This is a genomic window from Streptomyces sp. NPDC044064 (genome assembly GCF_056434245.1).
Genome location: NZ_JBWKFN010000009.1, coordinates 80,835 through 136,713 on the forward strand (window position 1 = coordinate 80,835; position 55,879 = coordinate 136,713).

A 55,879-nucleotide genomic window follows, 5' to 3' on the forward strand; every position below is an offset into this window, starting at 1 on the left:
GACTCTGTCCGGCTGTTGTTGCTGATCGACGCGGCCGCCAAGCCGCCGGCCGAGGACGAGGATGTGCCCGCAGCGACTGCGGGCGTGGTCCACACACAGGTTCGCCTGCAGAAGCTGGATTTCTGGGTGCGCTACCCGGACTATCTGGCCTTCGAGCTCATGAACGAGTACGAGACAGCTCCGGATGAGACGGGACTGCTCAGTCTCGCCTCAGACATCCTGGACTCGGAGGAGCCGGACCTGAGGCGCTTTCCGATGCTGCGTCATAAGTTCGGTGCCTTCGAGGAGTTGGATGACGCTCTGGCTCCGCTGGTGGAGCGCGGGCTGATCCGCAAAACGCAAGTGCTTGGCCGGAGCGGCCAGAACCGCGTCGTCGAGCACGTCTACTTCCTCCTTGAACACGGCCGTGAGGTGGCCCGGTCGCTGGTGCAGGACGCCCCGGCGCTGGAGTGGTATGCCAAGCGCACCCAGCTGGTCGTGGCGCTGGTCGACGGGCTCGGCGGTACGCAGATCAAGAACCGGCAGTACCTGTTGAGCGACTACGCCGACACCCCATGGAGGCAGTACATCTCGCCGATCACCGAGCAGGCCCGCGCACGGTTGCGTCAGCTGAAGGCTGCCGCCCAGGTGCCGGTGTCCGACGTCGTCCAGGAGGCCTCGTGACCGCGTCGCCCGAGACAACCACCGCGCAGGTCCCCCAGGTCCCGCGGGCCGTCGACATTCTTCAGAGTGTCGCCGCGAAGCTGGGACTGACCGCGGAGCAGGTGGAGCGGTCGCTCGCGGAGGCCAACATCACCTTGAAGAGTCCGGCAGCGGCCGACCGCCGACTGCGGATGCTGCGCCTTCGGGTCCGAGGGGTGAAGCGCTCGGGCGAACCCTTCAGCGTGGCGCGGGACTTTTCGGCTGGCGTGTGGGCGATCGTTCACCCCGACAACAGCGCGGGGAAGACGAGCCTGCTGGAATTCCTGGTCTGGCCGCTTCGTGGAGAACCTCGCGATCTGCCTTTGGACGTCCGCTCCTGGGTGCGTCACCTGAGCATGGATGTCGCGGTGGCCGGACGCCCCATCCGGATTGTTCTGGATGTCGATCCTGGCGCTCATCCCGCGCTGACCGGGCGGATCCTCACCGCGGACACCGTGGAGCAATTGCTGGCCGCGGGCGACGGTGGGGACGGCCTGCGCCTGGTGGAGCAGGCTTCCGGAGCCGACGAGGTCGACCGCAACATCGGTGCCTTCTTCCTCGACGCGCTGCGGATGGGGCATACCAGCCTGTGGCAGGCCGGCGGCGGCGCCGACGGCGAAGGCGCACCCCAGGTCCATGGGTGGGCCTCGTACTTCGGAGCGTGCTATCTCAACCCGGGGGGGCGACGAGATCCTTCTCGGGGATGTCAACGCCGTGGGCCTGTCCGCCCGGCTCATGGAGCTCTTCGTTGACATCCCCTACAGCACCGTGCTCACCCAGCTGTCGGTCGCCGACAAGCGCGAGCGCAAGACTCTCGCGCAAGGAAAGCGCCGTGCGGAAGGAGATACCGCCGCCCGCCAGGCCGAGCGAACCGCATGGCAGCAGCAACTGGAACAGCTTTCCCAGCAGATCGCCGAACTTCGGGACGTGGCGAGCAGGGATGTGTCCCCCTTGCTCCAGGCCGCCGACCAGACCGCAGCAAGGCTTCGGGACGCGCAGAGTGTGCTCCACGAGGCCGAACAGAGTCTGACCGAGATGAGCACGGCGCGGGTGCGCGCCGACCAGGCGCTGCTGGACGCCCGTGAGACCTGGCAGGCGCGGCGGGTGCTGGGCCGACTCGATCCGGTCTGTTGTCCGCGATGCGAGGAGCCTCTCGATCGGGACCGCCGCCAGCAGGAGCGCGAGGACGCCTCCTGTGCCGTGTGCACCCGGCCACTGCCCGAGGTCGACGAAGAAACCGCCGAAGTGCTGCTGCAGGACTTGGAGCAGCAGCGCGAGAGCGCGCGGGAGGCGGAGGACGCGGCGAGTCGGCAGCGCGATGCCGCGGCGGCCGCGGTGAACACCGCGCTCGCCGAGCAGCAGGCGGCCGCGGCCGCGCTGCAGACGGCGCTGGCGACGTCGCAGAACCATGAGCGCCTTCGCCAGCTGGAGCTTCAGGTGGCCGGCTTGGAAGGACGCCTCGCCGCTACCGGCTCCGGACCGGAAGAGCCGCCCGTTCCCGTGTCCGCCCAGGTCCTGGAGGCCGTGACCGAGGCCGTACGAGAGGCCGTCGACGCGGCCGCCAAGCGGCTTTTCCCGGCGATGAATACCCAGATCGTTGAGCTGGCGGCCCGGTTCGGGGTGCAGAACCTCGACAGCGTCCGGCTCGACCGATCAGGCCGGGTCAACGCCGTTAAGGCGGGGGTGAAGACCCCGTTCAAACGCCTCAGCCGCGGTGACCGGCTGCGCATGCGGATCGCCACGGTCATCGCGCTGCTGCGTGTCGGGGCGGACCGCGGCGTGGCCGCCCATCCCGGTCTGCTACTGATTGACTCCGTCGCCGCCGAGGAGGTCACCGAGGTACCGGCCCGAACCCTGATCGCCGAGCTGCAGGCCATCACCAAGGACCTCCCGGACCTACAGGTCGTGCTGACCACCGCCCAGCCCGAACTCGTCGACGATCTGCCTGCAGACCACCTCATCACCCACGATAGTGAACACCTGTTCTAAGCTGCTCGCTTCCGGTGCGGCCCAGCAGAGAGGAGAGGACAGTGGCTCCGAGCGTGGACCAGGCCCTCCAGGAGTGGGCCAGCCGGGCGAGCGATGAAGAACTGGACGCCGGACCCCGCCTGGAGAACCTCGGCGGAGCAGACGCCGTCCTGGCTGGGGCGGACACGCTGGCCGCCGGGCCTCAACTGCCCTACCTTCTCACCGCTCTGGCCCACGACCTCGACACTATCCCGGCCGACCACGCCGCTCCCCTGCTCGCGGCTGCGGCCCGGGGCCTGCGCCACCCTCACTCGGCGTGGGTCCTCGCCGACGCGCTCGACGTCGTGTGCACCCGGCCGCAGCTGGCCGCCCGCCTGGGCAACCGAACGGTACGAGATCTGGCCACGCTTGCCGAGGACGCGCTCGCCGGCGACTGCGGCGCCGCGCTAGCCCAGCCGGCGATCGCCGGCCTGCTGCGCCTGGCGGTAGCGGGTGGCTCCCCGCACCGTCTGCTCGCGCTGCTCGCCGAGATCACCGGCAGTGAGCCTGCCGAGGCCCTGGAACGGCTGCCGATCCTGATCGGCATCGCCCGCGACCACTTCGCCGACACCGACCACCTCCTCGACGTCCTCAGCGCGCTGGAGAATCAGCCCGACCTGAACCCGGCGACCCGAGCCGACGCGAGCTTCGAACTTGCCCTGGCCGACGAGCGAACAGCTCTGGAGGCCGCCGACCGCACCACCGCCGACGAGCAACTGCGGCGAGCCCTGATGCGATTCGCCGAGCTCGACCGCACCCACGAGGCACGCCTGGACGCCCGCGCCCACGCCGCCGCCATCGAAGCCGTCCTCGCCTTCGCCGACCTCGAACAGAACCCGACGGGTGACAACAGCGCCCGGCAACGGCTCACCGACGCAGCCGACCAGCTGGACACCACGACCGCGCACCTCGCCGCCTGGACCGGCCGCATGCACCAGCTCGACTGGCTCAGCGCCCGCGGCCTGACCCAAAGCGCCTGGTCGAAGCTCGTCACCACCCTCAATGCCGCACAGACACACCTGGACCAGCCCAGCTGGTACAACCCCGCCGACGCCCTGAGCGACCTCCTGCAGATCTACCTCGCCAGCCGCAGCATCCACGCCCCCGCCAATGACTCCCCAGGGCTCACGGCACTGATCAGCCCGGCCGTGGAGGCGCCGTTCGTGCGCAGCCAAGGCCTGCTGCACCAGCTGGAGCAAGCCCTCTCCCACGACCCCCAGTTCACCGATCATCCGGACGCCCAAACGCTGTACGACGCTGTGCGCCAACGGCGCCAGCAGTCGGCTGGTGAAGCGGCACGGCAGGAGGCGGTGCCGGGAAAAGCCCTGGAGGGCCGTCCCGCGCTTGCCGCGCTCTTTCAGTCTGACGCCACTGGCCTGCGCGACGACCTCGACCCTCACCAGCTCGACCGGCTCGAGCAGCTCGCGCACCAACTCGCCAGGGGCTACACCCCCACCGGCAACGCCCGCGTGGACACCCACCTGGAGACCCTGCTCGACATCCTGAAGACCAGCCCGGCCTGGAAGCCGAGCGACAGCCACTACTTCACCCCCCTGCTGGAGCACTTCCTGCGTTTCCTCTACGACCGATTCGACGCCCAAGCCAACCTCTACGGTGAGCGCACCGTCTACCTCGGGCCGGCGCGCAAGGACGCCGACGGCACCGTCGTCCCCTGGAATGAGAAGAACCTTCAGGACGACTTCCACCAGCACCTCAGTCCTCTCTTCCCACCAGGCACCGTGGAGCGGGAGAAGTGGGACGTCGCCGGCGGGCGCGCCGACGTCATCTACACTCCGGAGCCCGGCAGCCGTTTCGTCGCCGAAATCAAGTGGCGCACCACGCAGTGGAAGACCCAGCAAACCGTCGAGCGGGACTACCTCGCCCAGGCTGCGAACTACACCGCCACTGGACCGCCTTTCGCTCTACTCCTCGTCGGCGACGCCAGCGACCACTCCGGTGGCTACCGCGACATCGAAGACAGCATCTGGATCATCAGGCACGCCCGTAGTGCCACCGAAATCCCCCGCCTGATCGTGGCCGGCGTCCTCCCGACCTCACGTCCGACCCCGCACTCCCTGCGCCTACGGCGCTCGGCCGGGCAAGCGGGTCGGTGACACTGCAGCACTTTCATCAACATCGGGCACAGCAACGCAAAGAGCGAGGCCATCGATCGCGTGATCGAGAAGGGAGCGGCCCTCCTCATCGAGCTATCCGGGTCCGATGAGCGGGAGATCGTGCGAAGGCGGGATGGCGGGCAGACCTTCAGAACCATCGCGGTCGTCCTCGGCCACGACGTCGCGGTCGTGCACCGCTTACGACTAATCCCTCGGCCCGCCCAACGGGCAATGCCCGTTGGGCCCGCCCGCCTGACGACCCCCTCACGTCGTTGGGGCCCGTCGCGCGATCTCTGGTCTCGGCAGAGGCCCTGCCCGCGCCAGCCTGGGCACGGCTGGAACGTCGTTCCCCACCGGAGGCCGGTCCGTTGGGACACTGCTTCCTGATCCTCGTCTCCAACCCACACAATGAAGGACTGTTCATGCGTGCCTCCTCCGCCTCCGGCCAGTCGTCCACACGGATCGAGCTGACGGGTGCCCCCGACCAGATCAGCCGCCTTGTCGCCTTGATCGGCAGTATCGGGGAGATCGTGTTCGACACCCGCTCCCAGCCCGATCCGCGTGGCCTGGTCACAGCCCTGGTCCAAGTCCGCGCTCATGGTCCGGAAACGCCGGTTCCCACACGCGCGGCCGCGGTCACCGTGCAGGCGGTCCTCGACGTGGACACCGGCACCTGGCCTGGCCTGCCTGCGGCTCCAAGCGTTGAACGGCTTGAGGCCACGACGACCGCGGCGTTGCGCATCCTTCCTGGCGTGCAGGAAGCACGCAGCCGGGTGATCTCCGTCCTGCCGCTCCCCGCGGTGACGGCCAAGGACGGGAGCGGGGGCCGTGACGGGGTTGGCTGAGGCTCGACTACCAGAAGCAGGGCTGTCCTTGTGGAAGGCCAGTTACAAGTACGACCTCGGTAGCTCCTGGTCAGGGCAACGCCTGATCGCGATGGTGGGAGGGGACATGGCCGGGCACTTGGACTTCTTCGTGCATCCTGACGGACAGGCCTTGTCCGTTTTCCTGCTCGAGGTGTCGCCCGCCCACCGCGGCCAGGGCTTGGCCTCGGTTCTCATGGATGCCCTCTACGCCTCCTACCCCACCGCCTGGATCGATCACGGCACCCGACGTGAGCCGGACGGCATTGTGTGGTGGGACCGCTACAGCGAGCCAGCTCCCGAGCGCAACATCCACAATCGCCCGCCTCAGGAGTGGGCCGAGTACTTCGATGCCCGGCACGTCATGGCCGACAAAGCCGACAACGCCGCCCGCAACCGCACCACGGGCGTACGCGGGCACCGCGATGCCGAGTACCGCTACGGCGAGCGCACCGAGGCCGAAGCCCAGCAGTACGCCAAGCACTTCCGCGAGGCCACCACCAGCTACACCGATCCGACCGCCCAGCCGTTGTACGGCAGCCAGTTGCTGTATCTGCCGCCCGGGCTACACCGCTTCGTCCACGACGACACCCGTGCCATCGCTGCGCGGGCCGACGCCCTGCTGCAGCACATCCGGCATGGAAACCTTCCGCGCGCGGGCACGGTCGAGGACTTCACCGGCTTCTGGAACACCACCCTCGGCGCCGCTCTTGCCGACGCAGCCCATGCCGAGGCCTTCCAACTCGACAGGCCTCCCCGGCCTTCCACCCATGTCGCCTTCCACGCTCTGCCCCTCGACGGCGACACGGTGCCGGGGTACATCGCAGCTGGCAGCCATGTGTACTACACCGATGCGGCCGACATCCCTGTGCGGCTGAGTGGTCTGTCCTGGCGCACACCCATCCGCTCGTGGAACCTGCACAGCGCCGCTTTCCACACGCCTGTGGCGGCGTCGCTTCCACCTCTGGGCCCGCTCGACGCCACCCCCGAGTACCGGGCTCGCTACGACGAGCTCGGGGAGTTGCGCCCCGCCGCTCCGGCTCCTGTCCCCCAGGCTGGACCAGCTCATGCCGCTCAGGGAGAGCGGATCCGCGCCCTGGCCGACAGGCTCATCCAGGAAGTCGCCGAGCGCATTGCCCAGCCGTCGCCTCCGGCAATAGCGACCGAGGCTCCCGCTACGCCCCAGCAGGCACAGCAGGCACAGCAGGCGATGGAGCACCTGCGGACGAGCGGGCGCGCATCAGGCCCCCAGGCGCGGTGACAGGGCACGATGGTCGCCAGCGACCTGCCCGCGCTTAGAACCTGCGCGCTTCCGACCGGGCAGCCCACGGCGTTGGTGTGCGCGGCCGTGCTGGTCGGCGCGGGCCTGCTGGCCCCGGCGTCCGCTCCGCTGCGGAGCGTTCACATTCCAACGCAGCGGCGACATCGGATCGCCCCGCCGGACATACCAAGTGAGAGCCTGAGCGCTGCTATATTCCGCTGCCGGCAGGTTGGATCACAGGGGGTACACATGAACGCGGTCCGACGCACGGTGTGTGCCGTGGCAATAACCATGTCACTGGGCGTCACGGCTGCGTGTGGCGGGTCTGGGGCGAAGGTCCACTCCGTGGTGTCGCATTCCGAGGGACAGCCGAAGGGCAAGGCTGCGAGACTCGACCCCAGGACGCAGGCCGTGGTCCTGAGCGAGAAGCAGCTCAAGGTGGTCGCCTTCTCCGACACAGAGTTCCCGCTGCTCAAACGCGCGCCTAGGAACGACCACACAGGTGTGCTGAGCACCAGGTACAAGGCGGATGCGGGCGGCCCCGAGTGCACGACCTTCCTCAACGCCCAACTAACGAGCGGCTCCTACTATCACGGGCTGCACGAGGTCGACAGGGGATACACCCTCACCACCACTGACCGTACGGTCCAGTTGGTGAGCACGGCGATCAGTTACTCCAGTGCCCGGGAGGCTGAGCGAGTCATCAACGACGCCCGGACGTCCATCAGGCACTGCTCTAACCTTCGCTACCGGCTCCACAGCTACACCTTCTCCTTCGAGGAGATAGCCAGTCTGCCGATCCCGCGCACAGGCGACGACTCCACAGCGTTCCAGGAATCGTGGAGACTGAATGGCGGCAAGGCCCAGCCATGGGCTACGGAGCTGATTCGCGTGGGCACCGTCGTGGTCAGCGTAAACGCGATAGGCAGTTCCGACCCGATCGGGCTGCTCCGGCAGACGGGGAAGCGAGCGGCGGCCGAGCTCCGCCACGAAGAGGCACGCGCCGCAGATGCTCCCGCGCGGCAGACCGGTTGACGCATGGCCTTCTACCCGATCAGTCGATCTGGGTGCGGAGGTCCTCGGCCAAGGCCACCCCTACCGGGAGGCCCCGCTGTGGAAGCCGCACGAGCCCGTCACCACCAGCGACGCTGGAATTCACTCCAGTCGCTGGAGACGTCCTCCGTAAGCCGGTAACCGATGTCGTCGGAGTAGTGCGGGAGGGCGTCCTGCCCCAAACAAGCCCTCAACTTGCTCGCCCGCAACCCGCGCGCCCAGGATCCATCAGAGCTGTGTACAACAGCGCGGCTCGGCACGTGACCTCCTCCCCTCCGACAGCGCCGGCCTCCCGGCGCGGGACACAGCTCAGGGCCAGAACCAGATACGAGGCAGGGGACAGTCCGTGAACAGCGTGAAGATGGAGCCTGATCCGTGAGAAGGCGCGATTCAGATCGCGGGGTCGGGTGACCACGCACGCCTGCCCTCCATCACCGCGGGTGGCCGACGGCGCCTCCGGCCGCGCGGCTGCCCCCGTCGCCTCACAGCGAGGTCACGCCAGGGGCTCTCTGCAGCTGACACCGCAGTGAGTGGCAGTCGATAGGGTGAGGCCATGACCGAGCCCATGCCGACCCACGAAGCGGTGGCGGAGGTGACGGAGTGGCTGCTCAGTGCCTACCAGTCACAGGATCCATCCGCGATCGCCAGCGCAATGGCGGCGCCGGTACTGCGGGAGCTGGACCAGCAGCAGCGCGGTTTGGGCAACATCCACCTGGCCTTTGCCTTTGCCCGGCTTCTGTCGCGGGAGTGTCCCGCAGCCGCTCGTGATGTAAAGCGCGTTCCGAGGCTTCACCTTCTCGTGGGGAGTGGTACGGAACTGCCAGGCGACCTGGAGGCTTACACGGCGGTGCGCGAGGAGATCGGTCTACCTGCCTCCAAGGCAGAGGCGAAGTCTTCCAACGCCCGGTTCGCAGAGGGGATACCTCTGGCTCAGCAGTTCATGCGTATCTGGACGTTGAGCCCTCAAGCCGTGCCGGAGTTCGTGCAGGCTCAAGCGGCGCGTTCGCCGGTGATGGTTGATGCCGTGTGGGGCGTTCTGTTCGAGGCATGTGCCACGATTCGCACCGCCACGGCAGGACCCGTGCCGTAGGAGCAGCAATCGGTGCCCGGCGAGACCCTGCCTGGCACCAAGGCCTCGCATCGGCGGACCAGGACGCCACCGACGCCGCCCCCAGATGAGGCGGCCTCGGTTGGGTTAACGGCGACGTCGCCGTCCGGCGGAGACATCCGTTGCGGTCCTGCCCGGCCACCGCTCGACCGAGTGATCCTGGGCCACCGCGTCACCGGGGGCTGTCCGAGCACCTAGTGCGGCGTCCGTTCAGCGCCCAATAGCTTGCCCATCCAACACGCGCCGGTCACTCATCTGCCATGTTAAGAAGTCGAGTTGAGGGAGCCGCATTCGAACGGGCACAGGTAGCGGGTTGCGCCTGATGGAAGAGGCAGCTCGCTCATGTGGGGCTCCTCGCCAGGGCACATCGGGCCCGCGCCATTGAGGTCCGGATGGTCCTTGAACATCAGACGCGCGCTCTCGCGGGCTGCTTCCTCCGCCGCGCTCCGACCCGCAACCACTACATTCGGAGCCGCTTCGCGGGCCAGCCGCAACGCCTCCTGCAACTCGTAGGCGGACGCGCTGAACCAGGACGGATCCTCGGGCACGAACCACGTTCCGTCAGCCGCAAGGCAGTGCAGCTCTGGCTTGACCTCGCCCACTTCGCAGTGTTCGCGGTAGACGATCCGCTTGCCGTGTCCGTGGCTGGCGACGTGCACGATGTACCAGCGTCCGTTGGCGCTCTCACGCGGGACGAGCGTGATCTCGTAGTGGGTGGCTCGACCCTGCGGCTCGCTCATGCGGTCTTCTCCTCACTGCTCATCGGGCGCGGCGCGAGCCTGCCCACGGTCGGCGGCCTCTTCCGCTCCACCCCCAGTGCACGGGCCCGACGGCGGAACCCTTCGGGCGTGAGTCCGGTCCAGGCGGCGAGCCGGCGCAGCCTGAATCAGCAAAGGCCCCAACTGCGAGAGCACCCCGGCGCAGTGACCCCCGTGTTCACCCGGCCGGGCGGGGCGTAGCCCCGCGGCCGCCATCGAACGGCCCGGTGGTCCGGGCTGGTCGAGCTCTGGTCGGCGCGTGCTCAGGCTGTGTTTGGCCCGGTAGCCACCATGCCGGGGGCTGCGGGGTGTCGTCATCCCACTGGTACAGCGTTTCGTCGTCCTGGTGCTCGCCACTGTGGTCGCGCCACCGTGTGCAGTACTGCCGTCCCTCGTCGAGAACGACGTGCATCGACGGGCAGCGGTCCTTCCCCCGAAACCGCACCCGCAGCTCGTCGATGGCGATGGTGGCCGGCTCCACGGTCCAGTCCGCGGCCTCCAGCGTGGCCACCAGGATCCGCACCGCCTCCAAGGAGACGTTCGGCTCCAGCCGCACGTAGCCACCACGGCGTACGTCCTGGTCGATCGACGATCCCGAGATCGTGTACGGGTACTCGTGCAAGGCCCTGACCGTCAGGTGCGTCAGCCACTCGTGGGTCTCCACCAGGGCGTACCCGGTGCGCCGCGGCACACCACGGCGGTCGGGGTACTCGTGCAGCCGGTTGACGTCGACCTCGCGCTCACGGCGGCCGGTGGCAGCGTCCGCGATCAGCACACGCCGGCCGCCCGGGCGCACGATCCGCACATACCTGGCCGTCTCCTCCGGCTGCCCACAGGGCGCGTACACCTGCCCGCGCTTGAGGTGGTGCGTCACGACAACTCCCTGGGCTCGTAGGGCGATCCAACGACTGTATTCGTTGCCGCAGGGGGCGCCTCTCCGGAACGCGGTGCATGGCTCAGAAGCCACCGGCGGCGCGCCGTCGGTGCCACCTTTTGGCCGCAGCCCCGCACAGCCCGGCGCCGGTAGTCGCCGACCACAGGACCCAACGAGAAGGACGGCCATGCCGTGTCGGGGTGACCGCCTTGCTCGTCGTACGGCCGGGTGCCATCGGGATGTGCTGCGGCCGGCCCGTCAGTGACGCGGCTCGGCGCCGCTCGCGCGCCTCTCCTCCAGTACTTCGTCCAGGGTGTCGAGCTCGACGGCGGCGGCCTCCATACGGGCCTGGTCCTCCTCGTCCAGCACCACCTTGGAGACGAGCCGGTACACCCGCCGCGCCCCCTCCCGCGCTTCCTCGACCTCCTCGAGCGTCTTGCCCTCGACCGACCGGCGGGCCTGCCGGGCAAGCATGGCCTTATGCGCCGGGGTGAGGAAATCGGAAACCTCAAACGTCGGGAACTCGACCAGGTCGGCCCCGCAGGCCTGCCGCCACCGGTCCAGCTCCTGCTGGTGGGAGCCGGTCGCGGTGGCGGCCGCCACCGCCTCGGCCTCGGCCGGTTTTCGGCTGCATCCCGTAGCGTTCGGTGAGCGTCAGCGGCCACGCCGGGCCCTCGGTGCGCGGCGTGTGCCGGTCGGCCGTGTGGAAGTCCAGCGGGCCGGTGTAGGTCCAGACGGTGCCGGCCGCGTCGCGCACCTGGTCGTGGTCCGTCAGCATCTCGTAGGGGCTGCACAGGAGTTCGACCGCCATCGGGTCCGCGGACCACGGGTGCAGCAGCAGACGCTGGTCGGTGCCGTCACGGGTGGTCCCCAGGGTCTCGTTGACGCCGTACGGCAGGACGGCGACCAGCACGTGGGAGTCGGCGGGCGGGCGGCCCGCCTCCCGGTCGGCGGCGTACCAGGTGGCGTCGGTGTAGGAGACGTGCACGGCCGGAACTGGCGAGCAGGATGCAGTGACGTCGCTGTCGATGCAGAGCACCTGGGGCCGTGGGCACTCCGTCCGGTCACGGGCCGGTTCAGAGCTGGGCCGGGCCGAGGCGAACAACGGCCATCAACCAGCACTGTATCCAACACATCGCGCCTACACGGGCAGCATCCATGGACCCGGTGAGGCAACGCGCAGGCCACCCCAGCCCCGCGCCCTTACAGAGCGATCCGCCCGGTCAGCGACCATTCGAGGTACGTGGCCAGGTTCGGAGCCACCCAGGTGCGGCTGTCATCCTCGTGATTCCAGGCAAAGACATCGAGCCGGTCGAGGCCGGGCAGGAGCGCGAAGAGGTCTCCGTTTCCCGCGTCCGCGAAGAACAGCAGCGGATCGAAGGGCATGTAGAGCATGGCGAGCTGCTCATCCCTGCGAAGGGTGGTGTTCTCAGTGGCGATCCGCTCGGCCGGCCAGATGAGACCCTCCCCGTACTCGCCCTCGATGCCGTTGCTTTCCCGAAGGAGAGCGGCAAGGTCCGCCGGCAGCGGATGCCCGAGCGCGGTGGCGCAGTTGAGCAGCGATGCCTCGGGGGCCGGCGGCTGGACGACTGCCGGACCGGGCAGGGCGGTGACCAGTTCGGTCCACACGGCTGGAACGACCTCCACGAGACTGTCCGGCGATCGAGTGTTCAAGCGGCCCCGCCGCCGTGCGCTGGAGCCTCCTGTGTAGCGCGAGGCCCGACTCTACCCAGTCGGACGGCAAGTCCGATTGTCGGCGGCCCGCCACCGGCTTAGGATCCGCACCCGTGGCAGACATTCCCGAAAACCTGATCGAGCTGGAGCGAGCCGCCGAGACGGAGCGTGCCCGCATGGCCGGTCTCTCCGGCGAGGAGTACGACGCGCAGTGGCGCCGCTGGCGGGAGGCGTCGGAAGCAGCGCAGGCGGCGATCACCGCTCACGCCGAGGAAACCGGGGCCAACCGCTATGAGCTGGAGCAGTCGGTGAAGAAGGCGGTACGGCACGCTGAGGAGGGTCCGGCAGAGTAGCGGATGCGCCCCAGCACCCCCGGGCCTCGCCCCTGCCCATGTACGGGTTCGCCGATGGGCGTGCGTGACCAGTCCATCGCCGTCACCTCGCCCTCGCCCACTGGCCGAGCAATCGGCCCAACAGCGCAAGCCTTGCCAGCTCCCTGAGCCGGGCGGGCACATGCCGCTACCGGTCCGGCGGCGTCAGCGAACTCAAATCCCGGGAACACGGCCCAGGGTCCCGCATGATCACTGTGTGAGACGTGTACCGAAGCGGGCCGGACTGCTCTACGTCGTCCTCGTTGGGGCTTTCCTGACGTGGTACATCGCACGCCACCACAAGGTCGATGTTCTGGTCACCGTAGTCTCCGCGTTCACTGCCCTGCTCGCGCTGCCCGCTGCAGTAGTCGCCGTGCTCCGCTCCGGCAGGACCGGGCCGGTGCCCGCCCGTCTGGGGGACATGGCTGACCAGCTCGCCCAGGGGGTACGCCAGCAGTGGGAGGCCGAGGCTCGGTTGCGCCGCCTGAACGACCCTCTCCCGCTGCCGGTCGCATGGGAGGCGGCCGACACGGACCTCGTCGAATCGTGGACGCAGCTGACGGAGCTGGCCGAGGACTGGCCCGGCCAGTGCCCCGGAGTCGACTCCGCGTGGGCTGCCGGCCCGGCAGGGCTGGCCGGCAAGGGGGGAGAGCTCGCCGAGGTCTTCGAGCGCGTCCCCACCCGCCGCCTGGTGGTCCTCGGTGAACCCGGTGCGGGCAAGACCTTGCTGCTGATCCGCCTCGTGCTGGGCCTGCTCGAGCACCGCCCGCCCGGCGGTCCCGTCCCGGTCCTCTTCCCCCTGGCTTCCTGGGACCCGGCCCGGCAGGACCTGTACACGTGGATGGCCGACGAACTCGCCCAAGACCACCCCGCTCTACGCGCCCTCGCCCCCGCCGACCCCCCACAGGCCGGCACCGGCACCCGGGCGCGTGCCCTGCTGGCGCAGCGGCTGATCCTGCCCATCCTCGACGGCCTGGACGAACTCCCCGAAAATCTGCGGGCCCGGGCCCTGCACGCCATCAACCAGGCACTTCCGGCGCGGCAGCCCCTGGTGCTCTCCAGCCGCACCACCGAGTACCGAAGCGCCCTGACCACACCGGCAGGGGCGACCGTGCTCCTCAACGGAGCCACCGGCATCCGCCTCCTCTCGCTGGATCCCGCGAAGGCGGCCGCCTATCTGGAACGCGACGCCGGAGGTCCCGGCACCAAGGCCGCAAACCGCTGGAACCGCGTCACCGCTGCACTGGTCACCGACACGCCTGTCGCTCAGGCGCTGAGCACCCCGCTCGGCCTGTTCCTGGCCCGCACCATCTACAACCCCCGCCCCGACGAACACCTCTCAGACCTATCCGGCCTGTCCGACCCCGACGAACTCCTCGACCAGACCCGCTTCCCCACTCGCCAGGACATCGACACCCACCTGTTCACCGCCTTCATCCCCGCCGCCTACCGCCCCCACCCCGACCAGCCCCCACCTTGGAACGCCCAACAGGCCCAGCGCACCCTGACCTTCCTCGCCGACCACCTCCAAAGCCACCTCAAAGGCACCCCCAATATCGCCTGGTGGCAACTCCCCCGCGCTCTCCCCCACGGACGGGCGCTCATGGCGCTCACGGCTGGGCTCATGGCCGGGCTCGCGATCGGTCTCGTGAGCAGGGGCGAGAGCGGGCTCGGGGTCGGGTATGGGCTCGTGGCGGGGCTCTTGTCCGCAGCAGCGACTGCAGTGATCACCTCGTCCGCAAGAGACAGCCCGAGTTCGGGAATCCGCTGGAGCTGGCAAGGGAAATCCTGGGGCACGTGCGGGCTCACGCTGTGGCTCGCCTTCGGGATTGTGTTCGGGATCGTGTTCGGGATTCTCGGCGGGCCCCGGGTGGGGCTCCTGTTCGGGCTCGTCGGCGGGCTCCCGTTCGGGCTCCTGGGTGGGCTCAGGTCCGTGCACCCTGACCTGGACAAAGCAGTGGGACCAGGCACGGTCCTGGCCCAGGACCGGCGCACCTTCTCGGCCCTCACACTCGCAGGCGGAATCACGGGCACGCTCACGATTGCCTTCGTGGCCGCGCTCGGGCGTCCCTTCGGGATCTGGTCCGACCTCGGACTAGCGATCGCGTACGCGCTCGCGTTCGGGCTCCCGGTCGGCCTCATGCTCGGACTCGCCCGCTCGGTGTGGATGCAGTTCCTGGTGGCACGGACCGCACTGGCTGCAACGGGACGCGTGCCCTGGCGCTTCATGAGCTTCCTGGCGGACGCCCACGAACGACGCGGGGTACTACGCCAAGCGGGAGCCGTCTACCAGTTCCGCCACCTCGACCTCCAACGCCACCTCGCACAACGCGCGGGGGTCCGGGGGCCGGCCGCCCGGCGCGGCAAGGACGTCGGGGGACCCCTCAGTGGGCACCAGTGGGCACCACGGCCCTGATAGTCCGACGCCCGGCGGCACCAGTCACAGGCGTTTCGGAATTGGTCTGAACGCGGCGAAACTCCGGTCCTACTGTCGGTGCTCCCCGCTAGGGTTCTGGCATGCCACGTCCCCAACCGGCCGCCCTGTGGGCCGAGCTGAACGCCCGCCAGCAGATGTACCTCACGGCCATCTACCACACTGACCAGAACGCGGAGGCGAACCAGAAGGGCGGCGCGTTCGACTGGGGCCACGGCCCGCCGGCCATCGAATGGCGATGGCAGACGTTCAGCATCAAAGCCTCGACGGAGCTCGTGGGCCGCACCGCCATCCAGTACGAACTCCGCCGCCAGGACGAGCACGACCAAGGCGCCGGATCATCCCTCGCCGCGCTGCGCCGTCGCGCGCTGATCGAGGTGACGGAGGACTACGTCCATCTCCTCATTGGCATGGTGCCCCGCGTGCGGGTGAAGCTGACCACTCTCGGCCGCGCCACGGCCCGCGCAGGCCTCGGGCACACCGCGCCGAAGTCGCCGCCCCGCGGCCTGCTCTCCGCATGGCGGTAGCACCCGTACGAGGAACGTGCGCCCTCCGAAAAAGCCCGCCTCTTCCTCGAACGTTCAACTACCCGTAGGGCCCTGGCTGCCACTTGGCCGTCGTGCCGAGATGCACCAGCTTTGCCGCGGTGAGACTCTGATGATACGGGGCATTTCGAAGCCCTCGTCCGCGACGCGGTGCCCGCTCATTGAGCCGGGCTCTGATTTCCGCGAGGTTCGAAACATGAAGCTTGGATACGTCACAGCCGCCGCTCTGCTGTCCGCCGTTCCATTCGCTGCCACGTCACAGCCCGCTGCCGCCCTCGAAACAACGCACATCGTCACTCTCACAGCGACGATGAGGACATTCGCCTGCTGCGATTTCTTGACAGAGAAAAGCTATGAGGAGAATGCAACTCTCCACTCGACAATCAATCTGACGGATAGCAAGCGGCACCGTGAAAAGAAGTTCGAGTTGTGTGCCGGCGAGGAGGCCCGAGGTGTTCTGCGAGTCACTGCGGATCTGTTGACCTCCGGCGAGGTCCAGATATCCCCGTGGCTGACCCTGTACGAGGGAACGAGCTGCTTGAGCACTGACGACGAAGGTAGGTCGGATTTCGCTGCCCGGAACCTCAAGTCCGGGAGAGGGTCTATGACCTGGGAAATGAACGTAGCGAACACCGAGTTCCACTCGGCCGACACAGCGTTCGCGAAGCTCACGGTCACACACAACATCTGGCCGTGACCTGCATGGCAAGCAGTGCTCCACGACAAGTGGACGAGAGAAGCTCGAAGAACATCCCAAGGAGACAGAACACCCTGGCCACGGAGGTAAGGACTCAGCAGAGCTCAGAGGAACTGTGAAGTCGGCCCGGGGCGCGGTTCCGGTCTTTCGACCGGTCCGTTTCCCCGGACCGCTTCCCGCACCCGGCGTGCCCGTTTCCGGGCACCGGGCGCTCCACAAGCCCTGTCATGGGCTTCCGTGGGTCCTCATCCCGTGACCGGCCAGGGAGTTGGGATCTTCGCTCCCCGGTATCGATAGCGTGTCGTGCCTACCTTCCCCGGGTTGAACAGTGATCGTTCCTCCGAGGCCGGCCACCACACACCGCCCTTGTAGTAGCGGCGGCGCAGGTCCTTCCAACTGGACCGGCGGTGTTTGCGGCGCAGCCATCGACCGACCTGTTGCCATGTGTAGAAGCTCAGGTAGCCGAAGGCGGCGCTGGACACGCCGGGGCGGAAGTAGACGCACCAGCCCTTGAGCGCCGGGTTGAGCTGGCGCAACAGGGCGTCGAGCGGCTGGCTCGTGTCCACCTGTCGGCAGATTGTCCTGACCTTGCCCGTCACAGCCTGGACGGCCTTGCGTGCAGGGTAGGTGTAGACGTACTGCTTGGACGTGCCTCGCTTGCGGTGGCGCTGGATGCGCCAGCCGAGGAAGTCGAGGCCCCCGTCGATGTGGGTGATCAGGGTTTTCTCCGGTGACAGGCGTAGGCCCATCGTAGAGAGGACACCGGCGATCTCCTCGCGCAGGGCTTCAGCGTCAGCTTGGGTGCCTGAGACGACCAGGCACCAGTCGTCCGCGTACCGGATGAGCCGGTAGTTGGGCAGACCTTTACGACGACGCTTGGCCCGCTCACTCGCACTGACTCCGGGGCCTCCCGGGGCTTGGGCGATGTGCTCGTCCAGGACCGAGAGGGCCACGTTGCTCAGCAGCGGCGAGAGGATCGAACCCTGCGGGGTTCCGGCGCTGGTCTCTCGCAGCACGCGGTCCTCACCGAGGATGCCCGCTTTGAGGAACGCCTTCACCAGTGCCAGGACGCGTTTGTCCCCAACTCGCCTACGCACCCGGTCCATCAGGGCCGGGTGCGAGATTTCGTCGAAGCAGGCTTTGATGTCGCCCTCAACGACCCACTCATAAGAGCGGGACGTCATGTGACGCACCTCGGCCACGGCGTCATGAGCACGACGGTTCGGGCGGAACCCGTAGGAGCACGGGAGGAACTCCGCCTCGAAAATCGGCTCCAGCACCAGCTTCAAGGATGCCTGGACCACCCGGTCGGTCACGGTGGCGATCCCCAGACGACGCAGCTTGCCGCCCGCCTTGGGGATCATCCGTTCCCGCACCGGCAGCGGCTGGAAACTACGGTCCTTGATCTGCGACCGCAGCCCGTCGAGGAAGTCCTCGACGCCCTGCCCGGCCTCGACGGAACGGGCTGTGCGCCCGTCCACCCCGGCCGTGCGTGCACCCTTGTTGCCCCGCACCCGATCCCACGCCACCAGAAGGAAGGCGGGATCGGCGACGAGATTGAAGAGGTCATCGAACCTGCGATGAGGATCATCACGGGCCCAACAGTGCAGCTTGGTCTGGATCTTCAGTACCTTGCGCTCCGCCTGATACGCGGCGTGCTCAAGCTCGTCGGTATTCACCGGCGATAGCCTCCTGACCTTCCAGTAACTTCGTCTGCTGGCTTGCTGGCCCCCTTGGCCCTGCGACCGGTTCTCCCGGTCTCCTTGGTGGGTCGTTAGTCCCACGACTACTACGGGGCCTCCGCCCCATCCGACAGCCCTCGGTCGACAACGGACCTGCCCGCCGCCGGACTGGCTGTCCAGCGGGAAGGGCGACTGCGGATGGTTCCCACGTTCACCACGAAATCGATCAAGGAGGGAGGTGCCCACCTATACCCCGGCAGCCTCGCCATGCCTACGCCGCAGGCTTTCAACATGGCCTCCCCACCAGACCCGCGATCCGGCTTCGGAGTTGAACGCCACCCAAACGAGCGACGGTCACGCGCTGCATCTCGACCCGTATCCGTCAGGTTTGAGTCGAGTGCGACAGTTACAGGGCTTCGGACAGTGGTTCCTCGCGTACACCTTCTCCTCGCTGCTAGCCGGACCCGGGTCATCTGACAGTTCCGACCCGTCCCGTACGTTGTCGGGGCTGCTCTCACCGTTGTGCGCGTTTCCGCACTTCGGCTGCCCCCAGCTTCACCGGCCAGCTGCGACTGACCGGCGGTGAGGTCCTTTCACCCTCACTCGATTTCATGGCGCCTCGTGGCGCACCGCGGGATGTCGCACACCACCCCCGGCCCACGGCTCGCCCGCAGCCACCACGGCACGGCCTGCCCCCACCCGAGGGAACGCCTGCGCATCCTTGATCACTCGCTGTGTACCCTCTCCTCTCACACCCAAGGGGAGGGATCATGCAAAGCAGAACGGCCAGAACGGTCAGAGCCGCATGGGCGCTGGCGGGCGGGGCCGCGGCTCTGACGCTGCTCACGGCAACCGGGGCCCACGCGGAGGGCAAGGGAGACATCCGGGTCACGGACGCCGTCGTCAACGGCGGGAAGAACGTCATCATCGGCACGTCCCAGCGGGTCACCTACCCGATCGCCATCACCATCCGGGACAACTCGGGCGTGAAGGGACTGTCGCACGTCAGCGTCTTCAACAAGAGCAACGGTTGGGGGTTCAGCGACTGGACCAGTACCAAGTGCGTGAAGAAGAACTCCACCACCTCGGTGTGCACGGCCACGATGACGGTCGCCCCGCAGTGGCTCCCGGGCAGCCTGCCCGAGGACGTCGACCACACCGCGGGCGTCTGGCAGGTCAATGCCACCGTCAAGGCGAACGACGGTGACTACTGGATCGCCGACGACATCGCCGAGTTCAAGATGAAGCGCGCCTCCAAGCTCACCACGGACGCCTCACCCGAGCCCGTTGCCAAGGGCTCTGCGCTGACCGTCTCCGGCAAGCTGACCCGGGCGAACTGGGAGGACCTGAAGTACTACGGTTTCACCGGGCAGAACGTGAAGCTCCAGTTCAAGGCGGCCGGCGCAGCCCATTACCGCACGGTGAAGACGGTGCGGACGGGCGCCTCCGGGAAGCTCAGCACGAAGGTCACTGCCACCTCGGCTGGCAGCTGGCGCTGGTACTTCCCCGGTACGACGACGACCGCGCGGGTCGTGTCGGCCGGTGACGCGGTGAAACTGAAGTAGACGCTACGACGACACTCGTAGCCCGGGCCTCAGCCGCCGCCCTCGTTCGGCCTGCTGAACAACCTGATGCGCGTACATGACGCAAGGCTCCTCAGAACCTCGGCGCCCACAAGAACCTGGGGTGCCGTCGGCGGCCAGACCGCTTCCCGGGGCAGGGCCTCGTGCAGGCGGCGGGCGCAGGCCATTGCGGTGTCCGAGGCCCGTCTATCTCGCCCCATGCGGTAGCTCGACGCCTGAGCGGGGCAGCATCTGCCAATCATCTGCTCGCCAGTGAAGGGTCGTCATGAGTTCCATCCACCGCGCCGTCCCGCCCGTGCTGCTCACCTGCCTGCTGCTGGCCGGCTGTGCTCCTGGGCCGCACTCCGGCTCGGACACCTCCGGCAAGGGCCAGAACACAGCGGCCGGCCCGTCGGGGACAGCGGTTCCCGCGGCTTCCCCGGGGCAGCAGATCCCGGTCGGTGCCGGCCCCCAGAAGACGTACACGGTGCAACAGCAGCCGGCGGCGGGCAGCTGCCACTACCGGACCGAGAACGGCGAGCCGCTGCAGGACCCCAAGTGCACGCCGGGGGCGATCTCCCCGGCGGTCACCCAGTCGAACCTGACGTCCACGATCTGCCGCAAGGGCGGCTACACCGGCGACATCCGGCCTCCCGAGTCGGTCACCCGCAAGGAAAAGCAACTGAACGCCGCCTCCTACGGCTACACCAGCAGTCTGTCGGATGCCGAGTACGACCACCTGATCAGCCTCCAACTCGGGGGCGACCCCAATGACTACCGCAACCTGTGGGTCGAACCCGCCGACCCAGGACACACACCAGGCTCCGGGGTCAACAACAAAAAGGACCGAGTGGAGACGAAGCTGCACACCGCGGTCTGCAACGGCAAAATCAGCCTCGCCGCCGCCCAGCAGGCCATCGCCAACGACTGGACCACAGCGCTCAGCAAGCTGAGCCTCGGCTAGACCGCCGCCGTGAACGGAGGACGGCACAGCGCAGTCCCGCCCGAGGCCGCCTGCAACTGTCCGCATCTCGCGCCAGCGCGGTTGAGCCGCTGGGGGAGTTGCGCATGCCCAAAACGGCCGAGGACGGAATTCGCCGCGCGTGACGTCACGCGGTTCCGCCGTCCTGTTCGTGTCATCGAAGTCTGGCCACCGCTGGGGGCTTGTGGATCAGGCTGCGTACCCTGGGGTTCCATGCCCCGCAATCCGAAGAAGGCCCGTCGGCTGATTGCCGACGGGCGCGCGTATCTGTGGACGCTCCGTCACAGCCACATGGTGACGGACGGCAGCCGGTCATGCTGCCAGACCCTCACGCTGTACCCGCAGCCAGCCAGCACTGGCGGCCCACTGCGCATCGTCTTCACCCAGGGCCCAGGCCGGTACGTCCCAGGCGGGGCTCCCCTGGGTTCTGGAGACGTGGGGTACGTTCGGGGTGCCGACCTGAACCTGCACGAACCCGGCGCCGTCCGAGCCCTGCTCGACGTGGCGTCGACCCGCGGGTGGCAGCCGGAGGGGCGGAGGATGGTGGAGATCGACGGCTGGTCCCTGCTGGACGCGGCAGCCGCCGCGCGGGCCGCGGCCACCGGCCCCGCGGGGCCGACTTAGGCGGCTCGGCAGTCACTGCAGGCTCAAGGCTCGCTCAAATCAGGCGTATCCCCCCGGGCAGCAGGCGCACACTCCCTGACAGGCACAAGCGCTTATGGGGAGAACGCGCATGAAGACCTTGCTCACTTTCATCCGGGACATCGTCTCCGGCCGTCGGCTTCTTGCGAAGTACGGCGACCCCGAGGCCCACCGTCGCCATGACCGAGATGCCGGCCTCGCCCGCCACTACGTTCCGGCACAGCAGTTCCCCGCGTCAGGGCTCGGCGGGTAATCAGGGCAGTGACCGCGCGGTTGCCTCCTGTGAGGCAACCGCGGTCCCGTTCGGGACACGCCCCGCGTTCCGCCTTCATAGGCTGTCTTTATGGAGTCGTCTGCCCCCGCCGAGGTCCTGCTGCTCGTCACCGTCAGCACGGTGCCCGGGACCGATCCGAATGTCCTGGGCCAGCAGCTCGCCGACGCCGTGGTTCACCTGCCGGTACCGGCAGCGGCGGTGATCGGCACTGGCGAAGTCCCCGCGGACATCCGCGAACGCACCCGGGAACTCGCCGAGCGCCAGGGAATGGCCGATGGTGCCGCAGACCTGGCGATGTACTTCGCCCGCCTCTGGCTGCGGCCCGGCACAGCACTGCCCGTGCACGCCATCAAGATCGCCATCGCCTGCCGACGCCTCTGGGAACAGCGCCTTCGCGGCGCCGACCGGTCGGGCATGACGGACGTGACCTGCTTGCCCGCCCCGAATCCGGACAACCGGCTCCACGGAGCCAAGTCCTGCACCTCGCGGGCGGCAACGACCAACGCCCCAGCAGGCCTCATCCCGGATGCCGTATGAGCTAGCCCTGCCCCAGGCGGTGGCTGTGATGTCCCGTGGCCGTCGGCGGGGTGCATGTGTTGCCAAAACCCCAAGCGTGCCCGCCCGTTCGGGAACTACGCTGCCGGGATGGCGCGATCGCGGTGGGCTGCAGATGGACGCGCAGCCAATGGCCCAGCGGCCCGTTTGAGCAGGGCGGCGGCGATGCCCTGGTGGCGGGCGTGTTCGGCGACGGCCAGGCCGTGGATTTTGGCGATGAACATGCTCAGGGCCATGGCCTTTTCGGTGCCGTACCCGTTGTTCATGGCCATGTCGCGGTGTGAGGTGCCGGACAGGGGAGGATCTTGCCGGAGTCGAAACCGGGGGCCTCGGGGCCGCTGGTAAGGGTGCCGTTCACGCCCTCGACGGGGCCGCGGCCGTACTCCGGCGATGATGCGCGCCCCCTGGGCCGACTGCCTCCGGCCAGTCGCTCACACGCCCGCCCGCGACATCGGGGAAACGGCTCTTACCTGGTGTTTTCCTGGGACTCGTCTAGCCTGGGAGGTTCTGCTGGACACCATCGGAGGGGACATCGTGAGCGAGGAAGCCACCAGGTACGACGCCAGCCACATCCAGGTATTGCAGGGGTGGGAAGCCGTTCGAAAGCGGCCCGGAATGTACATCGGCTCGACAAGTGAACGCGGCCTGCGCCACATGGTGTTCGAGGTCGCGGACCGGGCGGTGAACGAGGTTCTGGCTGGCCGCGCCGGTTCCGTTGACATCACGCTCACGCCCGACGGCGGCGTGTGTGTCGCCGACGACGGGCCGGGCGTTCCCATCGACGAGACGGGGGGCGCCGGCGGTCCCGGGCTCGAAGCCCTGCTCACCCAAATGCAGGTCGGGGCGGGAGCCGGAGGCCGCCATGACGTGACGCTCGGCTTCTGCGGTGTGGGGCCCGCCGTGGTCAATGCCCTGTCGCGGCGGATGACGGCCGAGGTGCGGCGCGAGGGAGTCCGCTGGGTGCAGGAGTACGCGCGCGGCGTGGCCGTCACCCCGCTCACCGAGGCGGGGACGGCGACCGGGAGCGGGACCACCATTGCCTTCTGGCCCGATGCCGACATCTTCGGAGCCGCGGAGTTCTCGTTCGACGGACTGGAGGAGCGCTTGAGGGAACTGGTCTTCCTGAACCAGGGCCTGGAGATCTCCCTGACCGACCTGCGCCGCCCGGATGAGTCCCATTCGGTGCGGCTCCGTTTCCCGGGCGGGGCGCGGGACTTCGTCGCCCTCCTCGACGGCCACGCGGCGGCGTCCGCCCCTATGGACACCATCTCCTTCGAGCGCGAGGACCCTCGGATGGCGGGGGTGATGGAGGTGGCCTTCCGCTGGTGCGGCTGCCCTGAGGAGCGGGTCCGGAGCTTTGCCAACAGTCGGCCCACCGTCGACGGCACACACGTGGTGGGCTTCCGCGACGGGATGACGGCCGCGGTCACCGCGTACGCGCGGAAACAGGGGCTGCTGGCAACCACGGACCCCGACTTTGACGCCGATCGGATCGGCGAGGGCCTGACGGCGGTCGTGTCGGTGAAGCTGGACCGTCCCGAGTTCGAGGGCTCCACACGCGCCGTGCTGGGCAACTCCGAAGTGCGCGACTGCGTCGGTCACGCCGTCCAGGACCACCTAGGCAGGTGGCTGAAGGAGCAACCGGAGCGGGCCGCAGCCGTCATCGACCGGATCATCCAGGGTGCCTGCCGGGACTGACCGACAACGGACCGCTTACAGTCTCCGACCGTGCCACGCGGCAGGTCCTGTACGGACCACCCCGACGAATGCCGGTACGCGGCTGAGGACTGCTGACGATCGCCATCGCGGGGCCCACAAGACTTCGACAGCGAGCCTCGTCACAGCCGTACGGACACGGCGCAGGTCCCGGAGGGGTTCCGGGACCTGCAGCCGCGCGAGGCCAGATCAGGCGGGAGTGATGTTCTCCGCCTGCGGGCCCTTCTGGCCCTGGCCGATGTCGAAGGTCACCTTCTGGCCCTCCTGAAGCTCACGGAAGCCGTTGGCGTTGATGTTGGAGTAGTGCGCGAAGACGTCCGGCCCGCCGCCGTCCTGGGAGATGAAGCCGAAGCCTTTTTCGGCGTTGAACCACTTGACGGTTCCGCTGGCCATGCTGAGAGCCTTCCAGTTGATACCGGACCCGCACCGCGCGGACCCGTAATTGACACCCCGGTTCCGGCACCGCACAGCAAAGCGCCCACGCCAAGGCGCGGGCGGACACTGGGAGCCAGAGCATCTGACGATCACGCTACACGGCGAAACCGGACCTCACCAGAGAGCAACGGGCACGCCACCTGCCACCCCGCAGGCACCGATTGCGGTCACGGAGTGCGCGTTCCCGCTGGGCAGCGCCGCTTCGGGCGTATTCCGGTTGGCCTTCTACAGGCGATGGTCGATCCGCAACTCGGCGCGGACCTGGCTTACCAGCGCACTCTCCCGTTGCGAGAAGACCTCCTCCAATCGCCGCATCTCATCGTCGTCCGGCGCCACGAGCTCGAGGTCATCCGGGCGACCGTTTTCCATTGCGTAGAACTCTCTTTCCTCGTCCGCGGTCTCGTACAGCTCGTAGAGCTGTTGGACAGAGGCCGAGGCGAACGCTTGCACCTTGCCTTCAGCTCGCGGTTATCCGAGTTGAGGCCGGCCGGGTCACAGCCGCCCCGGGCAGCGACCCGGCCGCCTTGTGGGTTACGTCAGTGGTGCCGCGCAGGTTGTGCTGTGGTGGCCTGTGTTGCCACAGCGGTTTGGGCCTTGGCCCGGGCACGTCTGCTGTAGCTGATGGTCCAGAAGATCAGTACGCCGGTGACCGCGTACGGCAGGATGCTGTTGACGGTCACCACCTGGCCGTGCGCGAGCGTGTAGACCAGGGCGATCCGCAGTACCGCCTCGGCGACGTAGGCCAGGCCCCAGACCAGGGTCAGGTTGCGCTGCACAATACGGAAGCTCTCGTACTGCCACAGGCCGTTCCACCAGGCCACCTGTGCGGCGGTGCCGTCGGTGGCGAACTTGCGGCCGAAGTAGAACATCAGCGGGCGAGGCGCCGCCAGAGTCAGCAGGCACAGTACGCCGAACAGCCCGGTGACGAAAGAGTCCTTCGCCAACAGCAGCCTGGCGTCGTGCGGGCCCACGAACGAGACGACGGCAGTGAGCGCGACGAAGATCAGTGATATGACCGCGAACTCGTCGGCCCGCCGATGCCAGGCCAAGTAGACCGCGATGTCCAGTACCGGGCCGAGACCCGAGAGCAGGACAGCGGTGAACTCGCTGTAGCCGTGGGCGTGGAACTGGTTGTAGATCAAGATCGGCGCGACCACGTTCAGGCCGATGCTCAGAAGCCAGCCCAGGGCAGCAGCGGAACCTTTACGGGCAGGCGGATGCGAAGACAGGTCAGACATGGATGTTCCCCCCGAGGGATGAAAACGATGTGGCGCGGACTGTCCAGAGCACATTCTTTCGGGCGGCTGGCCCGGTGATCAGAGCGGGGTAGGCATCCAGGCGGCCCAGATCAGAAAGTTGCCCGTTGCGAGCCGTCTGCCTTTTGGACGTAGGTTTCCGGACGGTGGAGTTCTACACCGACTCACGGGACACCGGCATCCACCTGCACCAGTACGTCAAGGCCAGCCGGCCCGCCCGGTACGGCACACTGCTCGCCGCACTCACCGCTCCGTTCACGGACGCCGAGCTGCTGGCCCTGCGGGTGCGCTGGGTGCACCGAGGGCTGACACGGGCGCACCGGCTGGCCGATACCGCCGCCCGCCACATGAGTCGTCACGAGTCTGTGCCGCCTGAATCCGTCATCGACCTGGAATGGCTGCTGCAGGAGCTGGGAGCGCTGTCCGCAGTCTGACGACCGCTCACAGCCGGACACCGGCTGGCGGCTGGCGCCGAGCCGGTCGGCCTCCACTCTGGCGCTGCGGCCAGCCGGAGCCGGGCCGCGGTTACTGGCCGAGCTGCCGACGGAAGACGTCCATCATCGCGGCGTGGGTCTGGTCGCTGGCCGCGATGTGCGCGGGCGAAGCCAGGTACGTCTGCAGCTCGTCGTAGTCACGGCGCCGCTCGGCCGCCCAACGGCTACGGAAGGCAGCCTGCTCCGGGCCGGCCGCACCTTGTACGGCGTCCTCGACAACCTGGGAATCCGGCGCCTCCCTGGCGTGCTCCAACTCCACGGCCGCCAGGACCTGCTGGCCGTCCGTACGGTTCTCCAGCCACAGCACCAGCCCCGGGTGCTCGGCGAACATCAGGCGCAGCCGCTCCCGGCCCTGCACACCGGCCGCCAGCCGCAGGAGCCCCTTCGGGAACGCCGCCCGGGCGGGCGGCAGGTATAGGGACGCCAGCTCCTGCCCGGCCAGCCCGAGTGCGGCTTCCACCCCCGCGGCCTCACGCTCCACGACGGCTGGCCCGGCAGCGCCCTCGCCCTGCTCCGGCCCCGCTGCCTCTTCCCGCTCCCGCACGCCCCGCCCCTTTGTGACCGCCGTCTTGACCAAGCACCGCAGCGTAACGCGATCAGAGGCGGTGTAGGGGAGCCGTGCTGTCGACCCAGTGCCAATTCACCGGCTGCCACTGTCGCTTGAGGGCAGTGCGCTCTTTGGCGTAGGCGCGCAGCGCGTCCTCCACGACCTGGCTGAGGTCACCGAGGGAGGCGGGGCACGGGATGCGGAGCATGAGGTGCTGCGTGCGGTGAACGAGGATCAGCTCGCCCGCGGGGGTGCAGTCCGCGAGGGTGAAGTGCTTGAGCAGCTTGAACCGCTTGTCTTCCAGGTCCAGTCGTTGGGCTCGGACTCCCGTGGCCGTCCAGGCGAACAGCCCATAGCGGTTGAGGTGGTAGATCCGCTCGCGTGCGGGGTCGGCGGCGATTTCGAAGCAGAAGCCGGTGAAGGGGCTGTCACGGTGCAGGTGCATGCCTCCGAGCTGGCCAACGTCGCGCCCTTGTCGCTAACCAGGACGAAGGCGAAGCGTTGGCCGCGGCTGCCGCCCCGGTAGTTGTGTCCGTAGACGGGAACGACGAAGAGGTCCTCACGCACCACCGCAGGCCGGCCGAGCCGCGCGTCGTCCCAGTCCCACTGCCACGCGGTCTGCTCGACCTCCGTGAGGTACTCCGTCAGCGAGGGCCGCGGCCGGTGGTCCATGCCGACCGGCCTGCCGTTGAACAGGGCGTCCGGCCTCAGGTCGTCTTCCGTGTGCTTGACCGGCTCTGCCTCCATCGATGCCAGGGCCCGCAGCGTCGGCTTCGAGGTGGGCGTGAGGGGCTGGTCGGCGATCGACACGATGTTGTCGAGCCGGTCGCCGTAGTTGTAGAGCCCGTACTCGCCGGTCGTACACAGCAGACGGCCGGCGGGAGTCGTGCTGATCCAGGTGGCAAACGGGTCGCGCGGACCGTCCTCATGTCGGCTGCGGGGCATACCGTAGTGCGCGGTCACCGCCGTGAGGTCTGCGGTAATCAGATGGGTGTGGTCTCCGGGCCCATTTGCCGCGAGTGTCCCGTCGGGCAGGACGCACAATCCCTTGACCCACCACAGATCCCTGCCCAGCCCTGTCGTCGGGCCGCCGAGAGTCGTGTCCTGGTGCAGGTCATCCTCGCGTGCCCCGAGACCGCGGTGGCGAACACGGTGCCGTCGGGGGCGTAGCGGGTCACCAGCGAGTAGCCAAAGTGCGCCTTCGCCGGATCGGCCTCGTCGTCAGCCACACCGTAGGTATAGCGGTGGACGCTGGAGAGCGTAGATCTCCCCGGAGGGCGCGGTGGCGACATCGTCAACCCTCACGCCCCAGCCGTCGGTGTACTTGCGTTCCAGGTCGACCGCGTGGTGATCGACGAGAGCGGACGGCAGCGGCACGGGTATGGCGTGAGTCATCAGGCCATACTCGCCTGCCCCACTGACAACCCTCCTCCCCTACTCGTCCTCACTCAACCGGCGTCTCATGGGCGCGGTCCGGACACGCTCCCGCTTCCCGGCCCACTCGGGGTGGTGGCCGCCCAGCTCGCGCGATGCCGTAAGCTGGGCGTATCGACGCGGGGTGGAGCAGCTCGGTAGCTCGCTGGGCTCATAACCCAGAGGTCGCAGGTTCAAATCCTGTCCCCGCTACTAGCAACACCGGCCCCCTCGACGCCAACGTCGAGGGGGCCGGAAGTATGTGGGGCGCTGAGCTTACGGGGCGGGTGAGGCTGCCGCGGCCGACCGGGTGGTGGCGTCTTGCAAACATCGGTCAGGTGCCGTCCTGACAATGCTGGTTGGCGTCGTGGATCTCCTCGCCGAGCCTCCTTCCACCGGCCCGCCTTGCCGGTCAGCGGGTGGCGCGGATCATCACGGTGAGGCGGGGGAGGTTGGCGAGGGCTGGCTGTGCCCGATGTCGTCGCACCCCCATGCCCGGTAGACCGTGGACTTTGCGGTGAGGGCTAGCTGCTGCCCGGTGCGGGCACGGCGGGGCGCTTCCCCCGTGGGCCCGCACTGACGCAGCGAAAACCGGTGTCGTTGTCGGACATGGTGGCGTTGGCGTCGTTCGTCAGCGCCGGCGCCGCACGTGTGAATGGGGACGTGAACGCGCTGCCCTTCAGCTCGTGCCGGCCTGGCTGGGTTTCGGTCGCGCACCACTCCCAGGTGTTCCCGCACAGGTCGAACACGCCGTACGGGCTCACCCCCGACTGGTAGCGGGAGACCGGAGTGGTGCGCTCTATCCCGGAGTCCTGGACGTTGCACTTCGCGGCCGTCGGCTCGTCCCCCCCACGGGTAGGTGCGGCCCTTGGCACCGCGGGCCGCCTTCTCCCACTGCTGGCTCGTGGGCAGCGCCTTCCCGGCCCACTTCGCGTAAGCGGCCGCGTCCTGCCAGGTCAACCACACCACGGGGTGGTCGAAGATGCTGTCGGGGCACTTCCCGTCCGGCCAGTGCTGTGGGGCTGGGTGCCCGGTGGCCCGTACGAACCGGGCGTAGTCGGCGTTCGTGGTCGGGTAGACGTCGATCAGGTACGCCTCGGTCCACGTCGGGGTGTTGTCCGGCCCGGACAGGAAGATGCCCTCTTCCACGGGGACCATGAGCTTTCCGTCCACGGGGCTCTTGGTGTACCGGGCCTCACGCCGTAAAAGCTGCTCCGCCCGTGCGTCCTCGTCCGCCGCGGCCCGCTCGGTGATGGCCGCCGCGAACCGCTCTTGGACCGCGGGGCCGGCGGTCGCGAGCATCGTGTCGAGAGCAGCCTGATTCCCGAGCCGGGGCTCGATGTTCTCCCCGCCCGTCTCCCATCTGACCAGCATGCGGTGACTGACGCCGACTTGGGCGGCGAAGTCCCGGCCGTTCACGCGCAGGGCCTTGCGGAAGGCCAGGACCTCCCGCCCCGTCCACCTGACGACGATGGTCATCGCGGCCGCCCTACAGACGCTCGCCCGGAATGGCGAGGTAGGCGTCCCGCAGTTCATTGAGCAGCGGGTGCTCGGTGGCCATCGGGACGTCATCGATGCTGGACAGGGCCCGGACGCCGATGCTCGTGTTGGTGGCGAAGGCGGCGTGCATGCCCTGCGCCTCGGTGAGGGTGACCGGCGCGGTGTGGTGCTGGCCGATCTGCTGCAGGAGCGCCATCGTCACGCCCGGGAGGACGTCGGCCTTCGGCCACACGATGCCGTCCTCGCCGATGAAGCCGACGTTCCAGGTGCCGCCCTCACTGACCCGGTCGTCCGGGCCAATGAACAGGGCGTCGTCGTAGCCGTCCAGGAGGGCCGTGCGCCGTGCGTGCAGAGCGCCGAAGAGTCCGAGATGCTTCACGGCCGGTACGTCGCGCTCGTAGCGGATGGACTTCACGCGCAGCGGGGGCATCGGCAGATCGGCGGCCGGCCGTGCGGTCACCAGAACGCTCGGGGTCTGCGCCTTGTCGGGGTGGCCGAGCTCTACGGCCGGGTCGAAGACCGTGACGCGGACGACGAACGAGCCCGTCATCTCCCCGGTGGCTTGCCGGACGTAGTCCAGGACCAGCTGCGGGTCCAGGTCCGCGCCGAGCACGGTCCGGCAGTCCCGCACCAGGCGCTCCATGTGGAGGCTCAGGCCGCGCACGCGCTGGTCATCGACCCGCATCGAGGTGAAGTGGCCGTAGTTGGTGAGCGCGAGGGTCTGCAGGGCATCGGGGGAAACGGGTCGTCCGTTCAGGGTCGCCATGTTCATCAGGATGGCATCAGACCCCACAAATGCCGATAGTGGTCCAGCATTTGACGGCGAGTAAGTTCGCCAAAAGTTCCTTCCGTTGCCCTGGCGCCCCGGTGTTCGCTAGTTACCTGCCGGATACTCAGGGTTACTGGAGGGTGTTGTCCCATGCTTGCCGCGCCGCCACCGCTGGCGTTCATCTATGACCGATGCGTCACCTCGAACCCAGCGATGCTCGGCGTGCGCCTGGAGGCCTGCGAGGAGCACATCGCCGAGCGGGGCTGGGGCGATGGCGGCCAGTTCGTCGACCACGGCGACGACGCCCTGACCCACACCACCCGGCCGGCCTTCGAGGAGCTGCTGCGCGCGATGGTCGCCGATCCCGGCCGCGAGCGGGTGTGTCTGGTGTACGACTGGGGGCGGTTGAGCCACGACGCCGTCCACCGCCAGGAGTTCACACACAGCGTGCTCGGTGCCGGCGGCCTGCTGGCCACCATCACCAGCGAGGCCGTCCGGATCGGGGCGGTCCCTGACGGGCGGCTGACGGTCGGGCCGGTGATCGCGTGAGGCGCATCGTTCCGTTAGGTGTCACCGTCACCGCGCGGTTGGCGGCCGGGCACCTGACCGCGTACATCCTCCTCGACGTCACCATCATGAACGACGCCGCCAGGTCCCAGGCCACTGCATCCACTCCGGACGCACCGCTGCCCCTCCCCGACCCGTCGCCCGAGCCGGGCGCCGCATAGACCGGCGTCGGCCATGGGCGCTCCCCCCGTCGTTCATGGCCGACGCCCTCCTCTTCCACCCCGTCACCGACAGAGAGAGCCATGTCCGAACCCCTCATGTACAAGGGCCGTCCCGTCCCATACATCACTGCCTGGAGCGATGAGCAGGTGCGGCAGCCGCCGGTCATCGCCGTGGGCGGAGGCATCGCCTATGCGGGCCCGACGTCGGGTCGCGGGTCGGACGGGATCCTGTGGCAGCTGTGGGGACTTCGGCAGGGGTGTGGGGAGCCGGCCTGGAAAAAGGTGCACGGGCCCCGTCAGCGGCGCGCCATGCGCAAGTTCCTCTGCCAGGTGTGCGGTGGGCCGGCGGACCGCGACGAGCGGGGCTGGCTGTGGCTACTGGAGGACGACCGAGCCGAGGGCCCGACGTGGCCCAACGGACACATGACCGTGCACCCGCCGGTGTGTCAGCCGTGCGCACCGATCGCCGCGCTCCATTGCAAGCACCTGCGGCGCCACGGAGCCGTGCCGGTACGGGTCGGCGACGCCACCCTCGACGCCGTGTACGGGCAGCGCTACTACCCGGGCCCGCTCGGGCTGGTGGGAGGTGAGAAGGAGGTGTTCCACATGAGCAACTGGCGCGCGCAATGGGTGCTCGGCGGCCAGCTGGCCGCGTCCCTAGCGCGGTGCACGGTCCTGGACCCGGCCGAGGTCGGCATCGAGACCCCGGCGCCCCGAGAGGCGGTACGCTGGTGACCGCCGCCGTGGCGTCGGCCGCACCAGTGCGCATCGACGTCGACCTGATCCAGCGTACGTACAGCACCGTACTGGGCGAGCCCCGGCTCGGCCGCCCGGACCTGGAAAGCGAAGAGCAGCGTGCGCACCTGGCGGGGCTCCTGCGCGGACAGCTCCGCTGGCTCCTCCAGGGCATCGAGGGCAAGGTCCCGGAAATGCGCGGCGAGACGCGCAAGACCACGGAGTACGTCATCACCCGTGTCCGCGAAACCCTGAAGGTCACCTTCGCTGAGGCCCGGGACCCCGACCATCTATTCGACCTGGCGCTCCTCACCCGGTCGCTCCTCACCCTGTACGGCCTGGCGGCGCGGCCCGGGCCGTTTCACCTGCAGCCCGGAAGCCCCCGGCCATCGATCCCGTCAACTCCTGCGACTCACTCTGTCCTCTGACGGTGCGGCACAGCACTAGGAGTTGTCGTCAAATGTCACGCCCACATCAGGAGCGATGCGAGGGTGACGGCTGCCTGGTAGGACTCGGCGGTCTTGTCGTACCGGGTGGCGATGCCGCGCCATTGCTTCAGTCGGTCGTGGAGGCCGTCATCGGTGATCTTCCCTGTGGGGGTCCCCTTCTGCCCTGGGCACTGGTGTCTTCGGGATGAAGACGGCCTGCCGGTCCCCAGCGGGCGGGAACATAGAACGTCTGCATGGTTACCATCTCGCCCTGTCCTGAGCCCGCCCGGGCCAAGGGCATTGGGCCGCCTGGCCGGAGACGGACGCAAGGTGCAACGTGCCGTCCTCCCGTCTCCGCTCTCGTCGTTGTGCAAAAACCAGCGTGACGCCGTCGCGGCAGGGGGAAACGCTGGCTCCAGGGAACACACTGGGGAGGGGCGGATGGGGTTCACCGCGGTTCACGCGGACTGGGGTCGGCTGGATGCGTCGCTGGACGATCTCGGGTGTGGTCGTGCCTGGGCGGACGTCCATCGCGTCAAGGGGCTGCAGCTGGCGTGTCCGGAGTGCCGGGGGCGGGTGTTCGCGCGGGTCTCGCCGCAGCGTGCCCGGCACTTCTATCACCAGGTGCGGCCGCGCGACTGTGAGCTGGCGAACGAGTCACCGGAGCATCACCTGCTGAAACTGGAGCTGGCCACCGCCGCCCGTGCGGCGGGATGGAGAGCAGAGCTGGAGGTCAGCAGTGAGGTTCGGAACTGGCGTGCCGACGTGCTGGTCTTCGATGGGCAGAACCGTCCATTCCTGGCTCTGGAAGCACAATTGTCGGCGATGACGCCGCAGGATGCGCGGATGCGTACGGACCGCTATGCGCAGGATGGTGTGGCGGTGTGCTGGTTCGGGTTGGAGGGGCGGCCGTGGGAACGGGCCGTGCCCTCGCTGCGGGTGGAGTGCTCCAAGGACCGCGGGGGCGGCTGGACGGTGCGGCACGGTATGGCGCGCTACACCTGGGCGCCGCGCACGCTGGCCGCGAAGGCGGGATGGACACACATCACGTGCCCGCTCGGGGATGCGATCCGGTGGATCCTCGAGGGGCGGGTGCACCCCCATACCGGTCCGGGCGGCACGGTGTGGTGGACGGCGGGCGCGTACGTGCAACTGGCGGACGCCCGCGCCAGGCTGGAGGCGGCTGCCCCGCGAACCATCGCCGCCGAACTGGGCCGTCGGACCGCCGCGGCACGGGCCGCTGCCGCCGAGCAACGCGTCCAGGACGCCCTGGCACGCGCGCAGGAGGAGCAGGCGGAGCGGGAGCGTCTGGCCGTCTTCTTCGAACATGCGGGAATGGACGCCGCGGCGTGGCCCGCCTTCACGCAGTTGGTCCGCTCCGTCTCCGGAAAGACAGTCGAGTACGGCGGCCAGAGCCCTGCTCATGGCAACGGGCTGCTCGTCTACAGCCGGCCACGCGAGGGCCGCGAGTTCAGACTCGCCGGTGTGGTGTGCCCCGATCCTGGGGCACTCTCCCAGTGGCCGGCCGACCTGACGATCCTGGTGCCCGGCCAGACCTGGCTCGCCCGCATCCAGGCCGCCGCCCGCACCCCGCTGAAGGTTGCGGTGCTGAACCCGGCCACCAAGCGCTGCACCTTCCTGCGCGTCGGGCCCCAGAGCTCGGATCTCACAGCGCCCCGGGGGCGCCTCGGCAGCGGGTGAGGGCGCGGCCGGACGGGTCCCGGCAGTGCAGGCTCGGTGTCAACAGGTTGGCGAGGTCCCGGCGTTGCTTCGGTTTGCGGTCAACCGTGTGTCAGGGAGGCCGGCGCGGCGTGGGAAACGAAGCGTCCCGCTTCGGATCTTGCACCCGACACAAAGTGCGACGCCGTCCGGGTGTCCGGCGACGGCTCCGTGCACTTCATGGGGCCAAGCCGCGTCTCCCCCGCCTCGCCGCGGGCAGGAAACAACCGCCGGTCCCGGCGACCGGGGTATCACACCGCGCGCCGCTGCCCCACCATGCCGTACGGCCAGCACCACAGGCAGGCTGCAAGCCTGCGGGCCTTTCTGGGGCACGAACTCGGCCAGAATTGTCCGAGCGTGGCCTCTGACCTGCGGTGACACAAGGAGGCTAAGGAGACGTCGTGTTCGCGCCGGACGCCGAAGCCGCTGGCGGCCGGCCTGCCCGGGCTGTCACGATCAGCCGGTCGGAGGAGGGGGCGGGCATCGGCTGCCGCAGCGCTCCGCGTCCTCTTCCCTCTGTGCGTCCTGTGGCCCGTCCCGCACCTCACGATGCCTGAAAGGTGCTGTTATGTATTGTTTCTGTGGCCGCTCTGACGGCGATAGCGGCGGGGCTGATCCCTCGCCGCCCGCCGTCTCCTCCTGCGCGCGCATGGTTGCCGGGACCGGGGCGTGACCGGCCGGGCCCCCAGGCGGGCGGCCGGGGCCGAGTCGGGTGCTGTCGAACTGGCCGAGCTGCGCGCCTGGTTGCTCCAGGTGCGGCAGGGCAGGTCCTTCGCTGAGCTGTCCGCGGCGGCCGGTGCGGCCGGGCATCCGGTCACCGAGCGGACCCTGCGCCGGGCGCTCGACGGCCGTGTCCCCACCTTCACGGTGGTGCGGGCCTGGGCTGCCAGTGCGGGCGCGGACCTCGCGCAGGGCGAGGATCTGCTGACGCGGGTGCGCGCCACCCGTGCACCCCGGGCGCGGGAGGGGTACGACGCCTCGCGGATCCGCACGCGGGCCGGTCTGCTGCGGGCGATGGAGCGGGTGCGCGCCCGGGCCGGGCAGCTCTCCGAACGGGAGCTGGCGGCCCGGGCTGGCCTGCGGCTGCCGAGGTCGACGCTCGGCGCGGTGCTTCGCGGCGAGAGCCCGGTCACGGCCGAGCTGCTCCAGGCGTTCCTGTCGGCCTGCAAGGTGCCGGACGCCGAGGCGCGGGCGCTTCTGGCCGCCCGTGACCGCGTCGACAACCCGCCGTGGAGGGGCGTCGAGTGGTATCCGTGCGCGGTCGCCGAACGCGCCCACGAGGAGCGGGAATACGAGCGCAGCCGGGCCTGCTACCGGGGCATCACCGACCCCGACGAGGACGACGGCGGCAGTGCCTGGTACGAAGCCCGGCTGCGCGCCGAACGCCTGGACCCCGGTCTGCTGACCGATGACGAACTGGAGGAGCTGCAGGCCGAGGCGGCGGCCGCCGCGACGCAGCTCAAGGAGGAGCTGGAAGGGGAGCGCGCCCGGCTGCGGCAGATGCTGCTGCGGCACCTCCGTGATCCGCGGTAGCCGGGCGGAGCGCCGCGCCCCGCTCGAGCCCCCTGCGGGCAACTCCTGTACCGCACACGCATATTCAGGTCGCCCCGCCCCCTTTCCGGAGCAAATGAGACGCAGATCACCCCACGGGATCAAATTTCACCCGCCGAGGGGAAGGAAAAGGAGGGCAAATCCCCCTCCGGAGGGTTTCCCAGAGTTGATCGATCCATATTCGATCATGCTGGAAAAGGGGCCCGGGGCGGGAGGCGATAAACTCGACCCCGTCAGGCATCACCACCTGAGAGAAAGGCAGCAAAGCCGCATGGCCGACCTCGAGAATGAACCGTCCGAGTCGGCCGAGACACCCGATCACAGCCCCGCCGAAAAGCCGTCCGGCACGCCGGGCAAGGCGGCGTCCTTCTACCGTGCCTGCCGGCTCGGGATGGAGACGGCCTACTGGACCGTGGGGATCGTCCACTACGGAGGACCCCTCGCCAAGCAGGCGTGGCTGCAGGCGCAGGAGCAGCTGTCCGGGCTGGTCCAGCACCTTTGACAGGTCCGCAGAACCCGGTCCCACGGGCTAGGTGGTCCCGGGTCCTGCGGCCGTCTCGGCCCCTCCCGGGAGTCCTGGAATGTCGCATCCAGCGCGGACTCCCAGAAATGTGAATTACATCCGAGACCGTGTCCGACGAATCATCGTTGCCGATTCGTCGGACACGGTCATTCTACCGTGCCGCCGCATGGAATCAACTGTCCGCGAAACTGGTTTCCGGGAACCGGATCCCGTGACGGAATTCATGATGCAATATTCGTCCCGAACTTTCAGGATCCGTGAATCTCTCATCATTCATCCGGGATGATTTCCAGGGACTGCCGTCCCGTGCATGTTTCGGTTTTCGTCTTCGTTGTGACGTCAGACGTGATGGTGGAACTTTCATTTCCAGTACGGCATGAGACTTCGGCGCGAAGTTTTCCGGTGTGTCAAACCGTCGTCCCGGCAGCCAGTGAGTACACGTACCGGTACGAGCGGCGCTACGGAGCTGTCTGTGCCTCTCCCCCGCGAGCAACACCCGAGGCTCCTGGCAGGTGTTGGCTTCGCTCACCCTTCGAGGCCGCCGTCATCCGGTGCGTCGGCCGCTGTGGCGGGCGTGGCCAGCAGGGTGTCCACGAGGGCCTGGTAGCGTTCAGGTCCTCGGCCCAGTCGGGCACGACGAGGTACTGGACGGTGCTCAGGGTGATCGCGGCCTCGCCGAGCCGTCCGGCCGGTGCGATGCCTCCGATGCGGACCCACTGGTCCCACATCGCGTCGTCCATCAGCTTCGCCAGGATCTCCGGGTCATCGTCCGCGCGGCGCAGCAGCAGCGTCATCAACGCTCCGCTCGCCCTGGTGCAGGCGCGTACCGCCGCGCACAGCAGCCGGTCGTCGGCCTCCTCGACCGCGCGGAGCAGACCTTGCAGGCCTTTTGCCAGAGGGGAGCGGGCGCGCAGGTCGATGCCCGCGCGGTCGGCGGCTATGTGGGCGGCGCCGATCCGTTCGATCTGCTCCGGGGGGCCGGTCCAGACGCTCGCCCAGGCCTCGGTGAGCTCTTCGGGGCTGAGATCGTCCATGCCGCCGACCAAGAGGCGGGCGCCCACCTCCACCAGGGTCTTGTCGAAGACGTTGGACACCGACCGCGGTTGTGGCAGGGCCAGGCCCGCGGCGGCGGCGTGCGCGCGCAGGATCCCGTCCAGGTCCCGCCCGATGGCGCGCCGCCCGGTCAGCAGCCGGGCGGCCATCTGCTGCCGGGCCTCAAACGCGTCGTTGTCATCCCCCCGCGGGATCTGTGCGAGGGCGACGTCCGCCCGCTCAAGGGGCCGCCGGAGAGTCTGGGTCACGGCCTCGCGCAGCCGCTGCGCGGTCTGCGGGGTGTCGTCGATGGCCCAGCACGTCCAGCCGACCCAGCTGATGCTGCGGCCGGACCTGGACACAGCCGCGAGCCACGCGGCCCGGTGGACGATCTCAGGCCGGATCCGGCCCGCTTGGGGATCGGTCCACTGTGCTGTCGGGGCCAGCCACAACTGCCGGCGCCACCGCTCGAGCTGGTACGGGGTGACGGCCAGTCCGCACCGGGTGACCTCGGCGGCCAGGGCCAGCTCGAGGGCGGAGGGCGGTGTTCGGGTCATGGCCGGCTCCTGCGGTCCTGGTCTGCCACGATGACGCCGTAGACGGCTGCCGCCGATGCCACGGCACTCGCCCACGCCTGGCTCTGCGCGGCCATGACCGCGGTGACAGCCACCAGCAGCAGCACCGGCAAGCCGGGACCCTCCCCAGGCCGGGGCGGACGCATCCTGCTCACGCAACCGATTCCTCTCAACAGGGGTGGCCGGACGGCTCCTTGGTCCCCCGCCCGTACACGCGGCCGCGGCGCGGCCGGTACCCCTATCCCGCCACACCACCGACATCCGGACGGGAAAAACCTCGCGGGGCACCCGCACGAGCGGCGGCACCTGCCAGGCGACCGCCGCCCCGCGATGGTCAGTCGTCGTCGGGGGCGCTGCCCACCCATGCGACCGGATCCCCGTCGCCATTCAGGCCCCAGTGCAGGGCGCCGGTCGCGGTCACGTGGTCGGCATCGAGCACGCAGGCACGGCCCCACCGGGGGTGTTTGCCCGGGCAGATCCGGCTGAGTACACCGTCATCGAGTGCATCGACCGCCTGCCGGAACCGGTCGGCGAACCGCTGGAAGCGGGGCTGCAGGTCAGCCCCGGCCCGCAGCTCCTCCGCCTCGATGCGGGCGGCCGCCCCTCGCACCGCAGGGTCCGCCAGAACCTTCTCCAGCACCCAGAAGGCCTTGTCCTGGGGCATCCGGCGCAGAGCCTGCAGCGCACGCAACCGACCGGGCCCGTCTTCCACTTCCACGTCTCCTTCTTCGTGTCCTGCCCTGGCACGAGGCCGTGGCAGACGTCCACGCTTCCTTCCAGCCCGGGCCGCCGCTGCACGGTGCCCAGCCCTGAGGACACCACGGCAAGGGCCGGTGACGGCCAGCGCCTCCCGTACCTGCCCGCCCTGGCATCCCAAGGGAGTAGCAGACGGCTGTTGCGCGCGTCTGTGCCCGGGCTCGGCTGCTCCCGCCGGACATGGCTTCAGGCAGGGAGCGCCGCGTCGTCGTCGGACATCAGTCCGATGGCGCGCAGGAGTTCCTTCTGGTCGGGGTACAGCTCGTCCTGCTCCTTCTTGAGAACGCTGGCGGGGTTGCGCAGCCAGCTGCGGTAGGGGCGGGTGTCGTCGGGCTGGACGAGGTCCTGCCCCAGGCTGTGGCGGTGGCGGGCCACCTGGTAGTAGAGCTGCCACTTGAACGCCCACTCGGGTGCCCAGTAGCGGTCGATGCGGGTCAGTTCCAGCAGGAGACGGCCGTGGATCTTGTGGTCTTCCTTGGCCGTTCGCCGGTTCGCCAGCTTCTCGCCCAGTGGGTAGCCGTCCGGGGATCTGTAGCTCTTGAGAACGGCGAGGCCGCCGCAGTCGCGGGCGCATTCCTCGGCGTGGGCGATGAGTTCGTCGCGGTCTGCGTCGGCCACCTTCCACACCATGCCGAGCGTGTTCAGGTATTCGGCTTTGGCGGGGGCGAGTTCGCCCTTGCCGTGCGCGTTGCGCTGCTGGCCCAGCCAGGTGTAGAGGTCGACGCGGTGGGGGTCGGTGGGTAGGTCGGCGGCCTGGCGGCGGGTGGTGCGCAGGTGGCCGTGTTCGGTGTGGAAGTCCTTGGCGGCCCTGGCCATCTCCCACCAGGCGGTGTCGGTGGCGGACTGGGGGTTGAAGACGCGCAGGTGGAGGACGTCGGCGATCTCGCGGGGGGTGAGGGTGACGCCGTCGGTGCCGACGATCTCCGGGAACCCTCCGGAGGGGCCGAAGGGCGGGCCGGTATCGGGTGCGAGTTCGACGGTGGGCTCGATGGTCTGTTCGGCCAGGGGCGGCTCGTTGCCGGGCGTGGGGTTGGCCGGCTGCTCAGGCGGTTCGCTGAGGCTGGTGGTGGGGACTCGGTCCTCGATGCGCAGGTCGTGGGCGCGCAGGGCCAGCAGGATGTCGTAGAGGGGCTGGTAGGCCTCGGCGTTGAGGTGGTCGGCGGGGTCTTCGTCGGGGCGCAGGTAGATGGGGACCAGCAGGGTGGCTTTGTCGGTGCTGGTGGGGTGCAGGCGCAGGGCGCGGCCGAGGGCCTGGACGACGTCGGTGACGGAGGCCTTGGGGGCGGCGAAGCACAGGGCGTCGACGGTGGGGACGTCGAGGCCTTCGCTGAGCCATTTGGAGTTGGCCAGGACGCTGAGGTGGGCGGGGGGTTCCTCGGCGGAGAAGGTGGCGAGGGTGTCCCAGCGTTCCGGGTCCTCGCCGTGGGTGGAGCGGGCCCACATAGTGGGTGGCTTCAGGGGGGCGGTGGTGCCGTGAGTCGTTTCGGTGGTGGCGCCGTCCAGGGCGTCGCTGGTGGCGGTCAGTGTCTCGATGAAGGCGTTGCCGTCGGCGATCTTCCTGTGGAAGGTGAGCATGCGGCGCACGTCGTAGGCGGCGCAGGCTTTGAGGGTTGCAGTGGCCAGGCTGGTCAGGGCCACGGTGTCGGCGGCGGTCGCGGTGCGGGTGCGGCGCAGCTGCGGCTGGAGGGTGGGGTGGTCGACGCCGACCAGGACGATGCGGTAGTCGCGGGCCAAGTCATCGGCGATCGCGTCGCTGAGCTGCATTTCGAACGAGCGCCTGCCGTAGACAACGGGGTCGTCCATGCTGGCGACGACGTAGTTGCCCTGGTCGCGTGGGGCGAGGGTTTCCGCGTAGGCGGGGTCGGCGGTCCAGATCCGGGGAGTTGCGGTGCAGTAGAAGCGGCGGGCGGCCGGGATGACGTCGGTGTTGTGGACGGCCGCCCAGGCCTTGTCGGCGCTGCCGGAGGTGCGGTGCCCCTCGTCACAGATGATCAGGTCCCAGTCGGGGATGAGACCTTGCTGGTGGGCGGTGATCAGCGTGCCGTGGAACTCCCCGCTGTCCACGAGGTGGGCGTAGGTGGCGAAGACGGTGTAGTGGTCGCTTCCGTCGAGCAGGGCCGCGAGGTCGGCGGCCCCCGACACGCGGATGACGCCCTTAAGGGCGTCGGTGGGGCCGCACACCGCCAGCCACGTGCCCAGCTCGCTGCAGTCGGCATGGAAGGCGCGGATGGTCTGCGCGAGCACGTGCAGGGTCGGCACCAGGACCAGGCAGCGGCGGGCATGACCGGACCGGGCCAGTTCCTCGCGGACCCTGGCCTGGACGAGGGTCTTGCCCGTTCCGCAGGGCATGACGATGTTGCAGGCCGGCGCGTGCCGCAGTTCTTCGACACTGGCCCGCACGGCGACCGTCTGATGAGGCCTGAGGCTTTTGCGTTCGGGTTCGGGGCGTTGCGCGGGGATGAGCATGCGAGCGTCCTCGGTGGCCGAGCCGCGGACAGCGGCAGGCGGTGTGTGGTGAGGGGTCACAGTTCGAATACGAGGTAGGACATGGCGGTCATGTCGACGGTCATGCCGGTGTCGCCGAAGTAGGCGTCCGCGACGCCGTCGGCGACCAGTTCCAGGGCGGCTTTGCCGTCGCCCCGGTCCCGGGCGGCCAGGAGCGCGATCGTGTCCCGTGCGGTCAGGTTCTCGTTCAGCCAGCGCTCGCGCGGGGAATCGCTGCTCTTGCCGGCGGGGCTTTCGAATCCGAACGTGGCGCGGACGTTGGCGCGCAGGCCTCGCGCGGTGATCTCCGCGTCGACCATCGCCGCGGTGACGCGGGGGCGCCGGGTCTGGCGCACTGCCTGTTCGAGCCGGGCGGCGAACGCGGCCGGCGGGTGCTTGCGCTGGCCGCGCAGGTAGCGGCGCACGGTCTCGGGGTGCACGCCGAGCTGCTCGGCGACCTGCCGCGTGTGGCCGTGGGCACGGCGGTGCAGGTAGGCGACCTGCGCGTGCGGCGTGCGCAGCCGGGCGGGCAGGGTGCGTGCGGCCCGCTGCGCGGCCCGGCTGCGTGCGGTGTCGGTGATGTCCGCCAGGGCGGCCAGCACACGATCGACTGCCCTGGCTTCGCGGGTCGCGTTCATGCGCGCGCCCATCAGCGGCCTCCCTCACGGATCGGGGCCATGTTCGGGTGTTTCGTCTTGGAGGCGGGGTTGACGTCCTGGGCGGCCCAGGACAGATACCAGTCCATGGAGTGGACCGCGTCGGGCTTGACGAAGCCGGGGTTGGGGCCCAGGCGGAAGCCGCCCTTGTGGCCGACCAGACCGAGGATGCTGGGGTCGGCCGAGGCGTAGCCGATGCAGTCGGTGCGGATGGCCAGGGGCACCGCGCCGGTCTCTTCCAGAGTTGTCATGATCTTGCGGTGGAGGTTGACCCGGGAGCGGGCGATGACGGCCGCACGGATGTCGGGCCGCCACAGAGGCCGCTTCAGCGCCGCCCACGGCGCGTGCGGGTCGCCGGAGCGCCGTCCGGGCCGGTGGTCCCGTTCGCGGAGCTTGCCCAGGCCGCCCTTGAACGTGGCCTTGAGGGCCGCGAGGACCATCAGATCCGTGGCGTGTTCCTCACGGAAGTCGGGATCGGTGAGCTGGGCCATGGCCGCCATGAACCGTTCGGCGAACGCGTCCGGGTCCTCGCCCTTGTGCTGTGCAGTGACACCCAGGCGTGCATAGACGTCCATGTAGCCGTCGCGCAGCCTCGTGTACCAGGGGGTGAGGTAGGGGCCCGCGCCGAAGGGAGGAAGCGGCGGCAGCGTGGTGCGCTCGCCGTCCTCGTCGAGTTCCGTCTCAGCGGGCTCGTGCGGGGTCAGCCCCAGGCGGGCGGCCTGCTTGGCATCGGGCCGCACGTAGGCCTGCATCGGCCCCGGTTCAAAGCCCCGCTCCACGGCGTAGGCGATGGTGCGGGTCTCGTACCAGCCCGGGCCGGTGGGGTGTGTGCCGTCAGGGGTGTAGGGGCTGGGCAGGTTCTTGTCGGCGGGCATGCCGGACAGGTCCGCCAGCCACGCCCCCGGCAGGTGCTCGTCGAACGGCGCGTGCGGCAGGTGGTAGGGGGCGCAGGTGCCCACCCGCAGCTTGTTGGCGGAGGCCCCGAAGTCGACGTTGACGTCGAAGAACACCACGTAAGGGAACCTGCGTTCGGCGTCGGTGGGCATGCGCCACCACTGCGTCGGCTCCTCCATCAGCGTCTGCGCGGGGTCCGTGTGATCGCGGCCGCGTGCCAGGGGATGCTCCGGCGGCGCCTCGCACGGCGCGGGATCCGCGGCGGCGTGCAGGGCCCCCTTGACCCAGGCGGGCCCCACCCGGCCGTCCTCGTAGCGCCAGGCCCGGGTGGGCGGGCGCATGATCTGCATCAGCTCCTGCCCGGTGGCGGCCGTCGAGCTTCTCGGGGTGGTGGACGCCTGGCTGTATCCGTTCAGGAAGTCCAGCACCTCGGGGAGAGAGGCGGTGCACTGCTCGGTGTCCTCGTCCCAGGGCAGCGGCCAGCCGTAGGGGGCGCTGAGGGCGCCCCAGGAGAGCACCGCGAACTGCACCGAGCGGCGCCGACCGTCCTCGGGCGGCAGCCATACCCTCGGCCAGGCGCTGAACCACGGCCGCTCGCCGTGGCGTGAGACATTCCAGCCGCGCTCTGCGATGTCCTTCAGGACCGAGTGGTCCGCGGGCAGAGCGCGGGTCGCGTCGTCGGGGGCCTCGGGCAGGCCCAGCCGCCGGGCCGCGTCGGGCATCAGCACGACCAGCGGATCGCCATCCCGGCCGTACGGCTTGATCCGCTTGGTGCCCAGCGGCCGGTCAAGGACCCACTCGGCGATGTCGACCACGCCGGCCGCCTCGCAGGCCAGTGCGGAGCCGCTGGCCGTGTAGGCGGAGCCAGAGCCGTCCAGTACGACGAACGGGCCGTAGTCGAAACGCCGGCGCTTGCGCTGTGTGACGGCACCTGCCCTCTGTTGGTCGGCCGCGTCCTGAGCGTCGGCGTCTTCGTCTCCCACGCCTTCGCTGAAGGCGTGGGCGGCGTGCGCTGCAGCGGCACGGCTGGCACCTGCGGGCCATGCCCCTGGGCGCGGTTGCTCAGCCCCTGTGCCAGCCTCAGCGCCTGCCGGGGCGGCGGCAACGGGGCCGGCCAGCTGCGGCACGGCCGCCTCGCGCGCATCCGGCTGTGGAACCGGCCGCGGACCGCCCGATGCGGGTCCCTCTGCCTCTGCCGTTGATGCCGTCTGGGCGGTGCGGGGCGGGGCAGGCTGCTGCGCATGAGTCGTCGGCTGTGCGGTGGGGGCTTCGTACCCGGCGTTGATCTGCGCCCTGGGCTTCGCTGCGGCGTGCCCCGGTTCCTGGAAGCGTGCCCGGCGCAGATCGGCTTCCAGCCCCACGGTGGCCAGCACCCCGAAGTCGCGTTCAGCCACCGTGACGGTCAGTTTGCCGTCCCGGTCGGCCAGCACCAGCGTCGCATCGGCATCCAGCGATGCCACCACCTGCGGATCGTCGGTGTCCACCACTGCCAGAACCGGCACCTTCAGGGTGGCAGCCACACCGGACAGGACCCGCGCTGCCGTCGGCAGTGCCGCACCCGACAGCGGCAGGTGGGCGGCCTCGGCCCGCTGCAGACGGTCCACGATCACCAGATCGAGGCCATCGACATACGGGGCACTGTCGGCAATCGTCTCAGCGCACAGGTCGGTTCCGTCATCGATGTAGAGGCGGGCCTGGCGCAGACGCTGAGCGGCGTCCTGCGCGGCAGCCGCCTGGGGGCCCGTCAGTGTCCCCGCCCGGAGTTCTTGGTAGGGGACCTCGGCCTGCGACGCCACGATGCGGTTCTTCACGTCCCAGCTGCGCAGTCCGGAGGCCGCATACAGGACCGTCCAGTCCTTGGCGAAAAGCGCCTCCCGGGCAGCGGCGGTGGCCAGCAGGCTCCCGCCCGTTCCAGGAGCCGCCGCGACCAGCACCAGCCGGCCTGCGGCGCTGCCTCGCACCGCCGCATCCAGGCCCGGCAACCCGAACGTCAGCGACGCGATGCGCTGTGCGTCGGCAGCGACAACATCCTTCGCGGCCACCAGCCGCCGCAATCCTGCAGTGAAGGACGTGATGCCGGGAGCGGGACGTTCGGTGTCGGCCATCAAAACGGCCACCGGATCGCCATGCCGGGTCAGTACCTGCGGCGCGCCACCTGCTGCGGCCGCTACCAGGTCCCCCAGCTTCGGCCTCGCCGCAGTGACGGCCACCTTGTTCAGGGCCTCAATCAGCGTCCGGTAGTCCGCACCCAGCCAGCTCAGCGGAGCCAGCACGGCGCTGTCGGCCTCCCTGCTGATCCGGGTCACTGCGCCACGCTCGGCGTCGCTCACCAACTGCGGCAGCTGGGTGCGGGCCTTGTGCACGCCCAGCCGCTGTCCACTCGCGCCGTCGACTGCTGCCGCACCCGACATACACACCTCACAAATTCCGTCATGCACTCTCCACGAGAAGCGTAACGCATCACGCCACTGAAAGGTCACAACTCCCATGAAGGGCATCCCCTTTGGCCAGCGCAAGCCAGCGAGACCAACGTAATGCAGTGCCCACAGAAGGTGTCATGTAGATGACCTAAGAACAGCCGTGGCAGCGGTGGCCCCGACCGCACCCCCTGCCGGTCCCCACTCCGGCGGGCGTGGCCCGGCAGGGAAGAGCAGGGCTCACTCCCGCACGAGACAGCACCACTCCGGGCAGCCGCTCCCTGTAGGCGAGTTGCTGCCCATGGCCTGCCACACGATCCCGGCAGGCAGGACCTGCTCCCGCCAGGTTGCGTCGCCTTCACCCACCTGCGGGGCCCGACTACTCCTTAAGGAGAACGGCACGATGACCAGCGCCACGTCCCAGCCCTCCACAAACCGTCCGGTGCTTCAGCGATGGCTCGCCACCGCCCCCGCTGAACATCCTCTGCGGGTCCTGGAAGCCACCGCGTCCGCGAACCCGGCAGTCCCCGTGGCGCTCGACGCACTGGAGACCATGGCGGCCTTACTCGACCAGGCGGCCGAGAGCGACCCACGCTGGCGCAGGAAGGCCGAGGAGTTCGCCCGTGACGTCTATGCCGGAGTGGAAGTGGCCGCCCGGGCTCCGCAGAACATCAACGAACTCGTGCCCAAACGACGAGGAGGCTGGCCGCTCCCCCTGAGTGACCGCCGGACATGATCACAGCGCACCCGATCCCATACCTCGCCTATGGTCGTCTCACTGGAAATGCAGGGCTGTCTCAATCTCTGCACCTTCGCAGGTCACAGCACTGATTTGCGTGTCAGACTCCCCTCGATCACCTTCTCTCTCCTTCTAACACTGCAGGTCAGAGAGCTATTAGAAGACCTTCAGCCTGCAATCCCGTTGAGACGACATAGCCGACCCGTCACCGATCGCGCACCGACGCTGCACCCCTGCGGACGCGGGAAACGGGACGGGGCCGCCTGCATGCCGGCTACATCACCAGGAACCAAGTAGCCACAACAGCAAACGGGTTGACGGCCAGCGGCCTACGATCGCGTCATGCCGATTGCTCCGGAGGCCCCCAGCACGCTGCGGTTCCTGTCGCTGGAGATCACCGACCGCTGCCAGCTCACCTGTCCGACCTCTGGAGGCCGCGACCGACCGACTGGCTGGCATCGGCCTGCACCCCCGCACCGCCGTCTGCGACATCACCGAGACGCTGCCCGCCGACCTCGACCGCATCGTGTCCACCGTCTCCGTCCGGCCCGTGCCTGCCTCGTGGCTGACCGCGCTCCGCCCCGGGGGCCGGCTGGTCACCACCATCACCGGCACTGCGATGATCCTCGTCGCCGACAAGACGCCGGACGGCGGCGCCCGCGGCTTCATCGCCTCGGACCAGGCCACGTTCATGCGCACCCGCCACGGTGACGACTACGACGACGCCTCGCCGGCCGCCGAGGTGTGGCAGGCCGCGGACGAGGACGGGGAGACGTCCGTCAGCCGCTACCCGCTCACCTACGTCCCGGACTCCTGGGCCGTGCACGCCACCCTGGAACTGGAGGTGCCCGGCATCGAGCACCGTACCGAGCAGCACGAGGGCGGCGGGCGCACCGTGTGGATGGCTCACCCCGACAGCTCCTGGGCCCGTGCTAGCGCCAAGAAGTCCCGTGACCTGCCCACGGTCCACCAAGGCGGTTCCCGCCGCCTGTGGGACCTGCTGACCGACGTCCTCGACCGCCTCATCACCGGCGGGGAGCTGCCGGTGAACGGGGCCCGCGTCACGATCACCCCCGACGGAGAGACCACGCTCTCACGCGGCCGCTGGTCAGCCACCCTGTAGGCACCCGGCTGGCCACCAACCCTCGCCCGAGGTGTCCCCTATCCTCTCGCCGTGGGCAGCACCGGGCGCTCGCCGCGCGGGGGTAGCGCCTGCTGAGAAGCCGCGGGTGCGGGGCCGCGGCGATCGCGGGACGAGCGGGCAGGCGCAGGCGGTCGTCGAGGCCGCTCGGCGGTATGTCGGCGAGGTGGGGCCGCTGGTGGACATGCACGGGCGGCACGCGGTGCAGTACGCCAGCTTTGAACTGCGCTGGGCGGCCCCCGAGCTCGAGCAGCGGGAGGGCTGACCGAGCCCGTGGTCACTGCGCTCAGGGCAACTCTCGTGTAGGGCGGTTGGATTGCACTGAGGGCAACTCACCTTCTTGCCCTGACGGCAACTCGTCGGCGCTGAGGAGCGGCCGCCGATCCCTCGAGCTGGCTGGGGCCGTGGTCTGAATCATCAAAGAGCTCCAGGAGCTGGACGGTCTGTTCGAAGGTACGGCGGGTGCTGCGGGCGGGGGTGAGCGGATTACTCTCGGAGGTCAGGCCGAGGGAGTCCATCAGGTGGTGCTGGCCGAGGTCGAGGGTCGGCCAGGTGGTGAGCTGGCAGTGCAGCCAGGAGCCGATCTTCACCCCGGCCAGGAGGGTGTCGCTGGTGAGCGTGGCCGGGTCGGCGCCGGTGGCGAGATGCGCGCGCAGCAGGTGGTATTGCGGTGCCAGTCCGCGCCGTGGGGCAGGCGCCAGTCGGGGGCAAGGGCGGTCAAGGTGTCGTCGCGGGCCTGATCGAGCTGGCTCCTGGCTGCGAGGTGGCGCTGCTCGGCCAGCCAGGCGCCGACGGGTGTGGTGGCAGGGGCGGCGAGGTGGCCGTGTGTGCGGTGGTAGTCGGCGGCGGAGGCGAGGCGGGGTGCTGGGCACAGACCACGGCGATCGGCGGCTGATTCAGCGGGAGTTGGGGTCGGTTTCCGGCCCGGGCAGCGGCAGGGGAGGCAGAAAGTCGTCCTGCGCCGGGAGCAGTGGGGGTCGTTCTCGGATGGATCGAGCAGTCCGGGATGACAGCACGGCCCGGAAGACTCCCGGTGCTACGTTTTCCACCTCACCAAGTTGCTTCATACGGTTGAGGGTTTTACCTACGGATGAGCGGACAGTCGCGTCCGCTCCCGGGCGCACCACTGTCGCGACATCGGTGATGGACATTGTCTCCTGGGTGGCGCGCAGGAGCTTGAGAATCGCATCACGCATACTTCCGTCACGCGGCGGCCCCAGGGTCCGAGTACCAGCACCCGGGCGCGCAGCTCCGGACGAAGGATCCTTGCCGGCGGCAGAAGCTTCAGACGTAGCCTTCCGGGAAGGCTGGGCGGTTGCCGCGTCCTCGCCAGTGTCCAGCCGCTCTTCGCCGACATCGGTTGCTTCGCCGCCCTGGCCCATCAGCGCGTATGCAGCTTCCAATGTGGCCAACTCGCCTCGCAGAGAAGTGATTAGTTCCTCCAGGGCATGCCGGGCCGGGCCGATGTAGACGCCCTTGTCCGACGCAGGTGCGCTTGTCCGGGATCCCGCCATAGCGAACTCCTAAGGAAGGCCGCTGCCAGCGTAGGGACGGCAAACTGTGGCACGCACGCAGTTCCTGTGAAGCGCAATCAAGCGGTCAGCGGTGCACTCAAGAGCGGCAAGTCCGGTCGCGGATATCACAGGACTCGACTTGTCTTGGCGCAGAGCCTTCGCTGCCGACGGGAGCGGGGAGCCGGCTGTCCGGCCGGGCAGCTGGTGCGGGGAACACCACCATGCTCGCGTCACCAGCAACAGCGTGCGGTCTCCGGCGTGGCTGGCTGCATGCGTGGCGCCCCGCCACAGGCGGCGCGACGGGAGCGCCACGGACACGCCCGGCAGGCTACCCCAGCAGCCGGACCGGGAATCACCAAATCGTGCCGTGCGCCCGCCTCCGGAAGTCGAGAATGAGCCACCCCGACGGCCCGGGGGCGGCGCGGTAGGCGGGCAGCCGAGACCTGTAGAACTGACCGTGCTGCGCGGCTGGTTGCGCAATGCAAAGGGTGGCCGGACATTCGACGGCCTCGCCCGGCGGGCGACCGAGGCCGGGCAGTGGCACGGCGGCACGGCACGTCCACGCGCGGGTCTCAAGGAAGGCCGTCTCGGTCTCGTGGCACAGGACGCCATGCTTCATCCGCTTCCGCCACCGCTCGGGCGGCGGAGTGTTTCGTGACCTGCTGACCGCTACCAAGTTGATGGGGCCATGGACAAGATCCTGAGCGAGGCCATCGCAGTCCACATCCGGCTGACCCGGGCCCAGGACGCCTACCACGTGACGGCTGACAATCAGGAGGTGGGACTGGATGACCTGAACGCCGCATTCGACGCCTTCGAGACCTTCACCAAAGGGCTGCAGGAGGGGAGGTACTCAGTCGACATGGACCTGGCTGCTGCCGCGGCCAGAGAGGTGACGACGGGGAAACAGCACCCCTACATCCAGCGGGATGAGGAAGGCGACCCCGTCGCGTTCGTCCCGCCACGGAAGCTGACGGACGAGCAGCTCGCGGCTGCAAGGGTGTTGCTCGCCGACCCACGGCAGACGATCACCGGCGTCGCCAAGGTCCTCGGTGTCTCCCGCGGCGTTCTCTACGAGGAGGTGCCCGAGGTGAACGGCCGCTATGCCCGACTCCGTGCCGCCGCACAGCAAACAGAAACGTAGCCCCCAAGCCTATGCCCTGCTCCTGACTACCGAGGACGCCCGGGCCGGTGTCGGCCCCCGGCTGCGGATGCTGACACCACGCTCACGGACTACCCGGCGATTTTCGTACCAGGAGATCCACCGCGCACCGACCGCGAGCGGCGCGGTTGCACTCTGCTCTGCTGCCGTAGGCGAACTATCGCGAAGGTTCGGCGGCGACGGCCCGCGCCCGTGCCGTCTGCTCGACCGTCAGCAGCAGGTTCTCGACGGGAAGATAGGCCAGGACTCGCCGTCTGGATCATCCAGCCAAGCGCTTTGACCGGATGTGTCGACCGTGAGACCGAACCGGGTCACGCTGGGGGATCCCTGTTCCTTCCACCAACGGTAGGCGTCGCTCACCGCGTCCCAGAGGCGCCGGCTTCCCCACTGCCACACGCGGGCGCGCTGCTCACCGTCCCGGAACATCACGCAGGCCCACGACAGGTCTGACAGGCTGTAGAACCAGACGGGCCGCGCGCCGTCGCGCTTGTCCGCCACGGCTTGACGGCACTGGGACACCCGCAGGCCCAGGACGAACGGAAGATCCGTGAACTGGCCGGTCAGGAAGTCCTGTTCGGTGAGTTCGGCGGTGCTCCGGTCGGCGCCCTCCAGCGGGCCAGCGGACAGGTAGTCGGCGGGGCGGATCACAGGACCCCTCTGCGCGCGGAACTTCATGAACTCCACCGCCCGGGTGAACGACCCCGTGGCCTTCTCTCCCTTCACCATCAGGCGGAGCATGGCGTCGGCGTTTCCGTACAAGGTGCCCCACGGAACGAGGATCACCCCGCCGGGCCGGCTCTGCTTGATCCACGCCGCAGGCAGCTGCCGGATACCGGCGGTGGCCAGGATGCGGTCGTACGGGGCCGAGGCAGAGTGGCCGCGCGATCCGTCGCCGACGATCATCTCAGGGCGCAGGCCCAGCTTGTACAGGCGGTCACGGGCCTGCGCGGAGACCGCCGCGTCCACCTCGATGGTCGTCACATTCCGGGGCCCGAGCCGGTGGCTCAGCAGGCCCGCCGTCTCACCGGTTCCTGTGCCCACGTCCAGCACGCGCATACCCGCCTCCACGCCCAGGTCCTGGAGCAGGGAGTAAACCGTGGAGGGCATGGATGAGGAACTGGTGGAGAGTGTCCCCGGTCCAGGGCCCAGGTGTGCGCCGTCGTCCCACTGCGTCACGATGGGGATGTTGCTGTCCGTCGCGGCGTACCAGGCATCCGGGTCGGCCTGCTTGTCGACAGTGACGCTTGCGCGGGTCGGCATGTCGTACGGCCACATGAGATCCGGGAGGAATGCAGCCCGGTCGATGGCCGCGAACGATGGCGCCCAATCCGATGACAGGGCGCCCGATTCCATAAGGACCCGCCCCAGCTCCTTGCGGCTGGGGCGGTCCGTACGCAGAGCGCTGAAGGTCACGTCGTCACTTCCGGTGCTTTCCATCGCCTTCCGGACTGGACCCGTCGGGGCTCGGGGGCTCTTCCGGCGGGGTCCACGGTGTGCCGGGATTGCCGTCGCCGTCATCGTCCGGCTGAGTGTGCAAGGAAATACGCAGCCTCATCGTCTTCCTCCCGTTGCCTGTCGCTGAGCCGCAACCTTCGGATTCTCGGGGCTGGCGATGGCAGCAACCAGCGCCTTCTCAGCCAATGCCGCCATCCGTTCCACTTGGGCGCACTACGTAGACCATGCCTTCTGGTCAGAGTGTCCGGTCCGGCACAGGCCGAGGCGGGCTCTCATCGGTGTCCGGCCCATCCGCAGCGGGCGCGGGGGCGGGCGTCACGGGGCGGGGGCGTCGCCGGAGCCGGCGGCGCAGCCGGTGAAGCCACCACCACCTGACCCAGCCTGGTCCGTTGCGTAGTTCGGCATATCTCACGACAGCCGCGGGACTCATCGAGCGGACCCACAGCGGCCTGCCCACGATGATCCGCTCGGCTCCGGCAAGCTGGCCGTCGAGATTCCAGCGCTGCGGATCGAGGAGGACGTCGGTGTAGACCTCGGCGAAGAACTGGCTGTCGCCGGTGTGCCCGATCGTGAACCCCCGGGTCTCGGGTCTCCCCGCATGCTCCGCATGCGTGCCGGTCTCCCCCTGATTGAGCGCGATGTTCAACGCCTCGACGGCCCGGGACTGCTCGTCGTCCCACTGGGAGGTGTTCTCCCGGCCCCTGCTGGCCAGCAGTTCGGCTATGGCCGGCGCCGCCGAGGACGTCCACCCCTGTTCGAATCCGTCGTACGGCCCCATGCCGCGGACGTTGTCCATGCTGCCGAACAGGCACAAGTCGACGCGGCGGCCGCCCGCGCTGCGGGTCTGAACATGCAGCAGCACAGCATCGTTGCCGGCGTAGCGGAACTCGCTGAACCGGGAGAAGGAGACCGTGCCCGCCCCTTTGACGAACGCAGCCGCTAGCGCAGTGTCGAAGTCGTCGACTGCGGCCCGGCCAAGCCCCCGCTCCAGGCTCCGGGCCTCCACCAGCCGGTTCCGGGTCCGGCGTTCCCGGCCTCCCAAGCCCGCCTGGAACGGTGGCCAGTTGAACTGGAACGTCCAGCGCCGCTGCCCGTCCAGCTCGACGCCATTCTCCTGGGCGACCGTCTGGATAGCGCGCTCGGACCAGTACACGAACCTGCCGACATCATCGCGGTTCATCACAGTCCCCCTCACTTCCGGCTGCTCATCCCACGGGCCCGGTGGATTTGTACCGCCCCAGGGTCCCGGGTGGCACCAGATTGCACGCTCTCAAGATCAGACGCCTTAGTGGGGATGAGTGAACCGTTGGTGCCGCAGAGCCCGCTCGACCGGCTGAGTGACCCGCCCCTTGGGCTATCGAGCTGGAGCCCATCGACCACGTCTGTCCGCCGTGCCTTCACTCGATCGGGTGTATTCGCCGTAGGGGCGGGGACGTGCTGGTGGGCGCTGCCAAGCTGGGCAGGAGCCCTGGTGGCGCAGCATGGGAGAGAGGTCGGGCGGTTGGGTCGGTTCACGCTCACGGACTATCCGGCGATCTTCGTGCCGGCGGATCCGCCGCGGGCCGGCCGCTTCAGGTTCTGGCGTCCGGCCGCGACGATGGGCCCGGCCGACCAGCTCACCGTGCCCTCCGAGGCACGCCTGGGTGAGAGCACCACCATGATCGTGCGCTGGTCCGGTGGCAAGGCCAAGACCGGGCATGTCCCGTACTACTCCCTCAGGTTGGAAGACGCCTGGCCGCTGCTGGTGCACTGCCGCACTCACGGCCTCGGTCACGAGGCGTGCCGGTTCTGGGGGGCCGCAGCCCTGCTGGCGCTGCAGTTGGTGGCCGACGGGCGGCTGGAGCCGACGCTCACCGCGCGCGGGTACGACGCTTGGAAGACCACCGTCCCCGGGCCGTGGCAGGAACAGCTCGACGCCCTGCTCGCGGCCATGCCACCGGAGGCGCACGCGCACGCGGCATCGCACTCCTCCATGGGTTCCGGCCCCCTCATGAGCGACCCCGGACATCTGCTGTCGGAGTTCTGCGACGCGATGGCCGACTACCTGCCCCGCTCCTCCGGCGCCGCTGCGGTCACCGGGCGGGCCGCGTTCGCCGACCGCGCCGCCCAGCACGTGCCGCACCTGCGGTTGGCCAGCCCCCGTATGGCCGGCCAAGTGGCTCTGGGCGTGCGGCTGTCGCTGCGTCTGGAGCTGGACGCCGACCACGCCGAGACCGGGGTCCGCGCGGTCGTCCAGGTCCACGACACTCTCGGCGGGCACCGGGTCGCGGACGCCGAATCCCTGTGGCGTGCCGTGCCCGCGCCCGGAACACCGGACGCCACCCGGCAGATGGAATCCCTGCTCGCCCTGCGCCGTGCCGCCCGGGCCTGGCCGCCGCTCGCCCGTCTGCTTGAGGACCCGAGCCGTCCCGGGGCGCTGGATCTGGACGAGGGTGAGATCGACGAATTGCTCGGCGATGCGGTCGCACGCCTGGCCCGGGTCGACTGCGCCGTCCACTGGCCCCGCGACCTGGTCCGCGCCCTGACAGGGCGCACTGTCATCGCCCCGCGGCCGACGGCTGTCGCCCCCACCCGGCTGTTGGGGGCGGAGCAGCTGCTGGACTTCCAGTGGCGGGCCGCCGTGGACGACGTGGACCTCACGGACGCCGAGATGAACGTGCTGGCGGAGGCTCACCGGCCGTTCGTGCGGCTGCGGGACCGCTGGGTGCGGGTCGATGCGGCCCTGCTGCGCCGTATCCGCGACCGCCACCTCGGACAGGTCACCGCCGGCGAGGCCCTGGTGTATGCGCTGACCGGCAGTGCGCAGATCGGCGAGGAACGTGTCGAGGTCCATCCCACCGGCTGGCTGGCCGACCTGCGCACCGCCTTGACCCGCGCCGCGCACACCGACGTGACGGTGCCGGCCGCGCTGAAGGCGGAGCTGCGGGACTACCAGCGTCGCGGGCTCGCCTGGCTCCACCACCTGACGACCGGGCCGGTCGGGGGCGGGATCCTGGCCGACGACATGGGCCTGGGCAAGACCATCACGCTGATCGCCCTGCACCTGCTGAACCAGGAGGACACGGCAACGGCCGGGCCGACGCTGGTGGTGTGCCCGGCCACCATGCTCGGCGCGTGGCAGCGGGAGATCGCGCGGTTCGCTCCCACCGTGCCGGTCCGGCGCTTCCACGGCCCGGCCCGCACCCTCGACCTCCTGCCCGCCGACGCGGTCGTCCTGACCACCTACGCCACCTTGCGCCGCTCCGCCGACCGCCTCACCCAGACCTCGTGGTCGCTTCTGGCGGCGGATGAGGCCCAGGCGGTCAAGAACGCCCTGTCGGGCACCGCCTCGGCGCTGCGCACGATCCCCTCCCGGGGCCGGGTCGCGCTGACCGGCACCCCGATGGAGAACTCGCTCGCGGACCTGTGGGCGCTGCTGGACTGGGCGACCAGCGGGCTGCTCGGCACGTGGCCGGCGTTCCGGGAGCGGTTCGCCCGCCCGATCGAGGCCGGCCGCGACACGGCGGCCGGCGCCCGGCTCGCCGCGCTGATCTCCCCTCTGGTGCTGCGCCGCAAGAAGACCGACCCCGGCATCGCCCCCGAACTGCCGCCCAAGACCGACACCGACCAGTTCGTGCCGCTCAGCCGGGAGCAGGCGTCCTTGTATGAGGCCGTCACCCGCGAGGCGCTGCAGCAGATCCGCCTCGCCGACGGCATCAGCAGGCGCGGCCTGGTCCTGAAGCTGCTCACCTCGCTGCGGCAGATCTGTAACCATCCGGCCCAGTACCTCAAGGAATCCGATCCGGCCGTCGCCGGCCGCTCCGGGAAGATCGACCTCCTGGACACCCTCCTCGACCAGATCCTCGCCGAGGGACAGTCCGGGCTGGTTTTCAGCCAGTACACGCAGATGCTCGACTTGCTGGCCACTCACCTGGACCGGCGCGGCGTCTCCCACCAGGTCCTGACCGGAAAGACCCCAACCGCCCAGCGTGACCGGCTCGTTGGGCGGTTCCAGGACCGTGAGTTCCCGGTCTTCCTGCTCTCGCTGCGGGCGGCCGGCAGCGGCCTGACGCTGACCCGAGCGGAGCATGTGCTGCAGATCGACCAGTGGTGGAACCCGGCCGTGATGGACCAGGCCGCCGACCGCGCCTACCGCATCGGACAGACCCGGCCGGTCCAGATCCACCGCTTCGTCGCCGAGGGCACCGTGGAGGAGAAGGTCCTCCAGCTCCTGGCCGCCAAACGCGAGACCGCCGACATGGTCCTGGGCGCCGAACAGCTGGGCCTGACCGAACTGGGCGACGACCAGCTCGCCGACCTCGTCGCACTGCGGAGGCACTGATGGTCTTCTTCCGCACCTACGGCGAGCTCTACGGCACCGTCTACGATCACCGCCCGGCCACCGCCACCGAGGGTAACGACCGGTATGTCGGCCCGGTCCGCGCGGCCTGGTACGGGGAACTGATGCAGCAGCGCCGCGACGAGCAGCGCATGAATGCCGGGGCACCGTACATCGGGAAGATCACCGGCCTGAGGGTGGAGCCCGGACGTCTCGGCGGCCTCATCCTCATCGAGGATGCGAAACCCGCCTACCCCGGCGACGACCACAACTACCCGCGCACCCTCGACGTGTTCTGGCCCCGTCTGCCCGGCGAGCAGTGGCTCCTGCTCGCTGCCACCGCCCGCGCCCACGCCCACCACCTCGCCACCGACACCAGCCACGACGCGATGCTCCGCATCCTCGACCTCGCTGACAGCCTCGGCGTGACCCTGCTCCCCACGCTCGGCGAGATCAGCAACTCCGACTGCCCCTGCCGCAGCCGCAAGAGCGTGTGCGAACACATCGCCGCCCTCATCGAGTGCTACGCCCGGACCCTGGAACACGAGCCCCTGACCCTGCTCCTGCTCGGCGGCTGCGCCCCCACCGACTTCTTCGCCCTCGTGGACGACCCCGAACACCCCAGCGCACAGCCCTACTACCGGCCCGAGAGCCTCCCGGAACCCACCATCGACGCCCGTAACCTCTACTACCGGCGCCAGTGGCACGACGACCCGCCCCTGCCGCCCCTGCCCGCACCACCGACCGAGCCGACGGCGGCCGAGCCGCGGACCGAGCTCGGCGAT

At 69.3% G+C, this 55,879-nt stretch carries 56 protein-coding genes, 1 tRNA gene and 1 pseudogene (2 of these 58 only partly in view); 32 read left to right on the forward strand and 26 right to left on the reverse strand.

The window, feature by feature from the left end:
- The 8 genes from AC07DS_RS16575 to AC07DS_RS16610 all read left to right on the forward strand — a co-directional run.
- A protein-coding gene (locus AC07DS_RS16575) for a hypothetical protein (protein ID WP_479145920.1) crosses the window boundary here: on the forward strand, nt 1–663 show its 3' portion. Its footprint begins 42 nt before the window's first position; the window shows 663 of its 705 coding nt (coding positions 43–705); the start codon falls outside the window, past its left edge; it ends in the stop codon at nt 661–663.
- Entirely contained in the window at nt 660–1,433 is a 774-nt protein-coding gene (locus AC07DS_RS16580) for a hypothetical protein (protein WP_479145922.1), read from the forward strand. Before AC07DS_RS16575 ends, AC07DS_RS16580 begins: the two co-directional genes overlap by 4 nt.
- Complete coding sequence (locus AC07DS_RS16585; RefSeq protein ID WP_479145923.1) at nt 1,396–2,670, forward strand: coiled-coil domain-containing protein; 1,275 nt, start codon at nt 1,396–1,398, stop codon at nt 2,668–2,670. The genes AC07DS_RS16580 and AC07DS_RS16585 overlap by 38 nt, the downstream gene beginning before the upstream one ends.
- A gap of 41 nt (nt 2,671–2,711) precedes the next feature.
- Nucleotides 2,712–4,802, forward strand: coding sequence for a hypothetical protein (locus AC07DS_RS16590; RefSeq protein ID WP_479145925.1), 2,091 nt, complete (start codon nt 2,712–2,714; stop codon nt 4,800–4,802).
- A 422-nt stretch (nt 4,803–5,224) separates the two neighbouring features.
- Nucleotides 5,225–5,647 carry a hypothetical protein gene (locus AC07DS_RS16595; protein ID WP_479145927.1) on the forward strand — a complete coding sequence of 141 codons (423 nt, stop codon included), beginning with the start codon at nt 5,225–5,227 and terminating at the stop codon, nt 5,645–5,647.
- The gene (locus AC07DS_RS16600) at nt 5,631–6,926 is read left to right on the forward strand and encodes a GNAT family N-acetyltransferase (RefSeq protein WP_479145929.1); all 1,296 of its coding nucleotides are present in this window, start codon (nt 5,631–5,633) and stop codon (nt 6,924–6,926) included. Before AC07DS_RS16595 ends, AC07DS_RS16600 begins: the two co-directional genes overlap by 17 nt.
- Before the next feature lie 279 nt (nt 6,927–7,205).
- Nucleotides 7,206–7,961, forward strand: coding sequence for a sensor domain-containing protein (locus AC07DS_RS16605; protein ID WP_479145931.1), 756 nt, complete (start codon nt 7,206–7,208; stop codon nt 7,959–7,961).
- 571 nt (nt 7,962–8,532) lie between these two features.
- Complete coding sequence (locus tag AC07DS_RS16610) at nt 8,533–9,069, forward strand: hypothetical protein (protein ID WP_479145933.1); 537 nt, start codon at nt 8,533–8,535, stop codon at nt 9,067–9,069.
- 281 nt (nt 9,070–9,350) lie between these two features.
- On the opposite strand, the gene AC07DS_RS16615 is transcribed toward AC07DS_RS16610, so the two are convergent.
- The 5 genes from AC07DS_RS16615 to AC07DS_RS16635 all read right to left on the reverse strand — a co-directional run bounded on the left by AC07DS_RS16615 (nt 9,351) and on the right by AC07DS_RS16635 (nt 12,366).
- Nucleotides 9,351–9,827 carry a hypothetical protein gene (locus AC07DS_RS16615; RefSeq protein ID WP_479145935.1) on the reverse strand — a complete coding sequence of 159 codons (477 nt, stop codon included), beginning with the start codon at nt 9,825–9,827 and terminating at the stop codon, nt 9,351–9,353.
- A 196-nt stretch (nt 9,828–10,023) separates the two neighbouring features.
- Nucleotides 10,024–10,719, reverse strand: coding sequence for a hypothetical protein (locus AC07DS_RS16620; RefSeq protein WP_479145937.1), 696 nt, complete (start codon nt 10,717–10,719; stop codon nt 10,024–10,026).
- A 258-nt stretch (nt 10,720–10,977) separates the two neighbouring features.
- Nucleotides 10,978–11,193 (reverse strand): hypothetical protein, encoded by a 216-nt coding sequence (locus AC07DS_RS16625; RefSeq protein ID WP_479145939.1) that lies wholly within the window; start codon nt 11,191–11,193, stop codon nt 10,978–10,980.
- A gap of 34 nt (nt 11,194–11,227) precedes the next feature.
- A complete protein-coding gene (locus tag AC07DS_RS16630) occupies nt 11,228–11,707 on the reverse strand; it encodes a hypothetical protein (protein WP_479145941.1) in 480 nt (159 codons plus the stop codon).
- A gap of 215 nt (nt 11,708–11,922) precedes the next feature.
- Nucleotides 11,923–12,366: an SMI1/KNR4 family protein gene (locus AC07DS_RS16635; protein ID WP_479145942.1), complete on the reverse strand. Its 444-nt coding sequence runs from the start codon at nt 12,364–12,366 to the stop codon at nt 11,923–11,925.
- 140 nt (nt 12,367–12,506) lie between these two features.
- On the opposite strand from AC07DS_RS16635, the gene AC07DS_RS16640 reads away from it, so the two are divergent.
- The 4 genes from AC07DS_RS16640 (at nt 12,507) to AC07DS_RS16655 (ending at nt 16,440) form a co-directional block, all read left to right on the forward strand.
- Complete coding sequence (locus tag AC07DS_RS16640; RefSeq protein WP_479145943.1) at nt 12,507–12,746, forward strand: hypothetical protein; 240 nt, start codon at nt 12,507–12,509, stop codon at nt 12,744–12,746.
- 235 nt (nt 12,747–12,981) lie between these two features.
- Complete coding sequence (locus AC07DS_RS16645; RefSeq protein ID WP_479145945.1) at nt 12,982–15,180, forward strand: NACHT domain-containing protein; 2,199 nt, start codon at nt 12,982–12,984, stop codon at nt 15,178–15,180.
- A 101-nt stretch (nt 15,181–15,281) separates the two neighbouring features.
- The gene (locus AC07DS_RS16650) at nt 15,282–15,725 is read left to right on the forward strand and encodes a hypothetical protein (protein ID WP_479145947.1); all 444 of its coding nucleotides are present in this window, start codon (nt 15,282–15,284) and stop codon (nt 15,723–15,725) included.
- A gap of 214 nt (nt 15,726–15,939) precedes the next feature.
- The gene (locus AC07DS_RS16655) at nt 15,940–16,440 is read left to right on the forward strand and encodes a hypothetical protein (RefSeq protein WP_479145949.1); all 501 of its coding nucleotides are present in this window, start codon (nt 15,940–15,942) and stop codon (nt 16,438–16,440) included.
- Between the two features lie 245 nt (nt 16,441–16,685).
- Here the strand turns inward: AC07DS_RS16655 and ltrA are convergent, their stop codons facing one another.
- Nucleotides 16,686–18,119, reverse strand: coding sequence for a group II intron reverse transcriptase/maturase (gene ltrA, locus AC07DS_RS16660; protein WP_479145950.1), 1,434 nt, complete (start codon nt 18,117–18,119; stop codon nt 16,686–16,688).
- 773 nt (nt 18,120–18,892) lie between these two features.
- Between ltrA and AC07DS_RS16665 the strand changes: the two genes are divergently transcribed.
- From AC07DS_RS16665 to AC07DS_RS16685, 5 genes are all read left to right on the forward strand, one after another.
- Nucleotides 18,893–19,687: a hypothetical protein gene (locus AC07DS_RS16665; RefSeq protein WP_479145952.1), complete on the forward strand. Its 795-nt coding sequence runs from the start codon at nt 18,893–18,895 to the stop codon at nt 19,685–19,687.
- Between the two features lie 283 nt (nt 19,688–19,970).
- A complete protein-coding gene (locus AC07DS_RS16670; protein WP_479145954.1) occupies nt 19,971–20,648 on the forward strand; it encodes a hypothetical protein in 678 nt (225 codons plus the stop codon).
- A 231-nt stretch (nt 20,649–20,879) separates the two neighbouring features.
- On the forward strand, nt 20,880–21,290 hold the full coding sequence (locus AC07DS_RS16675) for a hypothetical protein (protein WP_479145955.1): 411 nt from the start codon (nt 20,880–20,882) through the stop codon (nt 21,288–21,290).
- Between the two features lie 109 nt (nt 21,291–21,399).
- Nucleotides 21,400–21,561, forward strand: a complete 162-nt coding sequence (locus AC07DS_RS16680) for a hypothetical protein (RefSeq protein ID WP_479145957.1) — start codon at nt 21,400–21,402, stop codon at nt 21,559–21,561.
- A gap of 90 nt (nt 21,562–21,651) precedes the next feature.
- Complete coding sequence (locus AC07DS_RS16685) at nt 21,652–22,119, forward strand: hypothetical protein (RefSeq protein WP_479145959.1); 468 nt, start codon at nt 21,652–21,654, stop codon at nt 22,117–22,119.
- 95 nt (nt 22,120–22,214) lie between these two features.
- Here AC07DS_RS16685 and AC07DS_RS16690 read toward each other — a convergent pair whose 3' ends face one another.
- On the reverse strand, nt 22,215–22,409 hold the full coding sequence (locus AC07DS_RS16690; RefSeq protein WP_479145961.1) for a hypothetical protein: 195 nt from the start codon (nt 22,407–22,409) through the stop codon (nt 22,215–22,217).
- A 118-nt stretch (nt 22,410–22,527) separates the two neighbouring features.
- On the opposite strand from AC07DS_RS16690, the gene AC07DS_RS16695 reads away from it, so the two are divergent.
- Nucleotides 22,528–23,835, forward strand: a complete 1,308-nt coding sequence (locus tag AC07DS_RS16695; RefSeq protein ID WP_479145963.1) for an ATP-binding protein — start codon at nt 22,528–22,530, stop codon at nt 23,833–23,835.
- 207 nt (nt 23,836–24,042) lie between these two features.
- On the opposite strand, the gene AC07DS_RS16700 is transcribed toward AC07DS_RS16695, so the two are convergent.
- The 3 genes from AC07DS_RS16700 to AC07DS_RS16710 all read right to left on the reverse strand — a co-directional run bounded on the left by AC07DS_RS16700 (nt 24,043) and on the right by AC07DS_RS16710 (nt 25,526).
- Nucleotides 24,043–24,246, reverse strand: a complete 204-nt coding sequence (locus AC07DS_RS16700; RefSeq protein ID WP_479145964.1) for a cold-shock protein — start codon at nt 24,244–24,246, stop codon at nt 24,043–24,045.
- A gap of 267 nt (nt 24,247–24,513) precedes the next feature.
- Nucleotides 24,514–24,738 (reverse strand): hypothetical protein, encoded by a 225-nt coding sequence (locus tag AC07DS_RS16705; protein ID WP_479145965.1) that lies wholly within the window; start codon nt 24,736–24,738, stop codon nt 24,514–24,516.
- 86 nt (nt 24,739–24,824) lie between these two features.
- Nucleotides 24,825–25,526, reverse strand: coding sequence for a VC0807 family protein (locus tag AC07DS_RS16710; RefSeq protein WP_479145966.1), 702 nt, complete (start codon nt 25,524–25,526; stop codon nt 24,825–24,827).
- Between the two features lie 164 nt (nt 25,527–25,690).
- On the opposite strand from AC07DS_RS16710, the gene AC07DS_RS16715 reads away from it, so the two are divergent.
- A complete protein-coding gene (locus AC07DS_RS16715) occupies nt 25,691–25,978 on the forward strand; it encodes a hypothetical protein (protein WP_479145968.1) in 288 nt (95 codons plus the stop codon).
- A 91-nt stretch (nt 25,979–26,069) separates the two neighbouring features.
- Here the strand turns inward: AC07DS_RS16715 and AC07DS_RS16720 are convergent, their stop codons facing one another.
- From AC07DS_RS16720 to AC07DS_RS16730, 3 genes are all read right to left on the reverse strand, one after another.
- Nucleotides 26,070–26,582, reverse strand: coding sequence for a hypothetical protein (locus AC07DS_RS16720; RefSeq protein WP_479145970.1), 513 nt, complete (start codon nt 26,580–26,582; stop codon nt 26,070–26,072).
- A gap of 52 nt (nt 26,583–26,634) precedes the next feature.
- Complete coding sequence (locus tag AC07DS_RS16725; RefSeq protein ID WP_479145972.1) at nt 26,635–27,030, reverse strand: hypothetical protein; 396 nt, start codon at nt 27,028–27,030, stop codon at nt 26,635–26,637.
- A 776-nt stretch (nt 27,031–27,806) separates the two neighbouring features.
- The gene (locus AC07DS_RS16730; protein WP_479145973.1) at nt 27,807–27,980 is read right to left on the reverse strand and encodes a hypothetical protein; all 174 of its coding nucleotides are present in this window, start codon (nt 27,978–27,980) and stop codon (nt 27,807–27,809) included.
- 157 nt (nt 27,981–28,137) lie between these two features.
- On the opposite strand from AC07DS_RS16730, the gene AC07DS_RS16735 reads away from it, so the two are divergent.
- Nucleotides 28,138–28,211 (forward strand) — tRNA-Met (locus AC07DS_RS16735).
- A 219-nt stretch (nt 28,212–28,430) separates the two neighbouring features.
- Here AC07DS_RS16735 and AC07DS_RS16740 read toward each other — a convergent pair.
- Nucleotides 28,431–29,477, reverse strand: a complete 1,047-nt coding sequence (locus tag AC07DS_RS16740) for an SUMF1/EgtB/PvdO family nonheme iron enzyme (RefSeq protein WP_479145975.1) — start codon at nt 29,475–29,477, stop codon at nt 28,431–28,433.
- A 10-nt stretch (nt 29,478–29,487) separates the two neighbouring features.
- Complete coding sequence (locus AC07DS_RS16745; protein WP_479145977.1) at nt 29,488–30,264, reverse strand: aminotransferase class IV family protein; 777 nt, start codon at nt 30,262–30,264, stop codon at nt 29,488–29,490.
- 153 nt (nt 30,265–30,417) lie between these two features.
- Between AC07DS_RS16745 and AC07DS_RS16750 the strand changes: the two genes are divergently transcribed.
- The 4 genes from AC07DS_RS16750 to AC07DS_RS16765 all read left to right on the forward strand — a co-directional run bounded on the left by AC07DS_RS16750 (nt 30,418) and on the right by AC07DS_RS16765 (nt 32,158).
- Nucleotides 30,418–30,816, forward strand: a complete 399-nt coding sequence (locus AC07DS_RS16750; protein ID WP_479145979.1) for a recombinase family protein — start codon at nt 30,418–30,420, stop codon at nt 30,814–30,816.
- A 38-nt stretch (nt 30,817–30,854) separates the two neighbouring features.
- Nucleotides 30,855–30,995, forward strand: a complete 141-nt coding sequence (locus AC07DS_RS16755; protein ID WP_479145981.1) for a hypothetical protein — start codon at nt 30,855–30,857, stop codon at nt 30,993–30,995.
- 81 nt (nt 30,996–31,076) lie between these two features.
- Nucleotides 31,077–31,730 carry a hypothetical protein gene (locus AC07DS_RS16760; RefSeq protein ID WP_479145983.1) on the forward strand — a complete coding sequence of 218 codons (654 nt, stop codon included), beginning with the start codon at nt 31,077–31,079 and terminating at the stop codon, nt 31,728–31,730.
- Entirely contained in the window at nt 31,727–32,158 is a 432-nt protein-coding gene (locus AC07DS_RS16765; RefSeq protein ID WP_479145984.1) for a hypothetical protein, read from the forward strand. The genes AC07DS_RS16760 and AC07DS_RS16765 overlap by 4 nt, the downstream gene beginning before the upstream one ends.
- A gap of 35 nt (nt 32,159–32,193) precedes the next feature.
- Here AC07DS_RS16765 and AC07DS_RS16770 read toward each other — a convergent pair.
- Nucleotides 32,194–32,304: pseudogene (locus tag AC07DS_RS16770) on the reverse strand (IS5-like element ISMt1 family transposase); the annotation flags it as partial.
- Between the two features lie 295 nt (nt 32,305–32,599).
- Between AC07DS_RS16770 and AC07DS_RS16775 the strand changes: the two are divergent.
- The 3 genes from AC07DS_RS16775 to AC07DS_RS16785 all read left to right on the forward strand — a co-directional run bounded on the left by AC07DS_RS16775 (nt 32,600) and on the right by AC07DS_RS16785 (nt 35,930).
- Nucleotides 32,600–33,859, forward strand: a complete 1,260-nt coding sequence (locus AC07DS_RS16775; RefSeq protein WP_479145986.1) for a competence protein CoiA — start codon at nt 32,600–32,602, stop codon at nt 33,857–33,859.
- 687 nt (nt 33,860–34,546) lie between these two features.
- The gene (locus AC07DS_RS16780; RefSeq protein ID WP_479145987.1) at nt 34,547–35,410 is read left to right on the forward strand and encodes a hypothetical protein; all 864 of its coding nucleotides are present in this window, start codon (nt 34,547–34,549) and stop codon (nt 35,408–35,410) included.
- A 289-nt stretch (nt 35,411–35,699) separates the two neighbouring features.
- Nucleotides 35,700–35,930, forward strand: a complete 231-nt coding sequence (locus tag AC07DS_RS16785) for a hypothetical protein (protein ID WP_479145989.1) — start codon at nt 35,700–35,702, stop codon at nt 35,928–35,930.
- A 479-nt stretch (nt 35,931–36,409) separates the two neighbouring features.
- Here AC07DS_RS16785 and AC07DS_RS16790 read toward each other — a convergent pair whose 3' ends face one another.
- The 6 genes from AC07DS_RS16790 to AC07DS_RS16815 form a co-directional block, all read right to left on the reverse strand.
- Nucleotides 36,410–37,540 (reverse strand): hypothetical protein, encoded by a 1,131-nt coding sequence (locus AC07DS_RS16790; protein ID WP_479145991.1) that lies wholly within the window; start codon nt 37,538–37,540, stop codon nt 36,410–36,412.
- A complete protein-coding gene (locus AC07DS_RS16795; RefSeq protein ID WP_479145993.1) occupies nt 37,537–37,713 on the reverse strand; it encodes a hypothetical protein in 177 nt (58 codons plus the stop codon). The genes AC07DS_RS16790 and AC07DS_RS16795 overlap by 4 nt, the downstream gene beginning before the upstream one ends.
- Before the next feature lie 179 nt (nt 37,714–37,892).
- Nucleotides 37,893–38,276 carry a hypothetical protein gene (locus AC07DS_RS16800; protein WP_479145995.1) on the reverse strand — a complete coding sequence of 128 codons (384 nt, stop codon included), beginning with the start codon at nt 38,274–38,276 and terminating at the stop codon, nt 37,893–37,895.
- A 224-nt stretch (nt 38,277–38,500) separates the two neighbouring features.
- Nucleotides 38,501–40,780, reverse strand: coding sequence for a helicase associated domain-containing protein (locus AC07DS_RS16805; protein WP_479145997.1), 2,280 nt, complete (start codon nt 40,778–40,780; stop codon nt 38,501–38,503).
- 56 nt (nt 40,781–40,836) lie between these two features.
- The gene (tpg, locus tag AC07DS_RS16810) at nt 40,837–41,448 is read right to left on the reverse strand and encodes a telomere-protecting terminal protein Tpg (protein ID WP_479145998.1); all 612 of its coding nucleotides are present in this window, start codon (nt 41,446–41,448) and stop codon (nt 40,837–40,839) included.
- On the reverse strand, nt 41,448–44,759 hold the full coding sequence (locus AC07DS_RS16815) for a type II toxin-antitoxin system prevent-host-death family antitoxin (protein ID WP_479146000.1): 3,312 nt from the start codon (nt 44,757–44,759) through the stop codon (nt 41,448–41,450). The genes tpg and AC07DS_RS16815 overlap by 1 nt, the downstream gene beginning before the upstream one ends.
- A 409-nt stretch (nt 44,760–45,168) precedes the next feature.
- On the opposite strand from AC07DS_RS16815, the gene AC07DS_RS16820 reads away from it, so the two are divergent.
- Together AC07DS_RS16820 and AC07DS_RS16825 are read left to right on the forward strand one after the other, a co-directional pair.
- On the forward strand, nt 45,169–45,501 hold the full coding sequence (locus AC07DS_RS16820) for a hypothetical protein (RefSeq protein ID WP_479146002.1): 333 nt from the start codon (nt 45,169–45,171) through the stop codon (nt 45,499–45,501).
- Between the two features lie 553 nt (nt 45,502–46,054).
- Nucleotides 46,055–46,627, forward strand: coding sequence for a methyltransferase domain-containing protein (locus tag AC07DS_RS16825; RefSeq protein WP_479146004.1), 573 nt, complete (start codon nt 46,055–46,057; stop codon nt 46,625–46,627).
- Nucleotides 46,628–46,977: 350 nt separating this feature from the next.
- Here the strand turns inward: AC07DS_RS16825 and AC07DS_RS16830 are convergent, their stop codons facing one another.
- Complete coding sequence (locus tag AC07DS_RS16830) at nt 46,978–47,235, reverse strand: hypothetical protein (protein ID WP_479146006.1); 258 nt, start codon at nt 47,233–47,235, stop codon at nt 46,978–46,980.
- Nucleotides 47,232–47,645 carry a helicase associated domain-containing protein gene (locus AC07DS_RS16835; protein ID WP_479146266.1) on the reverse strand — a complete coding sequence of 138 codons (414 nt, stop codon included), beginning with the start codon at nt 47,643–47,645 and terminating at the stop codon, nt 47,232–47,234. The genes AC07DS_RS16830 and AC07DS_RS16835 overlap by 4 nt, the downstream gene beginning before the upstream one ends.
- Before the next feature lie 1,202 nt (nt 47,646–48,847).
- On the opposite strand from AC07DS_RS16835, the gene AC07DS_RS16840 reads away from it, so the two are divergent.
- Entirely contained in the window at nt 48,848–49,303 is a 456-nt protein-coding gene (locus AC07DS_RS16840) for a hypothetical protein (protein WP_479146007.1), read from the forward strand.
- 228 nt (nt 49,304–49,531) lie between these two features.
- Here the strand turns inward: AC07DS_RS16840 and AC07DS_RS16845 are convergent, their stop codons facing one another.
- On the reverse strand, nt 49,532–50,674 hold the full coding sequence (locus tag AC07DS_RS16845; RefSeq protein WP_479146009.1) for a methyltransferase domain-containing protein: 1,143 nt from the start codon (nt 50,672–50,674) through the stop codon (nt 49,532–49,534).
- Between the two features lie 337 nt (nt 50,675–51,011).
- A complete protein-coding gene (locus AC07DS_RS16850; protein ID WP_479146011.1) occupies nt 51,012–51,956 on the reverse strand; it encodes a hypothetical protein in 945 nt (314 codons plus the stop codon).
- A 417-nt stretch (nt 51,957–52,373) separates the two neighbouring features.
- Between AC07DS_RS16850 and AC07DS_RS16855 the strand changes: the two genes are divergently transcribed.
- Together AC07DS_RS16855 and AC07DS_RS16860 are read left to right on the forward strand one after the other, a co-directional pair.
- Nucleotides 52,374–55,097: a DEAD/DEAH box helicase gene (locus AC07DS_RS16855; RefSeq protein WP_479146267.1), complete on the forward strand. Its 2,724-nt coding sequence runs from the start codon at nt 52,374–52,376 to the stop codon at nt 55,095–55,097.
- Nucleotides 55,097–55,879: the 5' portion of a hypothetical protein gene (locus tag AC07DS_RS16860; protein WP_479146013.1), read on the forward strand. 180 nt of this gene lie beyond the right edge of the window; 783 of the gene's 963 nt are visible here — the first part of the coding sequence; the start codon lies at nt 55,097–55,099; its stop codon lies beyond the right edge, outside the window. The genes AC07DS_RS16855 and AC07DS_RS16860 overlap by 1 nt, the downstream gene beginning before the upstream one ends.

Excerpts from the sequence above, each read along its gene's own strand:
- AC07DS_RS16840 (WP_479146007.1), top strand. The coding sequence starts at position 48,848 with ATGGACAAGATCCTGAGCGAGGCCATCGCAGTCCACATCCGGCTGACC.
- AC07DS_RS16820 (WP_479146002.1), top strand. The coding sequence starts at position 45,169 with ATGACCAGCGCCACGTCCCAGCCCTCCACAAACCGTCCGGTGCTTCAG.
- AC07DS_RS16655 (WP_479145949.1), top strand. The coding sequence starts at position 15,940 with ATGAAGCTTGGATACGTCACAGCCGCCGCTCTGCTGTCCGCCGTTCCA.
- AC07DS_RS16670 (WP_479145954.1), top strand. The coding sequence starts at position 19,971 with ATGAGTTCCATCCACCGCGCCGTCCCGCCCGTGCTGCTCACCTGCCTG.
- AC07DS_RS16680 (WP_479145957.1), top strand. The coding sequence starts at position 21,400 with ATGAAGACCTTGCTCACTTTCATCCGGGACATCGTCTCCGGCCGTCGG.
- AC07DS_RS16665 (WP_479145952.1), top strand. The coding sequence starts at position 18,893 with ATGCAAAGCAGAACGGCCAGAACGGTCAGAGCCGCATGGGCGCTGGCG.
- AC07DS_RS16855 (WP_479146267.1), top strand. The coding sequence starts at position 52,374 with ATGGGCCCGGCCGACCAGCTCACCGTGCCCTCCGAGGCACGCCTGGGT.
- AC07DS_RS16710 (WP_479145966.1), bottom strand. The coding sequence starts at position 25,526 with ATGTCTGACCTGTCTTCGCATCCGCCTGCCCGTAAAGGTTCCGCTGCT.
- AC07DS_RS16740 (WP_479145975.1), bottom strand. The coding sequence starts at position 29,477 with ATGACCATCGTCGTCAGGTGGACGGGGCGGGAGGTCCTGGCCTTCCGC.
- AC07DS_RS16650 (WP_479145947.1), top strand. The coding sequence starts at position 15,282 with ATGCCACGTCCCCAACCGGCCGCCCTGTGGGCCGAGCTGAACGCCCGC.
- AC07DS_RS16845 (WP_479146009.1), bottom strand. The coding sequence starts at position 50,674 with ATGGAATCGGGCGCCCTGTCATCGGATTGGGCGCCATCGTTCGCGGCC.
- AC07DS_RS16725 (WP_479145972.1), bottom strand. The coding sequence starts at position 27,030 with ATGCACCTGCACCGTGACAGCCCCTTCACCGGCTTCTGCTTCGAAATC.
- AC07DS_RS16745 (WP_479145977.1), bottom strand. The coding sequence starts at position 30,264 with ATGGCGACCCTGAACGGACGACCCGTTTCCCCCGATGCCCTGCAGACC.
- AC07DS_RS16615 (WP_479145935.1), bottom strand. The coding sequence starts at position 9,827 with ATGAGCGAGCCGCAGGGTCGAGCCACCCACTACGAGATCACGCTCGTC.
- AC07DS_RS16690 (WP_479145961.1), bottom strand. The coding sequence starts at position 22,409 with ATGGCCATGAACAACGGGTACGGCACCGAAAAGGCCATGGCCCTGAGC.
- AC07DS_RS16775 (WP_479145986.1), top strand. The coding sequence starts at position 32,600 with ATGGGGTTCACCGCGGTTCACGCGGACTGGGGTCGGCTGGATGCGTCG.
- tpg (WP_479145998.1), bottom strand. The coding sequence starts at position 41,448 with ATGGGCGCGCGCATGAACGCGACCCGCGAAGCCAGGGCAGTCGATCGT.
- AC07DS_RS16750 (WP_479145979.1), top strand. The coding sequence starts at position 30,418 with ATGCTTGCCGCGCCGCCACCGCTGGCGTTCATCTATGACCGATGCGTC.
- AC07DS_RS16675 (WP_479145955.1), top strand. The coding sequence starts at position 20,880 with ATGCCCCGCAATCCGAAGAAGGCCCGTCGGCTGATTGCCGACGGGCGC.
- AC07DS_RS16595 (WP_479145927.1), top strand. The coding sequence starts at position 5,225 with ATGCGTGCCTCCTCCGCCTCCGGCCAGTCGTCCACACGGATCGAGCTG.
- AC07DS_RS16815 (WP_479146000.1), bottom strand. The coding sequence starts at position 44,759 with ATGTCGGGTGCGGCAGCAGTCGACGGCGCGAGTGGACAGCGGCTGGGC.
- AC07DS_RS16625 (WP_479145939.1), bottom strand. The coding sequence starts at position 11,193 with ATGCTTGCCCGGCAGGCCCGCCGGTCGGTCGAGGGCAAGACGCTCGAG.
- AC07DS_RS16760 (WP_479145983.1), top strand. The coding sequence starts at position 31,077 with ATGTCCGAACCCCTCATGTACAAGGGCCGTCCCGTCCCATACATCACT.
- AC07DS_RS16730 (WP_479145973.1), bottom strand. The coding sequence starts at position 27,980 with ATGACTCACGCCATACCCGTGCCGCTGCCGTCCGCTCTCGTCGATCAC.
- AC07DS_RS16790 (WP_479145991.1), bottom strand. The coding sequence starts at position 37,540 with ATGACCCGAACACCGCCCTCCGCCCTCGAGCTGGCCCTGGCCGCCGAG.
- AC07DS_RS16805 (WP_479145997.1), bottom strand. The coding sequence starts at position 40,780 with ATGCTCATCCCCGCGCAACGCCCCGAACCCGAACGCAAAAGCCTCAGG.
- AC07DS_RS16695 (WP_479145963.1), top strand. The coding sequence starts at position 22,528 with ATGATGCGCGCCCCCTGGGCCGACTGCCTCCGGCCAGTCGCTCACACG.
- AC07DS_RS16785 (WP_479145989.1), top strand. The coding sequence starts at position 35,700 with ATGGCCGACCTCGAGAATGAACCGTCCGAGTCGGCCGAGACACCCGAT.
- AC07DS_RS16685 (WP_479145959.1), top strand. The coding sequence starts at position 21,652 with ATGGAGTCGTCTGCCCCCGCCGAGGTCCTGCTGCTCGTCACCGTCAGC.
- AC07DS_RS16700 (WP_479145964.1), bottom strand. The coding sequence starts at position 24,246 with ATGGCCAGCGGAACCGTCAAGTGGTTCAACGCCGAAAAAGGCTTCGGC.
- AC07DS_RS16850 (WP_479146011.1), bottom strand. The coding sequence starts at position 51,956 with ATGAACCGCGATGATGTCGGCAGGTTCGTGTACTGGTCCGAGCGCGCT.
- AC07DS_RS16610 (WP_479145933.1), top strand. The coding sequence starts at position 8,533 with ATGACCGAGCCCATGCCGACCCACGAAGCGGTGGCGGAGGTGACGGAG.